Origin of the sequence: Sphingopyxis bauzanensis, from assembly GCF_002205675.1 — a bacterium.
Taxonomy (GTDB): domain Bacteria; phylum Pseudomonadota; class Alphaproteobacteria; order Sphingomonadales; family Sphingomonadaceae; genus Sphingopyxis; species Sphingopyxis bauzanensis.
Genome location: NZ_NISK01000001.1, coordinates 1004054 through 1060555 on the forward strand (window position 1 = coordinate 1004054; position 56502 = coordinate 1060555).

The following is a 56502-nucleotide window of genomic DNA, read 5'->3' on the forward strand; positions in this document are numbered from 1 at the left end:
TAGGTGTAGGCGCAGCGAAAGCGAGTCTGAATAGGGCGAATGAGTTTGTTGCATTAGACCCGAAACCCGGTGATCTAGGCATGACCAGGCTGAAGGTGCGGTAACACGCACTGGAGGGCCGAACCGTTCAATGTTGAAAAATTGTCGGATGAGTTGTGTTTAGGGGTGAAAGGCCAATCAAACCGGGAAATAGCTGGTTCTCCGCGAAATCTATTGAGGTAGAGCGTCAGACGAATACCTTGGGGGGTAGAGCACTGGATGGATGCGGGGGTCGCGAGATCTACCAATTCTAACCAAACTCCGAATACCCAAGAGTAATATCTGGCAGACAGACGGCGGGTGCTAAGGTCCGTCGTCAAAAGGGAAACAGCCCTGACCTACAGCTAAGGTCCCCAAGTCACGTCTAAGTGGTAAAGCATGTGGGAATCCCAAAACAACCAGGAGGTTGGCTTAGAAGCAGCCATCCTTTAAAGAAAGCGTAACAGCTCACTGGTCTAAATAAGGGTTCCTGCGGCGAAAATGTAACGGGGCTCAAGACGTGCACCGAAGCTTAGGGTGTGTAGTTTACTACACGCGGTAGCGGAGCGTTCCGTAGGCTGATGAAGCGATCTGGTAATGGGTCGTGGAGGTATCGGAAGTGCGAATGCTGACATGAGTAGCGATAAACAGGGTGAGATGCCCTGTCGCCGAAATTCCAAGGGTTCCTGCTTAAAGCTAATCTGAGCAGGGTAAGCCGGCCCCTAAGACGAGCCCGAAGGGGGTAGTCGATGGGAACCACGTTAATATTCGTGGGCCTGGAGGTGTGTGACGGATCTCGTAAATTGTCTGCTCTTATTGGATTGAGCAGGCTTTGAAGAGGTTCCAGGAAATAGCCCCTCCATTATAGACCGTACCCTAAACCGACACAGGTGGAATGGTAGAGTATACCAAGGCGCTTGAGAGAAGTCTCCTGAAGGAACTCGGCAAATTGCCTCCGTACCTTCGGAAGAAGGAGGCCCCACTTCTGGGCAACCAGTTGTGGGGGGCACAGGCCAGGGGGTAGCGACTGTTTAGCAAAAACACAGGGCTCTGCTAAGTCGGCTTCAAGACGACGTATAGGGCCTGACGCCTGCCCGGTGCCTGAAGGTTAAGTGGAGTGGTGCAAGCTGCGAAATGAAGCCCAGGTAAACGGCGGCCGTAACTATAACGGTCCTAAGGTAGCGAAATTCCTTGTCGGGTAAGTTCCGACCTGCACGAATGGCGTAACGACTTCCCCACTGTCTCCAGGAGATGCTCAGCGAAATTGAATTCTCCGTGAAGATGCGGAGTACCCGCGGTTAGACGGAAAGACCCCGTGCACCTTTACTGCAGCTTCAGAGTGGCATTAGGAAAGAACTGTGTAGCATAGGTGGGAGGCTTTGAAGCCAGGTCGCCAGATCTGGTGGAGCCATAGGTGAAATACCACCCTGTTGTTTTCTGATGTCTAACCTCGATCCATGAAACTGGATCAGGGACCCTCTGTGGCGGGTAGTTTGACTGGGGCGGTCGCCTCCTAAAGAGTAACGGAGGCGCGCGATGGTAGGCTCAGGACGGTTGGAAACCGTCTGCAAGAGTGCAATGGCATAAGCCTGCCTGACTGCGAGACTGACGAGTCGAGCAGAGACGAAAGTCGGTCATAGTGATCCGGTGGTCCCGAGTGGAAGGGCCATCGCTCAACGGATAAAAGGTACGCCGGGGATAACAGGCTGATGATTCCCAAGAGCTCATATCGACGGAATCGTTTGGCACCTCGATGTCGGCTCATCACATCCTGGGGCTGGAGCAGGTCCCAAGGGTTTGGCTGTTCGCCAATTAAAGTGGTACGTGAGCTGGGTTCAGAACGTCGTGAGACAGTTTGGTCCCTATCTGCCGTGGGCGTCGAAATTTGAGAGGAGTTGACCCTAGTACGAGAGGACCGGGTTGAACATACCTCTGGTGTACCTGTCGTCACGCCAGTGGCGCAGCAGGGTAGCTATGTATGGACGGGATAACCGCTGAAAGCATCTAAGCGGGAAGCCTCCCTCAAGATAAGATTTCATAGAGCCGTGGAAGACCACCACGTTGATAGATCGGATGTAGAAGCGCGGTAACGTGTGGAGCTAACCGATACTAATTGCTCTATTCGCACTTAAGAGTCCCACCATCAACGACAGTCCTGAAGGGCCAAAAGCCTCAGAATTGTCCGCGAAGTGGATGATTGTAACATAGTCCAAATTGCACGGGCATTCGATTGAAACCCAAATTCGACCCACGCCGGCTTCATTGCTTGGTGACCATGGCGTCAGTGACCCACCCGATCCCATCTCGAACTCGGCCGTGAAACCTGACAGCGCCGATGGTACTATGGCTCAAGCCCTGGAAGAGTAGGACGTCGCCAGGCATTGTAGCCGACGTGTGGACGAATATGGAAAAACCCATTCACAAAGTTAGAGGCCGGCAGAAATGTCGGCCTTTTGCTGTTTTCGCGGATCGCTTCGGCATCGCGACATTGGTGGCGCGGGATGGAGCAGCCCGGTAGCTCGTCAGGCTCATAACCTGAAGGTCGTAGGTTCAAATCCTACTCCCGCAACCAACAAAGGCCCGCCTTCCCTATGGGATGGCGGGCTTTTTGTTTGTTGCGGGCTTTGCGTGTTAGTCGATCGGCGGAATGTCCGTTGGCGTTCCGGATTAGGGGTCAATCAAAGGACGATCCAGCTGCGTTCAGCTGGCGAACAATTGTCCCATATCCACGAACGCCTTGAACTCGAGCGCATTGCCCGCGGGGTCGAGAAAGAACATCGTCGATTGTTCGCCCGGCTGCCCGGCAAAGCGCGTCTGCGGTTCGATCACGAACGCGACGCCGTGCGCCACCAGCCGGTCGGCGAGCGCCTGCCACTCGGCAGGGGGCAGGACAACGCCGAAATGCGGCACCGGCACCGCATGGCCATCGACCGGATTATGCCCCGCCACCGCCTCGCGCCGATCGACGCGGTGCGCGACGATCTGATGGCCATAGAGATTGAAATCGATCCACTCGGCATCGCTGCGCCCCTCGGGGCAGCCGAGTACGCTGCCATAGAAATGGCGCGCGGCGTCCAGGTCGTCGACGGGAAAGGCGAAGTGAAAAGGGGCAATATTGGTCATGACGCCTGTTTGCCGCAGGCGCGCACGGAATACCAGTCCGGGACTTGGGTTGTGCGCCGCAACATGCTAGGCGCGCGGCCATGCTGACGATCAACGGAATCACTGTACGCCTTGGCGGGCGCGCCATCCTCGAACGCGCCACCGCGAGCCTGCCGGCCAAAAGCCGTGTCGGGCTGATCGGGCGCAACGGCGCGGGCAAATCGACGCTGATGAAGGTGATGATCGGCCAGCTTGAGGCCGACGAAGGTAGCATCGACATGCCGCGCAAGACGCGCGTCGGTTATATCGCGCAGGAAGCGCCGAGCGGCACCGCGACGCCGTTCGACACTGTACTCGCCGCCGATACCGAGCGCGCCGAACTGCTCGCGGCGTCCGAAACCGAGCAGGATCCCGACAAGCTCGGCGACATCCACGAACGCTTGATCGCGATCGACGCCTACACCGCGCCCGCGCGCGCCGCGCGCATCCTGATCGGGCTGGGCTTTGACGAGGATATGCAGGCTCAGCCGCTCGACAGCTTCTCGGGCGGGTGGAAGATGCGCGTTGCGCTCGCGGCGCTTCTCTTTTCCGAGCCCGATCTACTGCTGCTCGACGAACCCTCAAACCACCTCGACCTCGAAGCGACGCTGTGGCTCGAAAATTTCCTCCGCGCCTATCCGGGGCAGCTGGTGGTGATCAGCCACGAGCGAGACCTGCTCAACAATGTGGTCGACAACATCCTCCACCTCGAGGGCGGCAAGGTGATGCTCTACGCGGGCGGCTATGACGCATTCGAGCGCCAGCGCGCCGAACGCGCGGCGCAGCTTGCGGCGGCCAAGGCGTCGCAGGACGCCCAGCGAGCCAAGCTCCAGGACTATGTTGCGCGCAACAGCGCGCGCGCCTCGACGGCGAAGCAGGCGCAATCGCGCGCCAAGATGCTTGCGCGGATGCAGCCGATCGCGGCGCTCGCCGAGGATCAGACGCTCGCGTTCGATTTCCCGAGCCCCGATGAGCTGAAACCACCGCTGATCACGCTCGATCTGGCGAGCGTTGGTTATGCCGACAAGCCGGTGCTCCAGCGGCTCAACCTGCGGATCGATCCCGACGACCGCATCGCGCTGCTCGGCCGCAACGGTAACGGCAAGACGACGCTTGCACGCCTGCTCGCCGCGCAGCTGAGCCCCATGGCCGGCGCGATGGCGGCATCGGGCAAGATGCGCGTCGGCTATTTTACCCAATATCAGGTCGAGGAACTCGACGGCAGCGACACCCCGCTCGCGCATATGACGCGGGTGATGGAGGGCAAGACGCAGGGCGCGGTCCGCGCCCAGCTTGGCCGCTTCGGCTTTTCGGGCAACAAGGCGATGACCGAGGTCGCGAAGCTGTCGGGCGGCGAAAAGGCGCGGCTGGCGCTCGCGCTGATCACCCGAGACGCGCCGCACCTCCTGATCCTCGACGAACCGACCAACCACCTCGACGTCGATGCGCGCGAGGCACTGGTGCAGGCGCTCAACGGGTTCGACGGCGCTGTGGTTCTGGTCAGCCACGACCGCCACATGCTCGAACTCACCGCCGACCGGCTGGTGCTCGTCGATGACGGTACCGCGCGCGAATATGATGGCAGCATGGACGATTATGTCGACATGATCCTGGGCAAAGGCCCACAAAAGGACCGGGTGTCGAAAGCCGACAAGAAAGAGGATCGCAAGGCCGCCGCGGCGGCGCGCGAGGCCGCGGCGAAGGTTCGCAAGGAGGTGTCCGACGCCGAGGCCGACCTCGCCAAATATCAGGTCATCCTGTCGGCGATTGATCGCGCGATGTTCGACCCGCAGGGCGCCGCGAATGAATATAAAGGCCTGACGATGAGCGAACTGTCGCAACGCCGCGGCAAGATCGTCGCCGCGCAGGAAGCCGCCGAAGCACGCTGGGTGGCGGCGGGCGAGGCGCTGGAGGCGTTCGAGGAGGCCGCGGCATAGCAGGGATCCGTGTACTAACATCGGCCGTCCCCGCGAAGGCGGGGGCCGCTAGAAGTTCACGCAGCAAAGCCAGAAAAGGTTGACGGGGGCCCCCGCCTTCGCGGCGGCGACGGGACTCCTGCATTGACTCTCCCACCTCAATCCATCATAATAGTTTCAATTGAAACTAGATGGGAATTGATCATGGCCGACCTGTTCGACAATCCGCTGGGCCTCGATGGTTTTGAATTCGTCGAATTCTCTGCACCCGAAAAGGGTATTCTCGAACCGGTTTTCCAGGCGATGGGCTTCACCCAGATCGCGCATCATCGCTCGAAAGACGTCCAGCTGTGGCGCCAGGGCGGGATCAACCTTATCGCCAACTACGAACCCAAATCGCCTGCCGCCTATTTCGCCGCCGAGCATGGCCCGTCGGCGTGCGGCATGGGCTGGCGCGTCCGCGACGCGGCAAAGGCTTATGCAGAGGCGATCGAACGCGGCGCCGAGCCGGTCGAGACGCCCCCCGGCCCGATGGAACTGCGCTTGCCTGCGATCCGCGGCATTGGCGGCTCAATCATTTATCTGATCGACCGTTATGGCGACGACCTGTCGATCTATGACATCGATTTCGTCTATGAAGATGGCGTCGATCGCCACCCGGTGGGTGCCGGGATGCAGCTGATCGATCACCTCACCCACAATGTCTATGGCGGCCGGATGGCGCATTGGGCGGCGTTTTATGAACGCATCGCTGGCTTCCGCGAGATCCGCTATTTCGACATCAAGGGCGAATATACCGGGCTGACGTCAAAAGCGATGACCGCGCCCGACGGCAAGATTCGCATTCCGCTCAACGAAGAGGGCGCCGGTGGTGGCGGCCAGATCGAGGAATATCTGCGCGCCTATAACGGCGAAGGCATCCAGCATATCGCGTTCAGCTGCGACGATCTTTACGCCGCGTGGGACAAGCTCAAAGCGCTCGGCAATTTCTTCGCCCCCGCGCCGCCCGCGACCTATTACGAGATGCTCGCCGATCGCCTGCCCGGCCATGGCGAACCGGTCGACGCGCTGCAATCGCGCGGCATCCTGCTCGACGGCTCGACCGAAGACGGCGACCCGCGCCTGCTGCTCCAGATTTTTGGCCAGACGGTCATCGGCCCGGTCTTCTTCGAATTCATCCAGCGCAAAAAGGATGAAGGGTTCGGCGAGGGCAATTTCACCGCGCTGTTCAAATCGATGGAGATGGACCAGATCCGCCGCGGCGCGCTCAATGTCACGGAACCCGCCGAATGACCAGCCCGATCAAGCTCGGCGGCGTCCATCATGCCGCGTATCGATGCAAGGACGCAAAGCAGACGGTCGACTGGTACGAGCGCATGCTCGGCATGACCTACACCACCGCCTTTGCCGAGGATCATGTGCCGTCGACCGGCGAGTACGACCCGTACATGCACGTCTTCCTCGACGCGGGGAACGGTAACATCCTGGCGTTCTTCGAGCTGCCGAACCAGCCCGTCATGGGACGCGACGAAAACACCCCGGCGTGGGTCCAGCATCTCGCGTTCAAGGTCGGCAGCACTGACGAGCTGGTCGCGGCAAAGGCACATCTGGAAAGCGAAGGCGTCGACGTGCTCGGCCCGACGCACCACGGCATCTTCAAATCGATCTATTTCTTCGACCCCAACGGCCACCGCGTCGAACTGGCGTGCGACATCGGCACCACTGAGCAATATGCCGAACTCAAGCGCGTCGCGCCGCTGATGCTCGAAGAATGGAGCCAGACCAAAAAGGCGCCACGACACGCCGATTGGCTACACACCGCCGCGAACGAATAAGCCGGGTCAGAACTTCCGCGAAAAGCTGACCAGATCGGCGTCGGGATCGCCGTCGCCGCAGATCAGTCCGCGCAGCATCTGCGCCGCCATCATCGAAAAGGTGATGCCGTTGCCGCCATAGCCCATCGCGGCATAGCAGTTGGGCATGCGCGGGATCCGCCCGATCGTCGGCGTACCCGTCCTGCTGTCGCCAAAGCTGCCCGCCCACGCATGCACAGGCGTCGCGTCGATCATCGGCAGCAGCGCGCCAAGCTTGCGCGAAAGAATCGCGGTCTTGGCGGCGATCTTGGCGTCGCGCTCGTCCGCATCGCTGATCTCCTCATCCTCGCCGCCGCAGATCACTTCGCCCGCCGGGGTGGTGCGGATGTACAGATAGGGATCGGCAGCCTCCCAGATCATCGCCGCGGTCGGCCAGATCGCGCGCGGCTGCGGCTTGGTCGCGATCGACCAGCTGGAGATGATCCTGTTCCCCTTGCGCGGCACCCCCTTCATCATCTCATAGCCCGTCGCGACGACCAGATACCGCGCCTTGATTTCGTGGCCGTCGACGCTCTGGAGCGTCACGCCGCTCGCGCCGGGCGCCACCTCGCAAATGTCGACCGGGCTATAGACCCGCGCCCCGCGCCCGATGGCGACGTTCAGATAGCCAGCGGTGAGCTGGCGCGGATCGGCCGAATAATTGCCGAATCCGATGATCGCGTGCCGCCCCTTGATACCATAGCGATCGAGCACCGCGGTGGATTTCAGCAGCTCGATCTCGAACCCTGCGCGTCGCCGTGCATCGGCCTCACGCGCCAGACCCTCGGCATCCAGCACATTGCCGTGGAGATAGATCGACCCGCGCGTCGCGGCGTCGACCTTCAGCCCCAGACGTTCGGTCCGCTCGCGCAGCGCGTCGACCGACTGGCGCGACCGGCGCCACAAGCGCTCGGCGCGGCCGCGGCCGATCTGCTCGGCCAGCAGCGAGAGGGGGGTGTCGATTTCATATTGCAGCATCGCGGTCGAGGCCGCGGTCGATCCGTCGAGCGGGCCGCGGCGATCGACGACGACGACCTGCAAGCCCGCCTCCGACAGCGTTTCGGCGATCAGCGCTCCTGAAATCCCGGCACCGATAATCACGACATCGCAGCTGATGTTGCGGGTCAGGGGCTGGGTTGGAACCGTCGGGCGCCGCCGGGCCGACCAAATCGACTGGCCACTGCGCAGATCGCGGTGGTGGGTGACCGACGCCTGGTTCGTGCGCGCGGGGGTCTTCGTCATGGGATGCTCCGTGCCGCAGTCGCCGCGACACGCTCCTAATTCCCGGCGCGCAATCGGGTTGCACGGCCCCCCTTTAGCGCCGCTGAATGCTCTCCATCGTCGCCCCGCTGCAAGCATCAGCGGTCTTTTCGCCGTCGCCGGACAACAGACCCAGAACCAGGAATCCGCCGATGACTAGCGCGACGAAGGCGGTCGTCACCATCCCGAGGTATTTCTCGATAAACGCCTTGATTGGCGCTCCGAACAGGCGGAACAGCACGCCGACCGCCATGAAGATCATCCCGCGGCCAACGATGCTCGCGCCGACGAAGGTCGCCAGATCCATGCCGGTAAAGCCGGCGGTCAGCGTCATCAGCTTGAAGGGGATCGGGGTCGCTCCGGCAATGATGATGGCCTCGGCGTCATATTGGTTGAGGTAACATACCGCGACCGGGAATTTCTCGACCAGTCCCAAGGCGCCGAGCAGCCACAGGCCGATGCTCTCGTACAGAAAATAACCGATCGCATAGCCGAACAGCCCGCCGAGCACCGACCCAAGGGTGCAAATGGCAGCAAAGCGCACCGCACGCTTTGGTTCGGCCAAGCACATCAACCCCAGCACCGGGTGCGGGGGAATCGGGAAAAAGCTCGATTCGACAAAGGCGATCGCAAAAAGCCACCACTGCGCATGGCGATGCGCCGCCTTGGCGATCGTCCAGTTATACAGGCGCGCGAGAAGGCTTTTTGCCGTCGGGCGCGCGGTCGGATCGATATGGATGGCCATATGTGCTGCCGATCAGTGACGGAAGTGGCGCATGCCGGTGAACACCATCGCCAGTCCCGCATCGTTCGCGGCCGCGATCACTTCATCGTCGCGGATCGATCCCCCCGGCTGGATGACGCACGTCGCGCCCGCCTCGACCGCGGCCAGCAGGCCGTCGGCGAAGGGGAAGAAGGCATCGCTCGCCACCGCGCTGCCGACAGTGCGCGGGGTCGCCCAGCCGTGGCCCTCTGCTGCTTCGCGCGCTTTCACGGCAGCGATGCGCGCGCTGTCGCGGCGGTTCATCTGCCCCGCGCCGATGCCCGCGGTGGAGCCGCCCTTGGCGTAAACGATCGCGTTCGATTTCACATGCTTGGCGATTGTCCACGCGAATAGCGCGTCAGCCAGCTCCTCTTCGGTCGGCGCGCGGTCGGTCACGACCTTCAGGTCGGCGCGCGTGATGCGGCCATTGTCGCGGCTCTGCGCGAGCCAGCCCCCGGCGATCGTCTTCATCATCAGCCCGCCGCGCGCCGGATCGGGCAGTTCGCCGGTCAGCAGCAGGCGCAAATTCTTCTTCTTCGCAAACACCGCGCGCGCATCGGCGTCGGCGTCGGGGGCGCAGACGACCTCGGTAAAGATGCCGCTGATCGCCTCGGCGGTGGCGCCATCGAGCGGCCGGTTGACCGCGATGATGCCGCCAAATGCCGAAACATCGTCGCACTTCAGCGCCGCATCATAGGCCTTGGCGATCGTCGCCGCGGTGGCGACGCCGCACGGATTGGCGTGCTTGACGATGACGCAGGTCGGATCGGCCTCGCGAAATTCGGCGACGAGTTCAAGCGCGGCGTCGGCGTCGTTGATATTGTTGTAGCTCAGTTCCTTGCCCTGCACCTGTTCGGCCTGCGCGATGCCGCGCGAGGACGGACCGGCGGGCAAGTAAAGTGCCGCCTGCTGGTGCGGATTCTCGCCATAGCGCAATTCGTTCGCCAGCTTTGCGGTCAGCGGCAACGTGTCGGGGAACAGCTTGCCTTGATCGGCAAAGGCGAACCAGCTCGCGATCATCCCGTCATAGGTCGCGGTGTGGGCAAAGGCCGTCGCGGCAAGGCGCTTGCGCAGCGTCAATGTCGTCGCGCCGTCGTTCGCGTCCATTTCGGCCATCACCGCCGCATAATCCTCGGGCTCGGTGACAATGTTCACAAAGGCATGGTTCTTCGCCGCCGAGCGCACCATCGCCGGGCCGCCGATGTCGATATTTTCGATGATCGTATCGCGATCGGCGCCCGACAGCATCGTCTGCAAAAATGGATAGAGGTTGACCACGACCAGGTCGATCTCCCCGATACCATGTTCGTCCATCGAAGCGACATGCGCCGTGTCGTCGCGCACTGCCAGGATGCCGCCATGGACGGTGGGGTGCAAAGTCTTGACGCGCCCGTCCATCATCTCGGGAAAGCCGGTCAAGTCGGCGACGTCGAGCACCGTGTGGCCCGCATCGCGCAGCGCCTTCGCGGTGCCGCCGGTCGATACGAGTTCGACGCCATGGCGGACAAGCGCGGCCGCCAGATCGGCGAGCCCCGCCTTGTCGCTGACGGACAAAAGTGCGCGGCGGACGGGGACAAGATTGGTCATGGGGAGGGCGGCCTTTGAAGACAGGAAAGACGCGGTCCCCCTAGGCGGGTAGGCCAGTTATCGCAAGCGTTGCGCCATAAAAATGCCGTGTCCCGCGAAGGAGCATCGGGTCGGATTGTCCCCCAGACAATCCTTGAACATGCGCGGCATGATCAACCCGATATCGATCTAACCACCGCCCGTTCGATACGGTGCCGACCTGAGACCGGCTCTCGCCGTCGCGGAGGCACACGGCTTTTTAAATCGCCCAAGACTACAGCCCCAGCGCCGCCGCGATCATATCCCAGCGCACCAGCTTGAAATTCTGCGCCTTGGGCGCGTTGTCGCCATCCTGCGCCAGGAAGATGCCGTCGGGATAGGCCGGTCCGAAATTGCCCGCGACGGCTTCGATCCCATCGGTTTCGCTCGTTGCGCCGAACGCGCCAGCGGTCACCGCAAAGCGTCCGACATATTCGACCGACGGCAACCGGAATACGGCGTAGGCATTGTCACCCTGGCTCGATGCGATCAGGTACCGTTGCCCCTTGTGATCGATCGTCGCCAGCCCTTCCAGGTCGGCGACGAGCCGCTGGTTGTCGATGGGCGCGACCAGCCGTGCTGCGGCGCCGCTGCCCTGCTGTTTCAGTTCCCACAATCCGCCGACCTCTTCGCCGACGTAGAGCGTATCGCCGTCGAATACGCAGCCTTCGGACTGGGTCGCGATCTTATGCTCCCATTCCACGGCAAAGGTCGGCGCGGTATCTCCCACCGTGAGCGTACCAACGCGCACCGTGCCGTCCTTGACGATCAGCGCGGCGGTGATCGGTTCGCCCGGCGCGGTCTTCTTGACGCACAGGCCATAGGCTTCGCCCGGCCCGGCCGGGGCGCGGCCGAGCGCGGTGATCGCCGGCTTCGTGCTGTCGAGGCGGAAGATCGCGAGATGCGCGTTCACGCCATCGTTGCGGTCGCTCGCCACGATGATGTCGCCCGCCATGTCGACATTGTTGACGAACCCGCCCTTGATGAAGGCACGGTCCTTGCCCGCAAGGTCATAGACGTGGAGGCCCGCCTTCTTGTCGGTCGCGACGATCAGCGCGCGCGCGGGGTTGGCGGGATCGACCCAGACGGCCGGATCGTCGGCGGCATCGGCGCGATTCGTACCTACGGGTTGCGTCTCGCCGCTCGCGGTCACCTGCACTGGCGGCAGGCCGGTGATCATCGGCTCGCTGGCCGCGCATCCGGCGAGCAACGATGCAAAAGCGAGCGAAGCCAGCAGCTTCGATGTGCGGACGGCGGTCATGACGATTCCCCTAATTCCATTGACGCCCAAGGCGATTGGCGCGCCCCGTCCCAGCAAAGCGCGCGCGCGTCAATCCACAATATTTCCGTCACTTAACTGTCACGAGAACGTCATGATGCTCGTCGCAAACTGTCACATGGCGGCCCTAGAGGCCCGGCAACCACAAAGGGGGTCTGACCAACATGATTCGTACTTTCAGCCTGCACTCCGCCGCCGCGCTCGCTCTTGCCGCAGCGCTCGTCGCTGCCCCTGCCGCCGCGCAGGACACGGCGCCGATTCAGCGCGAGGACGGCACCATCACGACTTCGCAGGATATCGTGGTCCTCGGCAGCGTCGGCTATCGCAACCGCAGCGACGAGGCCGAACCCGTCCTGTCGTATGACAGCGAATTCTTTCAGCGTTTCGAACCGCTCACCGCGGGCGACGCCTTGAAGCGCGTGCCGTCGGTGACCTTCCTTTCCGACGTCATTGAAAGCGACGGGGCGCGGTTGCGCGGCCTGCCGCCGGGCTATACCCAGATCCTGATCAACGGTGAGCGTGTTCCAGGCAATGCGTCTGACCGCAGCTTCTTCCTCGACCGCATCCCTGCCGAGCTGATCGATCGCGTCGAAATCGTCCGCTCATCCTCGGCCCGCCGCACCGGCGACGCGGTCGCGGGGACGATCAACATCGAATTGCGCGACGCCTTCGAACTTGACGGTGGTTATATCCGTGCGGGCGGCCTCTATTACGACGACAAGGAACTCGAACCGAGCCTCGGGCTGGTGTACGGCGGCGCGGTCGGTCCCGGTCGCCTGCTCGTCGGGTTGAACTTTCAGGGCCGTCACAACCCGAAAAAGAAATTCTCGCTGCGCTATGATGACTCGCCCGAGAACGACCCCGATTTCGCGACCAACGAATTCAACAATCGCGAAGACCAGGCCGACACGCGCGACGGCAAGGATTATTCGGCCAATGGCAGCTATGAAATCGACGGCGAGACCACCGATTTCCGGATCAGCGGCTTCTATGTTCGCACCGACCGTTTCGAAAGCGAGCGCAGTTTCGAATATAATGACCCAACTGCGATCAACGGCCCGCTGCCGACCGGCAATCTGATCAGCGACAATGCCAATGACAATGGCATCGACCAGCGCAACTACAGCCTGGATGCGAAACTGGCGCACCGCTGGTCGCTCGGCGAAACGTCGCTGCGCGTCGGCTTCGCGCGCTTCGACGACGAACAGACCGAATCCGAATATCAGATCGAGTTCAACGACGAGGGCGACGATCCCGAATTCGAACAGGAATTTTTCACCACTGACATCGCCGACAAGGAGTTTTCGGTAAAGCTCGACCATGAATTCGAGCTGGGCGGCGATACGCAACTGGTGATCGGCGGTATGTATCAGGACAAGGATCGCCGCACCGCGATCCTCGAAGCCGATGACGACGCCGCGTTTCCGGGGCTGGAGAACAGTTACGACCAGTTTGTCGACAATCCGGCCGACCTCGCGGTTCCGTTCGGCGACCTCGACCCTGCCGATGGCGGCGTGAACAGCATCGAAGAACGCCGCCTCGACGGGTTCGCCCTCGTGCAGGGAAAGACGGCGCGACTGACGTGGGAAGCGGGTATTCGTTATGAAACGACGAGGCTCGACATCACCGACTTCACCGGCGCGGCGGCGGTGCCGACGCAGGAAAATGACTATGAAAAGTGGCTGCCGTCGGCGTCGATCAAGTTCGAACTGACCCCGCGCGACCGCATCACCGCGTCGGTGGCGCGCACCAACCGCCGCCCCGACTTCAACTTCATCTCGCCAGCATTGCTCGAAGAGGAGCTGGCCGACAATGACTTGCAGGGCAACCCGCAACTCGGGCCGGAAACTGCGTGGGGCGTCGATGTCGGATATGAACGCCGCATCGGCGCGCGCGGTATCGTCGGGTTGAACGTCTTTTACCGAGATGTGAAGAATCTGATCGAGCTGACGAACACTGGCGAAGAAGGGTCGGAGGGGCCGGGTACCTTCGTGTTCACCCCGCAGAATGTCGGCGACGGCAAGGTCTATGGCGTCGAATTCGACCTGTCGACCGATCTTGGCTTCCTCGGCCTGCCCGACACCGGCATCTTCGGCAACGTCTCGTGGCTCGATAGCGAGATCACCGATTTTGCGGGCAAGCGCCGCTTCAACGGCCAGTCGGACTATGTTTATAACATCGGCTTCATTCAGGACATTCCGTCGGTTGGCGTCGCTTTCGGCGCCACCCACCGCAAGCAGGGCGCGGCCTATGACCGTGTGATCGGCGAGGAAGTCCGCACCACCTATGGCGCCGACCTCGAAATCTTTGTCGAAAAACGCTTCGGCAAGAATTTCACGATCCGCGCAGTGGGTTCGAACCTGCTCAATGGCGCCAAGAGCGAGACGTTCAACAAGTTCGACAATCTCGAAGATCAGGCGGCGCGCGATTTCGACGAATATGAACTCGAAAGCGAAAATGCCGGACCGGTGTTTCAGATCATGGCGCGCTACGCTTTCTGAACGTTCGGCGGTCGGTGCTCAGTCCCTGGGGCGCCGACTGCTGGTCAATCCTCCCTGTCGCGAAGCGATGGATGTGGCAGCGGCCTAGCCGCTGACGGAGGGACAATCGCGCTGCCTCCACCATCCTTTGGATGGTCCCCCTCCCCACGGATTCGCGGCAGAGAGGATATTGTATAAGCCCTCGGCCTCAGCCGATATGTTTAAATATCCATCCGATGCTCGCGCCGCCCGCGGGCGCGGTGCCGGTGACGACCAGCTGTTCGGTCGGGTGCGGGCGGCCTTCGCCGTCGACCCAAAGGCTTTGCTCGACATCGAGCGCACCTTCAGAGGTGCGGAATTGCCACAGCGGGCCGCCGTTGATGCGCAGCAGCGCGCCGAGTTTGTCGGCGGTCAGGCTGGCCGAGATATTGCGGCCGAGGTGAAAGCGTAGCGCGAACCCCTTGTCGCCCTTGCGCCGCGTCCGCGGCGCGGGGAGCAGCATGTCCTCGCCGCGCAGTTCGCGCCCGTTCGGCGACAAGATCAGCAGGCGGCGGTGGATCAGCCCGTGGCGCCGCGCATAACCGTCGTGGCTCATCTCGACGCGGCTGCCCTGCGGCGTCTCGCGTCGATCCAGTTCGACCTCGGTTACGCCTTTGCCCAGCGAGCCGTTCGCCAGAATCGCGGTCGAATTGGTGTCGGCGAGGATCAAAGTCGAATGCGCCGCAGTGGTGCGAAGGCCGCGCGCCAAGTCGGCGGGGATCGTCGCGCCGGTCAGCGCCGCGCCGCCGCAATTGACGACGATGCGCTCGTCGCCATCGCTCAGCTCGAACGCCAGCGTCGACGCGCAACCCGCCTCGGTCACCCGCGCGATCGGTGGCGGCGCCGCGTCGGCGAGCAGCACGACCTTGTTCGCGACCAACCGCTGATAGCCCCAGTCCCGCGCCTGTTTCAGCGGCCGGGTGCGTACTCCGCTCGCGCTGACGATTGCCTGGACATGCGCCGCCGATGTCGCGCCGCTGCCCTGCCAGCTGCCCATGCCACCATCGCTGTGCAGCAGCCCGAGCAGCGCCGGGACGGCGCGCGCCAGCACTTCCTGCACGAACGGCGGGACTTCCATGCGGCGCATTTCATAAACTTTGGCAAGCATCGACAACGCCATCACCGCGTCGAGCTGCGCCTGCGGCGAGCGCGAGATATTGCCGCCGTCGGCGTAAAAGCTGGTTTCGAGCACCTTGCGCAGACCCGCTTCGCCGAATATCTGCCGCGGCTCGCCGCCGGGCATCAGCAGCGACGCGGCGACGATGCCGACCCACGCGACCATCTGCCCCGTGCCCGGGCGCGTCTTGTCGGCAACGCGATCCAGATGCCGTGCCGCGCGCGCGAGGTGGTTGAGCACCGCCGAACGATAGACAAGGTCGCTCGAAGACAGGATCAGCGGCGCGTGGGCGGCCCAGAACAGGATGCGCCACGCGGTATTGTCGGCCTTCCACGCCGGTTCGCTCACCGTCTCGCCATGCGTGCCGAGCCAGTGGCGGACAACGGCTTCGGCGATCGGCGCGCCGTCGGCGCGGGTGCCCGTCGCAGCGAGATCGCGCAGCCAGGCAAAGCTGTGCAGATAATCGGCAAAGGTCGGCGCGACGGTCAGCGCGGCAAAATCGAGCTCGCCCAGCGGCAGCTTCAACCCGCGGTGCAGGAAATGGCCGGCGCGAATCGCGGTCCCGGCGCGCGTGTCGCCGGGTACCGGATCGGCCGGCACGCCAAGCAATTTGAGCGGAAAGCGCCCCTTCAGACGGAACGCGTGGAGCGGGGTGCGCCAGGTCAGCCGGGTGATCGCATTGGCAACGCGGTCGCCCAGCGACAGCCCCTTGTCGGCGGGCAGGCGGATCAGCCGCTTGCCGGGCTCGATCGAATCGTCGATCGGCGCGGCGTCGTCGGCCAGATCGAGCGGCGGGTCGGCAGGGGCCGAAGTCAACGGTCTCCCCTCCATCAGTCAGGCGCCCCGCAGCCGCCGGATATTGTCGGCATAAGCGTCCGGACCGCCCTTGAAGGTCGCGGTGCCCGCCACCAGCACATCGGCGCCCGCCGCTATCGCCAGCGGGGCGGTCCCGGCATCGATGCCGCCATCGACCTCCAACCGAATATCGCGGCCGCTCTTGTCGATCATCTTGCGCACCGCCTCGATCTTGCGCAGCTGGCTCGTGATGAAACTCTGTCCGCCGAAGCCGGGATTGACGCTCATGATCAGCACCAGGTCGATGTCGTCGATCAGATAGTCGAGCATCTTGGCCGGGGTCGCGGGATTGAGCGACACCCCCGCCTGCTTGCCCAGCGATTTGATGTGCTGGACGGTGCGGTGGATATGCGGCCCCGCCTCGGGATGCACCGTGATGATGTCGGCGCCTGCCGCGGCAAAGGCGTCGAGGAAATGATCGACTGGCGAAATCATCAGATGGACGTCGAAAGGCAGGGTCGAATGCGGGCGCAGCGCCTTCACCACTGCCGGTCCGATCGTCAGATTGGGGACAAAATGGCCATCCATCACGTCGATATGCACCCAGTCGGCGCCCGCCGCTTCGATCGCGCGCACTTCCTGGCCCAGCGCGGCAAAATCGGCGCTCAGGATCGACGGGGCGATGCGGATGGGGGCGGGGGTACTAGTCATGACCATTGGCCTTAACCATCAACCCCTTGGGGGGCAAGCAGAGTGGCGGCGCTAGCGGTGGAAAAGGTTAGCGAGCCTCCCTGTGGCGAAGCCATGGGGAGAGGGACCTTTCGCGCAGCGAATGGTGGAGGGCCCGCGACGGAGCCCCTCGGTCAGCCCGGGGGGCTGCCACCTTCCGATCGATGCGCGACAGGGAGGATTGCTCCATTCACCGCCAGCGCCAGCCGCCCTCGGTCTTGGCGCGGTAGATCGGCATCGGCGCCAGCCCCGCGACGATCACAGCGATCGTCATCGCCACCGGCCGACCCTGCAACGCCACCGCCACCCCCGTGATCAACGCGACGTGCAGCGCGAGCAACAGCCAGCCCTCCCAAACGATCGGCAGCCCGGTGCCAAACCCATGGCTCTTGGCGCGAAACCAAGGCCCTTTGCGCATGAACAGGTGCATCATGGCTTATTTTCCCCTTTTGGCGGCCGCCCGCGTCGTGCCGACGCGCCGGCCTTGGGCTTGACTCCGCGCCGCGCCAGCGCCTCGCGCAGCAGCACCTCGATCTCGGCATTGGCGCTGCGCAGTTCGTCCGCCGCCAATCGCTCGACCGCCGCATACAGCGCGGGGTCGAGGCGGAGGGCAAAGGCTTTCTTGGCGGACGTCGGCATAGGTAAAACCTCAATCCCCGTTCGCATCGAGCGACGTCGAGATGCCCGGAAGTCATGTGCCCACGGTGGGTGTCTCGACTTCGCTCGACGCGAGCGGGATGTTTACATCAGTAAAGCGACCCGGCGTTCACCACGGGCTGCGTATCGCGTTCGCCGCACAGCACGACCATCAGGTTCGATACCATCGCCGCCTTGCGCTCGTCGTCGAGTTCGACGACGCCCTTTTCGGCGAGCAAGTTGAGCGCCATTTCGACCATCGTCACCGCGCCCTCGACCAGTTTCTTGCGCGCCGAAATCACCGCCTCGGCCTGCTGGCGGCGCAGCATCGCGCCTGCGATTTCCTGCGCGTAAGCAAGGTGGGTCAGTCCGCATTCGTCGACGGTGATCCCGGCGACGCTAAGCCGCTCAATCAGCGCCTTGCGCAGCTCGACCCCGACCTCGTCATGGTTGCCGCGCAGCGTGATTTCCTGATGTTCGATGTCGTCATAGGGGTAGCGCGAGCCGATCGAGCGCACCGCAGCCTCGATCTGCGCCATCACGAATTCCTTGTAATCATCGACGTCGAACAGCGCCTGCGCGGTGTCGGTGACGCGCCACACGACTTGCGCCGCCATTTCGATCGGATTGCCGCGCAGATCGTTGACCTTGATCTTGTCCGAAATGACGTTGTTCGCGCGCACCGCGATCTTCTTGCGCGTCAGCCACGGCAGCACCCAGCGCAGCCCTTCCTCGCGGTCGGTGCCTTTATACGCCCCGAACAGCTGGATCGCCGCCGCTTCATTGGGATTGATCAGGTAGAAGCCGCACAGGATCAGGAAGCCGACCACCGCCGATACGGCTACGACCGCCCATTTCCACGCCACCTGAAATTCAGCGGTCGCATTGCTGATCCCCGCCCACAGTGCGACGCCCAGCAGTGCCACCCAGATCAGCAGCATCAGATAACCGCTCTGCGTCAGCGCTCGCGTCTCGCGACTGCGGTTCAGCGCCGGTGTCCCTCCATCAACCATATCACCCTCCGACTCAATATAAAGATGATATCATCATTATATCGTTTCAGCGGACGGTCAACGGGATTCGGACGGACGCGGAAATTTCCGATCTTGGACGGATGGATCGCTGAGACCGGGGTGTAAAGCGACGGGATGAGCGGCGCCATTGAGGTGATCAATGCCGGTCGGACATGTGTGCTATTGGTCTGAGCCTCTCACCCGGGCAAGCAAAGGGGGTCATCAAGACCCCCTTTACCTCCCCGGTTTCGTCCACTCTATTCGGTCGGAAAGCCGCGCTTTTTCAGCAATGCCGACACATCGGGATCGCGGCCGCGGAAGGCGCGATACGCGTCGGCGCGGTCGGTTTCGTTGCCGGTCATCAACAGCAACGTGCGGAACTTGTCGGCGACAGTCCGGTCCCACGGCCCGCCCGCTTCTTCGAAAGCCGCCCAGGTGTCGGCATCCATGGTTTCCGACCAGAGGTAGCTGTAATAGCCTGCCGAATAGGCGTCCGAACTGAACAGATGCGCGAACTGCGGCAGGCGGTGACGCATGACGATCTCGCGCGGCATGCCCATTTCGGCCAGCGTCTCGCGTTCGAACTTGTCGATGTCGGTCGGCGGCACCTTGCGGTCGTGCAGCTTCATGTCGACGATCGCGCTCGACAGATATTCGACCGTTTCGAAGCCCTGGTTGAACTTGCCCGACGCCTCGATCTTGTCCAGCAGCGCTTGCGGCATCGGTTCGCCCGTTTTGTAATGCGTCGCGAATTTCGACAGCACTTCGGGCGTCATCAGCCAATTCTCGTTCACCTGGCTCGGATATTCGACAAAGTCACGCGGCACCCCGGCGAGCGCCGGATAGTTGATGTCATAGAGCAGGAAATGAATGCCGTGGCCGAATTCGTGGAACAGCGTCGACGCATCGTCGAGGCTGATCAGCGTCGGCTCGCCCTTTGCCGCTTCGGTGAAATTATTATTGTTCGACGCCAGCACATTGCGCTCGCCGCCCAGCTTTTGCTGGCTGCGATAGGTCGTCATCCACGCGCCCGATCGTTTGCCGTCGCGCGCGAAATTATCGAGGTAAAAGACCCCGATATTCTCGTTGGTCTTGAGGTTATAGACCTCGAACGTCCGCACCTTGGGGTCGAACACCGGGATCATCCCAGTATTCTCGCGGAACCCCATGTCATAGAGTTGGCCCGCCGACCAGAACATGCCCTCGACCAGCTTGTCGAGCTGGAGGTACGGCTTCACCTCGCTTTCATCTAGGTCATATTTGTCCTTGCGGACCTTTTCCGAATAGAAGCGATAATCCCATGGTTCGATGGTGATTTTCGGTCCTTTGCCGGCCTTGGCATCGGCGTCGGCGATCGCTTGCATGTCGGCGACCTCCTCCTTCACCCGCGCGACCGCGGCGGGCCACACATTCATCATCAGCCCCATCGCATTGGCGGGGGTCTTCGCCATCGTGTCGGCCATGCGGTAATTGGCGTGGGTCGGAAAGCCGAGCAATTCGGCGCGCTGCTGGCGCAGCGCCAGAATTTCGGCGATCGTTGCATTGGTATCATTGGCATTGCCATTGTCGCCGCGGTTCACGAAAGCCTTATAGACCTTCTCGCGCAGCGCGCGGTTGCTGGCGTTCTGGAGCACCGGCTGCGCCGACGACCGCGTGTTCTTTATCGCCCACTGGCCGGGCTTGCCATTGGCTTCGGCGGCGGCGGCGAGCGAGGCGACAAAGCCGGCGTCGAGCCCGGCCAGCTCGGCCTTTTCGGTGACGAAGGTATAAAGCTTCTCGTCGCCGAGCAGCTTTGACGAAAAGGCTGAGAACAGGCTCTCGAGCTTCGAATTCATCGCGACCAGCTTGCTCTTGTCGGCGGGCGAAAGATTGGCGCCGTCGCGCACCATCTCGTCATAGCTGCGCTCGACGATCCGCATCTGCTGCGCATCGAGGCCGCTCGTCTGGCGGGCGTCGTACACCGCCTTGTAGCGCGCGAACAGCTTGGGATCGAGGAATAGCTCGGTGTAGAAGGTGGTAAGCTTGGGGCTCCATTCGGCGTCGATGTCCTCGACCCGCTCGTTCGACTTGTTCGATGTCTGCACGCCCCACAAAGCCGATACGCGCTCCATCGTGTCGCCCGCCAGCATCATCGGGACGTGGGTGTTCTCGAACGTCGGCGCCGCCGGATTGTCGATCACCGCCTGCACTTGCGCGCGCGTCTCCGCCATGCCCTTGGTAAAGGCGTCGGGAAACAGCTCGGGGTCCATCTTGTCCCACGGCGGCACCCCTGAATAGGGGCCGGTCCAGGTCGCGAGCATCGGGTTGGCGCCAGCCGGAACCGTGGAGGGCGAGGGGGACTCGGCGGCGGGCGGAGCGGCAGCGGTCATTGGTCTATCCATATTTGTGCAACCCGCGAGCAGCGCGGTGGATGCGAGCAGTATTGGCAAGCGGCGGCGAAAAGAAAGCGCGTTGCGCGGCATCAGTGATTCTCCCGGGGAAACGGTTTCGGTGGAAACCATGTTGGTCCGGGCTTTAGCCCTAGATCGCGGCGTGGCGCAAGTTTGGGGGGACGAACCGAGTGAGGCACTAAATCCTCCCTGTGGCGAAGCGATGGGGAGTCGCAGACGGCGCGTAGCGCCAGCGGGACCGCTTGCGAAGCAAGTGGTGGAGGGGCGGCGACGGTAGCGGCATGGCCCCTCCTCAGCGCTGCGCCTCCGGTGCAGTTTATCCCGAGCGCCTGCAAGGCAGTCGAAGGGCGCTGCCACCTCCCCATCGCTGCGCGACAGGGAGCATCATCCCGCAAACATCGGCTGCACCAATCCGGGTACCTCAACCCGAAACGCAAAAACCCCGCCCGCGTGCGGCTGCGCTTTGCGCTCGTCGTCGGTCAGGTTCTTGCCGGCACTGGTGACAAAAGCGGTCTGCAAATCCGCGCCGCCGAACGCGATCATCGTTGGTCGCTGCACCGGCAGCTCGATCGTTTGCAACAACTCGCCTGCGGGCGAGAGCCGGACGACGCGCCACCCGTCCCACAGCGCCGACCAGTAACAGCCCTCCGCATCGACCGCGGCGCCATCGGGGCGACCGGTGCCGAGCGGAAACTGGTGGAAGATCCGCCCTTCGCCGAGATTACCCGTCGCCGGATCGACGTCGAACGCACGGATCGCATGGGTCGGGGTGTCGGCATGGTAGAAAGTCCGCCCGTCGGGGCTGAATGCCGCGCCGTTGCTGGTGGTGAGGTCACCGAGAACTTCGGAGAGCGAACCGTCAGGATCGAGCCGATACAGTGTCGCCGTGGGATGCGCCTTGTCGCTCGTCAGGCTGCCAACCCACAGCCGACCGGCCCCGTCGACGCAGCCGTCGTTGAACCGCTGCTCGGGTTTGTCTGCGAGCACCGCCGGGCCAAAGCGTCGCGGTGCGGCGCCCCAGCTGTCGATCAGCGCGCAGCGGTCCTCCATCGCGACCACCAGCCCGCCACCCGCGCGCGGCGCCGCGCAGCCGACCTGCTGATCCAGCTGCATGACCTCGTCCGCACCGGTGGCCGGATCGGTGCGATGAATCGCCTGCCCCTCGATATCGACCCAGTACAGCCGCTGTTCCGATACGCTCCAGCGCGGCGATTCGCCGAGCAAGGCACGGGCGTCGAGAAGAAGTTGAACCATGGCGTGTGTCGTAGCGCGGCGCGGGGGTGCTGCCCAGCGGCTGCAATCCTATTCGTCGGTGAAACGTGAGCGAGAGGTAACGCCCACTTTCGTCACCCCGGACTGGATCCGGGGTTCACGCGGTCGCGCGCTGCCCGCCAGTCAACGCCGCATGGATCTCGGATCAAGTCCGGGATGACGGGGAAAGTCGGCCGCGCGAGCAAAGAGTTCATGCCGTAACGTCTTTCCACTTGACGTGCACGTAAACGTAAGGTCTCTTGGCGACTGAAAAGTTGCGGCCGACTCCCCGCCTGCGTTCGGCTGCCGCAAGGGAAAGGAAGACCATGTCGCTCGATAACCTGTCGCGCTCCGCCTACACCGACGATCATGAGGCCTTCCGCGCCACGGTGCGCCAGTTCCTCGAAAAAGAGATCGCCCCCAACGCCGCGCAATGGGCTGAGGACAAGATCGTCCCCAAGTCGATCTGGCCCAAGGCGGGCGAGCTGGGCATGCTGTGCCCGACGGTACCCGAGGAATATGGCGGGCTCGGCCTCGACTTCGGTTACAATGCGATCGTCGATGAAGAGAGCGCCTATTACGGCCGCGCCACCACCGGCTTCTCGCTCCAGTCGGACATCGTCACCAATTACATCGTCAAATATGGCAGCGAAGAGCAGAAGAAGCACTGGCTGCCAAAGATGGTTGCGGGCGAGGTGATCACCGCGATCGCGATGACCGAACCCGGTACCGGCAGCGATCTTCAGGGCATGCGCACGACCGCTAAAAAGGATGGCAATCATTATGTCATCAACGGGTCGAAAACCTATATCACCAACGGCCAGAACGCCGACCTGATCCTCGTCTGCGTCAAGACCGATACCGAAGTCCAGCCGGCGTGGAAGGGCGTGTCGATCGTCCTCGTCGAGGCCGACCGCGATGGTTATGAGCGCGGACGCAACCTCGACAAGATCGGGCAGGACGAGGCCGATACGTCGGAAATGTTCTTCAACGACGTCCGCGTGCCAATCACCAACTGCCTGGGCGAAGAGGGCAAGGGCTTCATCTATCTGATGAGCGAGCTGCCGCAGGAACGCCTCTCGATTGCGGTGTCCGCGCAGGCGTCGGCGCAGCGTGCCTTCGACGACACCGTCGAGTTTACCCGCGACCGCAAGGCGTTCGGCAAGCCAATCCTCGATTTCCAGAACACGCGCTTCGTGCTCGCCGACCTCAAAACCAAATTGCAGGTCGGCTGGGCGCATCTCGACTGGGCGCTCGCGCGGCATTTGAAAAAGGAACTGACCCCCGAAGAGGGCGCCGCGGCGAAGCTGTGGCACACCGAACTGCAGTGGGAAATCATGGACAAATGTCTCCAGCTTCACGGAGGGGCGGGGTATATGAACGAATATCCGATCGCCCGCGCCTGGCGCGCCGCGCGTGTGACGCGCATCTTTGGCGGCACGAACGAGATTATGAAGGAACTGATCGGGCGGAAGCTTTAAGCCCATTGCCCCCGCCAAGGCGGGGGCCGCTGGCGTTTACACTCGGCGTTGCCCGACGCCTCCAACGGCCCCCGCCTGCGCGGGAGCGACGACCACTCGGAAAGGACTATCCCCATGGCCCATGCTTATATCGTAGACGCCGTCCGCACCGCCGGCGGCAAGCGCGGCGGCAAGCTCGCCGGCATCCACCCCGTCGATCTTGGTGCTGCCGTGTTTGACGCAATCGCCGACCGCAATGATTTCGACACGTCAAAGATCGACGACGTCATCACCGGCTGCGTGTCGCAGGGCGGGCAGCAGACGATGGACCTTGGCCGTAACGCCGTGCTTGCCTCGAACCTCCCCGACTCGATTCCCGCGGTGACGATCGACCGCCAGTGCGGCTCGTCGCAGCAGGCGATGATGTTCGCGGCGCAGGCAGTGATGTCGGGAACGCAGGACATCGTCCTCGCCAGCGGCATCGAAAGCATGACGCGCGTGCCCATGGGCAGCGTCGCGACCCTGTTCATCAAGGAAGGGCTTGGCCACTACAAGTCCGAGCGGCTCGAGGAAAAATATCCCGGCATCATGTTCAGTCAGTTCATGGGCGCCGAAATGATCGTCAAGAAGCACGGCTTCAGCAAGGACGACCTCGACGCTTATGCCTTTGAAAGCCATCGCCGCGCCAAGGCGGCGACCGAAGCGGGCCATTTCCAGCGCGAAATCGTCGGGCTCGACATCGACACGCCTGAGGGCCGCCAGACCCACCTGGTTGACGAAGGCATCCGCTTCGATGCGACGCTCGAGGGCATAGCGGGCGTCAAATTGCTGCAGGAAGGCGGCACAATCACTGCCGCTTCGTCGAGCCAGATCTGCGACGGCGCCTCGGCGGCGCTGATCGTCTCCGAACAGGCGCTGAAAGACCATGGCCTGACCCCGCGCGCGCGCATCCATCATGTCTCGGTGACCGCGGGCGACCCGGTGATCATGCTTGAAGAACCGTTGTTCGCGACCGAAAAGGCGCTGAAGCGCGCCGGAATGCGGATCGAGGATATCGACGCTTACGAGGTCAACGAAGCCTTCGCCCCGGTGCCGCTCGCGTGGCTCAAATATCTTGGCGCCGATCACGCGCGTCTTAACCAGCATGGCGGCGCGATCGCGCTCGGCCACCCGCTCGGGGCCAGCGGCACCAAGCTGATGGCGACCCTGCTCGGCGTGCTCGACGCAACCGGCGGCAAATATGGCCTGCAAACGATGTGCGAAGGTGGCGGTCAGGCCAACGTCACGATCATCGAGCGGTTGTAAGAGATCTGGCGTCGCCCCCGCGGAGGCGGGGGCCGCTATCGGGGTAGCGCAAAGCTGCCAACGGCCCCCGTCTTCGCGGGGGCGACGATTTAAGGGAGAATGATATGAAACTCGATTCCACGGTATCCGCCGTCGTCACCGGCGGCGCCTCAGGCCTCGGTGCCGCCACTGCGCGCGCGCTCGCTGCGAAAGGCGTCAAGGTCGCGATCTTCGACCTGCAGGAAGAAAAGGGCACCGCGCTCGCCGCAGAGCTCGGCGGGGTGTTCTGCGAATGCAATGTCACCGACGATGCATCGGTCGATGCCGCTTTCGCCAAATCGCGCGAAGCGATCGGCCAGGAGCGTATCCTCGTAAATTGCGCCGGCACCGGCAACGCGATCAAGACTGCGAGCCGCAGCAAGGAAGACGGCAGCATCAAGCATTTCCCGCTCGATGCCTTCAACTGGATCATCCAGATCAACCTCGTCGGCACCTTCCGCTGCATCGCCAAGTCGGCGGCCGGCATGCTGACTCTCGACCCGATGGAAGACGGCGAGCGCGGCGCGATCGTCAACACCGCGTCGGTCGCGGCTGAGGACGGCCAGATCGGGCAGGCCGCTTACTCGGCGTCAAAGGGCGGCGTCGTCGGCATGACCCTGCCGATCGCACGTGACCTTGCGAGCGAGAATATCCGCGTCAACACGATCCTGCCAGGCATTTTCGACACCCCACTGCTCGCGGGTGCGCCGCAGAATGTCCGCGATGCGCTCGGCGCTTCGGTGCTCAATCCCAAGCGCCTCGGCAATCCGCCCGAATATGCCGCGCTGGCGCTGTGCATGATCGAGAATGGCTATTTCAACGGCGAAGACGTGCGCCTCGACGGCGGGATTCGCATGGGCCCGCGCTGATATGCCCAAACCGGAAAGCTGGCGGCTGAAGGCCGCCAGCTACCCCGTCTGCGCCGAATTTCAGACGCGGTTTCAGGACATGGATATCAACGGCCACCTCAACAATGTGGCCTTTGCCGCGTTGTTCGAAAGCGGCCGCGTGCTGCTCAACCGCCAGGTCCGCCCGCTCGGCGAGCGGCCCGGCAACGAACGCACCATGGTAGCCGCGGTCGAGATCAATTATCTCGCCGAGGGCAATTTCCCCGATCCGGTCGAGATCGCGACCGGCATCGGTCGCCTCGGCACCTCGAGCTGGACGATCGTCCAGGCGATGTTCCAGAATGGCCGCTGCATCGCGACCTGCGACACGGTGGTCGTGTGCCGCACCGACAATCAGGCAAAACCGCTGCGCGCCGAGATGGTCGCCGAACTGACCGCCAATCTGGTGACGCCGGTTTAGGTACTTCTCACTTGATGGGAGAAGGATACGCAGCCTTGCTGCGAAGCAGCTGGGCGGAATTGGATGAGGTTGACCGTGCATCGTCGTGCCGCTGTTTCAGGCCGGTGCCGCATCCCCACCGCTGCGACTTAGCCAGCAAGCTGGCAAGTCTCGCTGCCTCCCCCATCAAGGACCCATCAACGGGGAGCGCTATCAATCGTCGATCGTCGTATCGGTATCCGGCACCGACCGGATCAAATCGCGCGCGAAGCCGATCAACCCGATCTGCCGCCGCCGCTTCAGCCGCTCGGCGCGCAGGATCGCCATCACTGCGCCATAACATGCTTCGACGTCATCGTTGATCAGCACATAATCATAGCCATCCCAGTGACTGATCTCGTTCGCGGCGCGCGCCATCCGCGCTGCAATCACCTCGTCGCTGTCGGTGTTGCGCGCGCGCAGGCGGCGTTCCAGCTCTTCCATCGTCGGCGGCAGGACGAAGACGCGCACCACATCGGGACCGGCCTCCTGATACAGCTGCTGCGCGCCCTGCCAGTCGATGTCGAACAATACATCCTTGCCGGCGTCGAGCAATTCATCGACCCGCGCGCGCGGCGTCCCATAGCGGTGGCCAAAGACATGCGCCCATTCGAGGAACTCGCCGTCGGCGGCCATCTGCTTGAAGGTTTCGACATCTACGAAATGATAATCTTTGCCATCGACCTCGCCGCGGCGCGGCGGCCGGGTGGTGGCCGAGATCGACAATGCGATGTCGGGATCGACCCCCAGCATCTTTTTCGAAATGGTGGTCTTGCCCGCGCCCGACGGCGAGGAGAGGACGAACAACACGCCGCGGCGGTCGAGGTGGACGCTTTCAGCCATGGCCGCTATTCGCGAAAGGCGCGCCAGCGGTCAAGCGCGAAGGGGACACGGCATGGCAGGAATTTCGCGTAAAGGCTGGCTGGTCGCGGCGGCATTATTGGCAATATTCACCGCGATCCTGTTCGCAATGGGCCGCCCGCCGATCTGTCCGTGCGGGACGATCAGCCTGTGGCACGGCACCGTCCAGTCGGATCAGAACAGCCAGCAGATTTCGGACTGGTACAGTTTCAGCCACATCATCCACGGCTTCATCTTCTACGGCCTCGGCCGCTGGCTGATGCCGCGCCAGCCGCTCTGGGTTGCACTGGCGCTGGCGATCGGGATCGAGGCGGCGTGGGAAATCCTCGAAAATTCGCCGATCATCATCGACCGTTATCGCGAAGTAACGATGGCGTTTGGCTACAGCGGCGATTCGATCCTCAATTCGGTCAGCGACGCGCTGTTCATGATCGCGGGCTTCCTCGCTGCCAGCCGGATGCGCTGGTGGATGACGGTTTCTATCGCGATCGTCTTCGAACTGTTTACCCTGTGGACGATCCGCGACAATCTGACCCTCAACGTGCTGATGCTCGTGTCGCCGGTCGAGGCGATCAAGGAGTGGCAGGCGGGATCATAGGCTGCCCAGCGCCATACCTCCCCGTCCGTTATTGCCTATGTAAACCAGTGGGCGGCGGCGATGGCAAGGTACCGGTTCCTCATCAGTGGATGGCGCTCGGCCGCTGATCGTCGAGCGGGATGGCGGGGGGCAATGCGTCGCCCATCGTCTGCCCGTCGGGGCCATGGTCCGCGGTTCCGGCATAGCTGTCGACGACCCCGGCCTGCGCCAGTTGCGGGTCGATCGCATGCGCGGCTTCTGCGGCCTGACGCGCCTCGGCGCGCTCAGCCCATTTCTTGGTCAGATAGCCCGCGGCGGCCCAAGCCGCCATCGCGGCATAGCGCTGCGGAAACAACCGCCGCGCCGCAAACAGCGCGCCCGCGCCGATCACCGCGCCGGCAACCGGGTGATTGCCCTGTTTCCGTCCGATTGCGCTACCCAGCACGCCGCCAACGATCCTGCCAATCATGCCCAAATCTCCTTCTCCCCTATCAATTCGCCGAGGGGGCTTCGGGTTCCGGCCCAAGCATCATCCGCGGATCGACCAGCCGGTCGAAGGTCGCGGCATCGACATAGCCAAGACCCAGCGCCGCTTCCTTCAAGGTGGTGCCGCTTTCATGCGCGTGCTTGGCGATCTTCGCCGCCTTGTCATAACCGATTTCAGGGGCGAGCGCGGTGACAAGCATCAGCGAGCGGCTCATCAGTTCGTCGATGCGGGCGTGATTGGGTTCGAGTCCCGCCACGCAATGCTGGGTGAAACCCGCCATCCCGATCGCCATCAGATCGATCGAACGCAGCACATTGGCGCCGATCAGCGGCTTGAAGACATTGAGCTCCAGATGCCCCTGCATGCCGCCGACGGTCACCGCCTGATGATTGCCGATGACCTGGCCCGCGACCATCGTGAGCATCTCGCACTGCGTCGGATTGACCTTGCCGGGCATGATCGAGCTGCCCGGCTCGTTTGCGGGCAGGTCGAGCTCGCCCAGCCCCGCGCGCGGCCCCGATCCGAGCAGGCGGATGTCATTCGCGATCTTGGTCAGCGCCACGGCGAGCGTATTCAGCGCGCCGGAGAAAAACACGAGTCCGTCGTTCGACCCCAGTGCTTCAAACTTGTTGCGCGCCGGTTCGAACGCGATTCCGGTCGCGCGGCTCAGCTCCGCGGCGATTGCGACGTCGAAGCCCGCAGGCGCGTTGAGCCCGGTACCGACCGCGGTGCCGCCCTGTGCCAGCTTGTTGATATTATGCGCCAACGCCCCCTCGATCCGCGCCCGGCACGCGATCAGCTGCGCGACATAGCCCGAAAACTCCTGCCCCAGCGTCAGCGGCGTCGCGTCCTGCAAATGGGTGCGACCGATTTTGACGATGTCGCTCCATGCCGCCGCTTTCGCTGCCAGTGCATCGGTCAGCGCGATCAGCGCGGGCAGCAGCCGTGTCATGGTTTCGACCGCCACCGCGACATGGATTGCGGTCGGGAAACTGTCGTTTGACGACTGGCCCATGTTGACATGGTCGTTGGGATGGACCGGCGCCTTGCCGCCGCGTGTCCCCGCCAGCGCTTCGTTGGCGATCCCCGCGATCACCTCATTGGCGTTCATATTCGTCTGCGTGCCGCTCCCCGTCTGCCAGATGGCGAGCGGAAACTGGTCGTCATATCGTCCAGCCGCGACGGCTTCGGCGGCGGCGGCAATCGCGTCGGCCAGATTGCCATCGAGCCCATGCGCGCGGTTGATCCGCGCCGCTGCACCCTTGATACGCGCGAGCGCGTGGACGATCGGCAGCGGCATGCGCTCGTGCGCCGGAAAGGCGAAATTATGGCGGCTCCGTTCGGTCTGCGCGCCCCAATAGGCGTCGGCCGCAACTTCGATCGCCCCGATGCTGTCGGTCTCGGTCCGCGTTCCGCTCATCCCATCAAAGTCCGCGTCACGAGCACCGACCCGCCCCAGATCATCGTGACGAGGCCGAGCATCTTCCAATACCCCGTTTCACCAACGCGGCGACGCAGCCAGGCCGCGAGCAGCCAGACGAGGACCAGTGCAGGGGTCAATATCAACAGGCTGAAGCGCAGCAGGCCGTCGGCGATCTGACCGCGTGCGGCACCGTCCTCGAACAGCGTCAAGCCCTCGACGCTCCACCAAAAGGCGGCGGTCAGCACCAGCATCCCGGCGAGGGCCCAATATTGCCAGAACCGGCTGGGGGGCCATGGCGACGCCACGGCGTTATTTCCGCTTGCCGAAATCCACCGTCACGACGTTCGACCCGTCTTCGTTCGTCACGTCAGGGCGGTCGTTGTCGGCCTCGTCATGCGGTTCAGGTGCGGTCGCCTCGTCGTCGCTGACCTGGAATTGCAGACCGAAATCAACCGATGGATCGACGAAGGCAGTGATCGCCGCATAGGGAATCGTCAGGATCGACGGTGTCTGGTTGAACGACAGCCCGACACTGAAATGGTCGTCAGCGACTTTCAGATCCCAGAAACGGTTCTGCAGCACGATCGTCATTTCGTCGGGAAATTTGGCGATCAGATGCGCCGGAATGTTAACCCCCGCGGCCTGCGTCTTGAACGTGATATAGAAATGATGCTCGCCGGGCAGGCTGTCGTAGCCTTCGATCTGGCGCAGCACACGGCCGACCACGGCGCGCAGCGCGTCCTGCACGATTTCGTCATAGGGAATCAGGCTGTCGCGGACTTCGTCACTCATGGGGCAGGGGGATGAACGGAGCGGGCGGATGGGTCAAGGGGGGAGAGTCGCCTTGCATGGTGAAAAGTGGCTGCTATGGGGCAGTCCATGCGAACCGCAACCGTCCAGCGCACGACCAAGGAAACCGACATCGCAATTGCCGTCAACCTCGACGGCACCGGCGACTATGCGGTGTCCACCGGCATCGGTTTCCTCGACCATATGGTCGAACAATTGTCGCGTCACTCGCTGATCGACATTTCGATGCAGGTGAAGGGCGATCTGCATATCGACCAGCACCACACGGTCGAGGATTCGGCGCTCGCGCTCGGCGAAGCGATGGCGAAGGCGCTCGGCGACAAGCGCGGCATCGCCCGCTATGGCGAAGCGCATGCGCCGATGGACGAGACGCTGACGCGCTGCGTGCTCGACATTTCGGGGCGCCCGCACTGCGTTTACAAATCCAGCTTCTCGCAGCCGCGATTGGGTGAGATGGACACCGAGATGTTCCCGCACTGGTTCCACAGCTTTGCCCAGACCGCCGGGATCACGCTGCACATCGAGACGCTCTACGGCGAGAACAACCACCACATTGCCGAAAGCATGTACAAAGCACTCGCGCGCGCGCTGCGCCAGGCGGTCGAGATCGACCCGCGCAAGGGTGATGCGATCCCCAGCACGAAGGGTGTCCTCTAGGACTAGTCGATGACTGCCATTGCCCTGATCGACTATGGCGCGGGCAATCTTCGCTCGGTGCATAATGCGCTCGTCGCGGCAGGCGCTGCTGATGTGGCGGTCACTGCTGATCCCGATATTGTCGCCAAGGCCGATCGTATCGTGCTGCCCGGCGTCGGGGCGTTCGCTGCCTGTATGAACGGGCTAGTCGCAATCCCCGGCCTCGTCGAAGCGATGGAGCGCCGCGTTCGCGCCGACGGCGCGCCCTTCCTCGGTATTTGCGTCGGCATGCAATTGCTCGCCGATGCGGGCGAGGAGCATGGGCGCCACGCCGGGCTCGGCTGGATCGGCGGCACGGTCCGCGCCTTTGATCCCGCGCCTGCGCTGCGCATCCCGCACATGGGCTGGAACGACGTCGTCCCCAGCATCCCGCATCCGGTGATCGCGGCGGGTGAAGCCTATTTCCTGCACGGCTATCATTTCGCCGACACCGCCGACGTGCTCGCGACAAGCAGCCATGGCGGCGTCTTCAATGCCGCCGTCGGCCGCGACAATATGATCGGCGTCCAGTTCCACCCCGAAAAAAGCCAGGCTTACGGCCTCGCGACGCTCGAAAGGTTTTTGATGTGGCGGCCCTGACCATCTTCCCCGCGATCGACCTCAAGGGCGGGCAGGTGGTGCGCCTCGCCGAGGGCGATATGGATCGCGCGACCGTCTATGGTGACGATCCGGCGGCGCAGGCGCGGTTGTTCGCAAAGGCGGGCGCAACGCACCTCCATGTTGTCGACCTCGATGGCGCCTTTGCGGGAGCCAGCGTCAACGGCACCGCGGTGGAAAGCATCATCGCGGCTTTCCCGGGCAAGGTGCAGGTCGGCGGCGGCATCCGCGACCGCGCCGGGGTCGATCGCTGGCTCGCGCTTGGCGTCGACCGCGTGATCATCGGCACCGCAGCGCTCAAAGACCCCGAATTCGTCAAATCGGCCGCGCGCGACTTGCCTGGGCGGATCGTCGTCGGGGTAGATGCCCGCGACGGCATGGTTGCGACCGAGGGCTGGGCCGATGTGTCGGACGTTCGCGTCGAGGATCTGGCGCGGCGCTTTGAGGATGCCGGCGTTGCCGCGCTGCTGTTCACCGACGTCGGCCGCGATGGATTGCTCAAGGGCTGCAACGTCGAGGCGACGGTCGCCTTGGCGCGCGCAGTGGCCATTCCTGTGATTGCGTCGGGCGGGGTCGCCGACATCCATGACATCCACGCGCTGCGCCCGCATGTCGCCGACGGCATCGAAGGCGTTATCACCGGACGCGCGCTTTACGACGGGCGTCTCGATCTCGCCGAAGCGATTGCCGCGGGGCAGGGATGAGAGACAACCCCACTTCCGTTCGTATCGAGCGTAGTCGAGACACGTCATCGCTGGGCGCCCCTCTTCGCGGTGTCTCGATTCCGTTCGACACGAACGGGAACGAGAGGCCGTCTGAATGACCGTCCGCATCCGCGTCATCCCCTGTCTCGACGTTGCCGACGGCCGCGTCGTCAAGGGCGTCAATTTTGTCGACCTGCGCGACGCCGGCGACCCGGTCGAGGCGGCGCGGGCTTATGACGCTGCGGGCGCCGACGAGCTGTGCTTCCTTGATATTTCCGCCAGCCACCAGGGCCGCGGCACCCTGCTCGACATGGTCAGCCGCACCGCCGAAGTCTGCTTCATGCCGCTCACTGTCGGCGGCGGCGTGCGCAGCGCCGACGATGCGCGCGCGCTGCTGCTCGCGGGCGCCGACAAGGTTGCGGTGAACAGCGCGGCGGTCGCGCGCCCCGAACTCGTCGCCGACATCGCCGACCGCTTCGGCAGCCAGTGCGCGGTCGGCAGCATCGACGCGCGGCGCGTGGCCGATGGTCGCTGGGAAATCTTCACCCATGGCGGGCGGACACCGACGGGTATCGACGCGCTCGAACATGCCGTTCGGCTTGCCACGCTTGGCGCGGGCGAATTGCTTGTCACCAGCATGGACCGCGATGGCACCAAGGACGGCTATGACCTCGCGCTCACGCGCGCGATCGCCGACGCTGTCAGCGTGCCGGTGATCGCCAGCGGCGGGGTTGGCAACCTCGACCATCTGGTCGCGGGCGTGCTGGAAGGCGGCGCCAGCGCGGTCCTCGCCGCCAGCATCTTCCACTTCGGCGAAGCGACGATCGCCGAAGCCCATGCGCGGCTGGCCGCGGCCGGATTGCCCGTCCGCGCCCACTGACGGATCTCCTCGCATCGGGGCTGGTCAGGCGGAAGCGGGGCTGCAATAGCAGCCCGATGATCGCCCAACTCCGCCTGTCGCGCCGCGCCAACGAAATTTTCCCGATCCTCGGCTTCGTCGCCGCGCTCGCCAGTCTCGCGATGCCTCTCAATGCCTGGTTCGTCGCCGTCATCCTGATGGGCGCGGTCGTCGCAGCGGTCCACCATGCCGAAGTGATCGCACACCGCGTCGGCGAACCGTTTGGCACCCTGATCCTGGCGCTCGCGGTCACCGTGATCGAGGTCGGGCTGATCCTCACCTTGATGCAGGCCGAACCCGAAAAGGCGCAGACGCTGGCGCGCGATACGGTGTTCGCCGCGGTGATGGTCATCGTGAACCTGTTGCTGGGGCTTTGCCTGCTCAGCGGCGCGATCCGCCATCACGAACAGCGCTTCCAGCGCACCGGGATGGGCGCCGCGCTCGCGACATTGACGGTGCTCACCGTCGTCACGCTGGTGCTGCCCAATTTTACGTCGAGCGCCCCCGGTTCCTACTATACGCCCGTGCAGCTTGGCTTTGTCGCGGTCGTGTCGCTCATCCTCTACGCGACCTTCGCGCTGGTCCAGACGGTGCGTCACCGCGATTATTTCCTGCCTGAACCCGACGCCGATGCCGATGGCGACGGGGTCCCCGACGCCCATGCCGAACCGCCCACAATTCAGCGCACCGCCATTTCCGGCGCATTGTTGCTGGCCAGCCTTGTCGCGGTTGTTCTCCTCGCAAAAAATCTGTCGCCGGTGATGGGGGTGTTGCTCGCCGATTGGGGAGCGCCGCCCGCGGTGCTCGGCGTGTTGATCGCGGCGCTTATCCTCGCGCCGGAAGGGCTGGCGGCGGTGCGCGCGGCGAAGGCCGACCGGCTCCAGACCAGCCTCAACCTCGCACTGGGGTCAGCGCTCGCGACGATCGGTCTCACCATCCCCGCGGTCGCGGTGCTGTCGATCCTCACGGACATGCCGATCAGCCTTGGCCTCGATGCCAAATCGACCGTGCTATTGTTCCTGTCGCTGATCGTCGCGTCACAGACGCTGGCGAATGGGCGCACCACGGTATTGCAGGGCGTGATCCACCTGATGCTGTTCGCGATCTATCTGTTCACGACCTTCGTGCCCTGATGGCTGCCCCCGCGCAGCGGGGGCAGCTGGATGTCCAAGCTTTCATCGCTGGGTAAGGCCGACAACAGCCCCCGCCTGCGTGGCGGCGACGCTATGTCTTCCGCACGAACACTGTTCCCGCCGAATAGCCCGCCCCGAACGAACAGATCAGTCCGGTGTCGCCCGCGACCATATCCGCATGGTTCAGGTGAAAAGCGATGATCGACCCGGCGCTCGACGTGTTGCCATAGGTGTCGAGCACTGTCGGGCTTTCGTCGTCGCTCGCTTCATGCCCCAAAACCCTTTGGGCAATCAGGCGGTTCATGTTGGCGTTCGCCTGGTGCAGCCACAACCGCCGCATGTCGCTGCCCGTCAGCCCCAGCACCTGCATCTGCTCGACGATCATGTTCGCGACCATCGGCACGACTTCCTTGAACACCTTGCGGCCTTCCTGGACGAACAATTTATCGCTCTTCGGCCCACCCTGATCGATCCCGCCATGGGCGCGGTTGAGGAAGCCGAAATTGTTGCGGATATTGTTCGAAAAGACCGTCTTGAGCTTGGTGCCAAGGATGTTCCAATGTCCCGCAGGCGCGATCGCCTTGTCCTCGACCAGGATCGCGGTCGCGACGTCGCCAAAGATGAAATGGCTGTCGCGGTCGCGCCAGTTGAGGTGGCCTGAACAGATTTCTGGGTTCACCACCAGCACGCTCTTCGCATGTCCCGCGCGGATATAGTCGGCGGCAGTCTGGATGCCAAAGGTCGCCGACGAGCAGGCGACGTTCATGTCGAACCCGAACCCGTCGATGCCCAGCGCGTCCTGAATCTCGACCGCCATCGCCGGATAGGCGCGCTGCATGTTCGATGCCGCGCACAGCACTGCGTCGACGTCAGCCGCATCGCGCCCGGCCCGCGCCAGCGCATCCTTCGCCGCCGCAACGCCGATTTCGGCCAGGACCGACAACTCGTCATTGCTGCGTTCGGGCAGGCGCGGTGCCATATGCGTGGGATCAAGGATGCCCGCCTTGTCGACGACGAAGCGCGATCCGATCCCGCTCGCCTTTTCGATGAATTCGACACTGGACTCAGTCAGTTCGGCGATTTCGCCTGCCGCGATCGCGGCGGCATTTTCCCTATTGTGCAATGCAACATACGCGTTAAAACTCGCAACAAGTTCTTCGTTGGCGATGCGTTCGGCGGGGGTGAACAGGCCGGTCGCGGAAATGACTGGCTGCGGTGTGTGCGACATGATGGACCTGCATGTGTCTTATGGTTTCAAGGCCCGCTGATTAGGCCCGCTCGCGCCGCCGCGCAACGCCCTCGAATGGCTGAACGATTGCCGACGCCATGGTTAACCCGCCGCTAACCATTTTAGTGGCAGATTGCAGAGTTGCAGGCCTCCGGGGGGATGGCTCCCCGGGCGCCGTGCAGGAGCACGACCATGGCGACGCGTTCGGGACCGGCAGCCGGTGATCTGTCGATTGCGGAAATCAAGGAATTTGCGGCCTTTCCGGCGGCGACGCAGCGGTACATCCGCCGCTCGCTCGACATCGGGCTGGAACGCGACGATGCGATCGCCCGCTGGTCGCGCGACATGGTCGAGGAAACCGCGATCCGCGTCCAGGCCCGCGTCTATCAGCGGATAACCGACATCCGCGCGCATATTCCCGATGACAGCGGCCTCGATGCGCTCGAAGGCTTCATGGCGCCGCTCGTCGCGGTGTCGGCGTTCGATCTGGGGCAGGACCGCCTGCCGGGCTTCGCCTCTTACCGCTTCCTCTATGAACGCCTGCTCGGCGCGCATGCGCGGCCGTGGCTGCCTGGCGCCTTCTGCGCCGCGGCCTCGCTGCCGCATCTCCACCCCGACAAGCGGCGCTTGCTGCTCCAGTCGATCAGCGAAGCCGCCGCGACCGCTCCGGGCTGGTCAGCGCGCGAGCCGAGCTTCTACCCGGAGTGGGTCGAGAAGATCGACGAGACCAAGCCGGCGAATTGATTTGAGCCGTTATTGCGAGAAGCCGAGGGCGACGCGGCAATCCAGAGTGGCGTCAACCGCCCTGGATTGCTTCGCTGCGCTCGCAATGACGAAAAATATAGGCCCCAATCCTATACCCCAATCTATACCAACGCCCGATACAGCCCAAACGCACTCGTCGCGGTCAGCACCACCCCGACCATTACCAGCATGACCTTGGGCGAAAAGCGCTTGGCCATAAAGGCACCGAGCGGCGCCGCCGCGACGCCGCCGATGATCAGCCCCAGCGTTGGGCCGAGGATTTCTTCGAAGCCGAGATTGGCGATAAAAGCGATCGACACCGCAACCGCCAGGAAGAACTCGACGCTGTTGACGGTGCCGACGATCTTGCGCGGTTCGCCGCCCTGAACGAGCAGGTTCGAAGTCACAACCGGCCCCCAACCGCCGCCACCCGCGGCATCCAGGAAGCCGCCCACGACCGCCAATGGGGCGACGACTTTGGGTGTGGAGATCTTCGGTGGATAAAGGACCCCGCGCACCAGCAGCCAGATGCCGATCAGCACGAGGTAACCAAGCACGAACGGCTTTACGACATCGGCGTCGAGCGAGGTCAGCATATACGCGCCTAGCACCCCGCCGATCACTCCGGGGATCAGCAGGCGCCAGAACAGTGGCCAGTCGATATTGCCGTGAAACAAGTGGCTCAACCCCGATGCGCCGGTGGTGAAAATCTCGACGACATGAATGCGCGCCGATGCGGTCGCGGGCGGCACGCCCAGCACCGCGACGAGCAAGGTGTTACATATCACCCCAAACGCCATACCCAGCGCGCCATCGACCAGCTGCGCAGCAAAGCCAATCAGGATGAAGGGGAGCAAGGCGGTAAAGTCGATGGCCGCAAAATCGATCACAGGATCATCCCAACCTAATAAGTTGAGAACCTGCTGCCGGGATTCATCCCGCTAGGCGAGTCCAATTTTTCTGCTGCCGGTGGAGGGATTTGTTTGCGCGCCGAAATGAGGGCTGCGCTGCGGCGACTCAGATCAGATCGTCGGGCAGATATTCGCGCGCATAATCGATGAACGCACGTAGCTTGGGCATCACCTGCTTGCGGCTAGGGTAATAGAGGAACAGTCCGGCACTGCTCGGCGCAAAATCACCGAGCACCAGTTTCAGGTCGCCGCGTTCGATATGTTCATGGACCACGGGTTCGGCAACCATGCCCATTGCGATGCCGCTGCGCACCGCGACCATGATCCCGGCAAAATCGTTGACGATGACCGGGCCGGTCACCGGGACATCGAACTCGCGATTCCCGTCGACGAACGTCCATGGCAGCATCGCGCCGCTCGACAGCCGCATTCGTACACAGCGATGCGTGCGCAATTCTTCGGGGCGCTGCGGCATTCCATAGCGTTCGAGATAGGCAGGCGCTGCGACCGCGACGAAGCGGAACGCCCCCGACAGGCGCACCGCAACCATATCGGCCTCAAGCGATTCGCCCATCCGTACCCCGGCGTCGAATCCCCCGGCGTTCAGGTCCGACAGCGCGTCGTCGGCGTAAATCTCCAGCTCGATCTCGGGATAGGTATCGCAAAATCCAGCGATGATCGGTTCGAACAAAGGCTGGATCGCGCCGCGCATCAGGTTGATGCGTAGCCGTCCGGCGGGCCGGTTGCCCAGGTTGCGCGCTGCTTCATAGGCTTCGGCCAGTCCCGAATAGGCGGGGGCGGCGCGCTCGAAGAACATCTCGCCCGCTTGCGTCAGTCCGACGCTGCGTGTCGTGCGCATGAACAAAGGCGCGCCGACGCGTGCTTCCAGCCCCTTGATCGTCTGGCTGATCGCCGAGGGCGATACCCCCAGATCGGATGCGGCGGCGGAAAAACTCCGCCGTTCCGCGACGCGCAGGAAAGCTTCGATCCCGTCGAGCGCCCCATGGGGGATTGTTAAATCCTGCTTCAAAGCACTTGCAGATTATAGTGGATTATCTATCTGCGCAACCGCGCCTAAAAAGGTTGCACAACAAAACGAAAGGACTCTCTCCCATGGCCTATCAGATCTCCTCATTCCGCCGCTTTCCTGCCGCGTTCGCCATCGTAGCCGCGTCGGCGCTGGCCTTCACCGGCCTGATCGCTACGGCAAGCCCTGCTTACGCCCAGTCGGGCAGCGACTATCGCTGCGCCGGTCTCGCCGAACAGGCCCATGTCGCCGCTGGCGGCGTCGAAGGCGGCAAGCAGGCGAGCGCCAAGCGTTTCGTTTCGACCGGCAAGAAGCTGTGCGAAGCGGGCAACGAACGCGCCGCCGCCAAGCAGTTCCGCGCCGCGCTGAAGATCGCCGGCGTCGCCGAAGTCGAAACCGACAGCCAGATGGCGTCGCGCTAAGACGAACCGCTAAGCCAAACAAGACACCAATCTCCGGACCGTCCTCTCCCTCTCCCGACGGTTCCACTAAACTGGGGCGGCACTCACACAGAGGCCGCCCCATTTGTTTACGCGCCAGATATTCGGGGTCAGCGACGACGGTAGTGAAAATACCAGACCATAAGGACGAATTTCACATAAATAATTGGCTCCGAATAAGAAATTGGAACCACGCCACCGCCCGCATTCAGAAATGTAATCACCGGGTAATCACCGAACTTGGCGGAAAATCGCGATATTGCCTGCGGACAGGCAGGACCGTGAAATAGTGCAGAGGCAAGAAATGAGCCTGACAGAGCGGAATTCCGATTATTATGATACATATGTGCGGAATAACGCTTTATTCAGACGTCAGATTGGGGTAGCGTGATTCCGCACCAGTTCCCTCGTTAAAGCGAAATTCCGCATGGCATCTTCCATCTTTTCCAAAATCGGTGACCAACTGCGCGTGCTCCGCGCGGAAAGAGCCTGGTCGCAGCCGGTCCTGGCAGCGCGCCTCGGCCGCGACCGTGCACGGATATCGGAGTTGGAGCGCGACCTTGCCGGCAATCGGCTGGGCCGCGACCGCCTGACATTATTCGCCGAAATCTGCGATGCTTTCGATGTCGTGCCCGTATTGGTGCCCAGAGCGCGTGCCGCGGAAGTCCAGCGATCGGTCGAAAAGTCCACCATGAGCGAGGTGCATTCGGTGCCGGTCAGGTCCACCTTTGACGAACTCTTCGTCGACCTTGGCGACGAGGACGGGACCGCCTGATGGCTAAAGCTGCAGCAGTACTGGGCGTCCATCTGCTCGACACGGCGCGCGGCGCGGTCCGAGCCGGCAGTTTGACGCGCGATACCGATGGTGGCGTCGTATTTAACATAGCCGAAGAATATCTCCGCGATCCCGCCCGGCCGATCCTCAGCCTCAGTTGGCTGGATCCTGAGTCGGATGATCGAACGCGCGACCGCCTCGCATCGCGAGGCGACAAAATCGGGCTGCACGGCTCGGTGCCGCCCTGGTTCGCAGGTCTTCTTCCCGAAGGAGCGTTGCGCGATCTCGTCCTGACCGAGATGGGGCCCGGCGACCACGACCAGTTCGATGTGCTGACGCGGCTGGGCGCGGATCTGCCTGGTGCCGTCTTGATCACGCCCGAGACAGAGGCACCGCGATCGGCCGGACCGCTGCACCTGGGAAATGTGAAGGGCTTCCAGGCCGCTCGTCCTGAAGGCGTGGTCAAATTCTCACTCGCGGGCATCCAACTCAAGTTTACGGCCAACCCCGAGGGCGAACGTCTGACCGTACCCGGCAGCGATGACACCGGGCGCTGCATCATCAAGGTGGCGAGCGATCGCTATGCGGGGCTTCCCGAGGCGGAGCATGGCGCGATGACGCTTGCCCGGATGATCGGCATCGACGCGGCGCCCTGTCGGTTGGTGCCGCGCGGTACCGTCGCCGGCGTGCCGGAGGAATTCCTCGCGCACGGCGAAAATGTGCTGGTCGTCGATCGCTTCGACCGCGGCGCCGGAGACGAGCGGATCCATATCGAGGATGCCGGACAAGTCATCGGCGCGATCGGTGAGCGCAAATACACGATGGCAAACACCGAGACGGTGATCAACATGGTCAGCCGGTTCAGTACTGATCGGCGCGCCGATGTTCTCGAGGCGGTACGCCGGGTCGCCGCCGACATACTCCTTGGCAATGGCGACAATCACCTCAAGAACTGGTCGTTCCACTTTCCCGCGCCGGGCGAGGTGCGGCTCTCCCCGGCCTATGATATCGTGCCCACGGTGCTGTTCATCCCCCGCGACACGATGGCGCTGCGGTTCGTCCGCACCCATCAGTTCGAGACGGTCGACATGCACCGTTTCGAACGGGTCGCGAGCTTCCTGAAAGTCGATCCGAAGTGGATTACGCGCGAGATCAAGGCCATCATCGAACGCGCGCTCGACCTCTGGCCAAAGGCCGCGCCCGAATTGCTGGGCGAACGCTGGGCTAAGACCTTACTTGCGCGGCTCGATACCCTCCGTCTCGTGCAGGAGGAGCGCGGCTGATTCCCGCTTGCGCGTCGGCGTTTGCCGGTTCCCACCCAATGGACGATGCAGGTCTCGATTCGCCGCGGATCCGTCAGGCGTTCCAGAACCCGCTTTTCCGACCGTGCCGCGCCTTGAGGCCGGCGACAAAGCCATCATGGTCCAGATGCTCGCCGAAATCATCGATCCACTTGGCGAGATACTCGCAGGTCTGGAGATGCCGCGCAGCATGGCCGTAGCGCTTGTACTTGGCGCGATCGAGCGAAAAGTCGATCATGGATCGCAGCATCAGCGTCGCTGCCAGGGGCGAGCACTCCTCCAGCGTTTCCGCAGCAGGCGTCAGCAGCCAGTAATGGTCGCCATTGAGTTCAGCGTGGCGCGCCAGAACCAGCTCGGCTGCCAGACGATGCGCCGGCCAATCCAATAGGAAACCAAGTGCCTGGTGGAAATCGACATGCTGGCGGACATGGGTCAAGGCCCTCTCTTCCGCTTCGGCATCGTCGAAGTCCGGCAGCCGCTTCAGGTGCGCGCGCAGATAGTCGGCGTTCAGGCTGTTCTCGAAGATCGCCCAGCGCGCGGTCTGTGCCTGAGCCGACTGCCCAAGCGCCTCGAGCGTGTCGATGCGGACGCGCGACCAGTCTGGCCAATGGCGTCCGTTGCGGAAATTGCCCTCGGCTAGCTGGAGCGCCGCCATCGCATCCGCGGGACGGCCCGCGGCGAGCAGCCGTTCGGCGATATCCGCGGCGATGGACGGATTGGTACGCTCCTCCGCGGAAAAACGCGCAGCATAGCCGTCCACATCGCCCAGCGCATCGGCGATCTCGGTCAGCGCCGAGCGGATCCGGCCGGCGTGGTATCGTGCTTCGAAATCCTCCTGATAGATCGGCGACCGGGTACTGATGCCGATCACCTTGCGATCCCCGCCCCCAGGCGCAGGAGGGGGTGCCGCCGCCAGTTCCTCGATCCGGGTCTTCAACATCGCCAGCCCTTCCTGCCCGAGCGCTTCCGCCATCTGGCCGATAATGCCGTCAAACTGCGCATAGTCATTGGCCTGCACGGCGACGAAGACGCGATCCGCCAGCACCCGAGCGTCTGGCTCCGCCCGCGCGGCGATGGTGCCCAGATCCTCTCGCGCATTGGCAATGATGTCGCTGATCGTCCCATTGCTGTCGTCGCAGCGTTCGTACACCGATGGGGCGAGTTCCAGCAGCCGCCAGAGCAGGTCAAACGCCTCGGCCGGCTGGGTCGGTGCGACATGGTCGACGATGGCATTGCGCTGCATGTCGAGATCGGCGGCACGTGTTCGAACCTTGGTCCAGTCCACGAACGAACGCGATTTCGCGATTGTTGCCAAGCGCTTGCGAATCTCTGCTGCCACATCCTCGCCGCCGTTTAGGCTCGCCAGTTCCAGCCGAAGGCGGCGCTTTGCAGCAGTATCGCCCGATGTCAGCTCAAGCAGCAGTTGGGCAAGCCGGTTCGCGCCCAGCGCAGCCAGGCTTTTCGCGTTAAGCGTCTTTTCTGAAGCCACGTTGCTGCGAACTTTCGGGACGGATCGGTGGGAACTTCCTTCCTGCTATTATGCAGCCGGCGCTACCGCGTCCAGCATGGCGTAACACACCTGAGCTTGCAGCGCCGAAGGTTTTGCCAAAGAGGTGAATGCCATACCGGCGCGCTAATATTCGATGGTGCAGAAGCAAAAATCCTCATGACCCATCCGGAGAAAAGTAATCGCCGCGCCATCACGAACTGGAATTTCAAGATACTGATTACGTGAGATAAAGATCGCGAAGTTCGCGGAATTAGACTCTATCGACGGCGAAATTTCAAATACCAGACCTCGTGCCCCAGCCGACGCGCCTTGGCTTCGTAGCGCGTTTCGGGCCAGCCGCCGGGGCGAACCTGGAAATCCTGCGCGTCCATGACCAGCCATTCGAACTGGTGGCGGTGGCGGCGCATGACCATCAGCGCGTGTTGCAGATAGATCGGGTGATCGGTGCCAAAACGGAACTCACCGCCGGGTTTCAGCTTGGCCGCGATCAGGTCGAGCGGACCGTCATTCATCATCCGCCGTTTGGCATGGCGCGCCTTGGGCCACGGGTCGGGGTGAAGCAGGTAGGCAAAGCTTAGCGCGCCGTCGGGAATGCGCTGTAACACCTCCAGCGCGTCGCCATGATGGATGCGGACATTACCCAGCGGCAACTTTGCGCCGTGATCGCCGGCAACATGGACCAGCGCTTGTGCAACGCCGTTGATGAACGGTTCGGCCCCAATAAAGCCGTGGTCGGGCAGCATGTCGGCGCGCGCCGCCATATGCTCTCCGCCGCCAAAACCGATTTCAAAATGCAATGGCCTGTCATATCCGAAGAGCGCCTCGGCGGTAACGGCGCCGTCGGTTGGCACTCCAATCTGTGGCAATAACGTATCGACCAACTCCTGCTGCCCGGCGCGCAGGGGCTTACCCTTGGAGCGGCCATAGAGGCGGTTGATCGTCGTCGGATCGCCGGGTTTATGCGCAGTCATGCCGCGCGCGTTAGCGCCGCGACCCCGCGGCCGCAAGACAGGCCACGGTTAAAGCGCGTCGCTGGTGATGCTGATCGCCTTGTTCTTGCCCTAGGTCGGAACCGCCGTGACGCGGCGGTTGGCGGCGACAATCTCCATCACCCGTTGAGGAGACGCGCGGTCTCAGGCGGCCAGCGCAGATTTCAGCTGCTCCACCAGATCGGTGCGCTCCCAAGGGAAGGCATCCCCGTCGGCGGTGCGGCCGAAATGGCCGTATGCCGCGGTCTGCTTGTAGATTGGCTTGTTGAGACCGAGGTGGGTGCGGATGCCCTTGGGCGTCAGGCGCACGAGTTGGGGGATTGCCGCCTCGATGCGGCTTTCCTCGATCGTCCCGGTGCCGTGCAGATCGACGTAGATCGACAGCGGCTCGGCGACCCCGATCGCATAGCTGAGCTGGATCGTGCAGCGACGCGCGAGGCCTGCGGCGACGATATTCTTGGCCAGATAGCGCGTAATATAGGCCGCCGAGCGGTCGACCTTGGTCGGATCCTTGCCGCTGAACGCGCCGCCGCCGTGCGGTGCGGCGCCGCCATAGGTGTCGACGATGATCTTGCGCCCGGTCAGTCCGGCGTCGCCGTCGGGGCCGCCGATCTCGAAACAGCCGGTCGGGTTGATATGATAAACGGTGTTGGCGGTGAGCAGTTCGGCCGGCAGCACGTCGGCGATCACGCCGAGCACATATTTGCGCAGCTCGGTATATTTCGCCTCGTCGCCTTCACCATTATGGAAGAAATAGCCCGGCGCATGCTGGGTCGACACGACGATCGCGGTCGCTTCGACCGGGCGCTCGTTGGCGTAACGCAGCGTGACTTGGCTCTTGGCATCGGGCTCGAGGAAGGGCGCGGTCCCGGCCTTGCGGTCGATGGCCATCCGTTCAAGGATCTTGTGGCTGTAATCGAGCGTCGCGGGCATCAGGTCGGGGGTTTCGTCCGATGCGTAACCGAACATGATCCCTTGATCGCCCGCGCCCTCGTCCTTGTTCTCGCCAGCATCAACGCCCTGCGCGATATGCGCCGATTGCGGGTGCAGGTTGTTTTCAAAGCGGAAGGTCTGCCAGTGGAAACCCGACTGTTCATAGCCGATTTCACGGACCGTCGCGCGGACCGCCGCTTCGACTTCTTCGGGTACGCCCGGCGCCCAATTGCCGTCTTCGTCCATGATCCCATTGCCGCGGATCTCGCCCGCCAACACGACCAGCTGCGTTGTGGTCAGCGTTTCGCAGGCGACGCGCGCTTCCGGATCCTTCGACAGGAACAAGTCGACGATCGAATCGCTGATCTGGTCGGCAACCTTGTCGGGATGTCCTTCGGACACGCTTTCAGAGGTGAAGAGGAAGCTGTTGCGCATGGGAAGCCTTCTGTGGATCGGATATAAAGGAAGCTTTATGTGATGGCGCTGTTAGCGTCCGCGGCGGCGAAAGGCAATGGCCGCCGCGAGCAACAGCAACGCAAATCCGACCGGCAGGATATTGCCGAAACGCGCGAACAGCGTTGGCGCATGCGCTGACGGTACGATGGTATCGATCCGCCCCGCCGCCTGCATCGGTAGCGATTCACGGATGCGGCCATCGGCATCGATCACCGCGCTGATCCCGGTCGGCGTCGCGCGCACCACGGGCAGCCCTTCCTCGATCGCGCGCAGCCGCGCCTGCGCCAGATGCTGCGGCGGACCCCATGCGCCAAACCACGCGTCGTTCGACGGGTTGAAGATGAAATCGGGGCGGTGATCGCGATCGACGACCTGCCCCGAAAAGATGATCTCGTAACAGATTTGCAGCCCCGCGCGGCCGAAGTCGCCGAGGTCGAGGGTGCGCGGTCCCGGGCCGGGCCAAAAATCGATGTCGCCGGGGGCGAGCCGCGACAGGCCGATCGCTGACAGCACCGGACGCAGCGGCAGATATTCACCATAAGGCACCAGATGCGCCTTGTCGTAGCGCGGGCCGAGGGTGCCGTCGGCATGCACGGTCATCACCGCATTGCGCGCGCCGACAACATCGCCGCTGCGATCGAGTTCGAGCTTGAGCGCGCCGAGCAGCATCAGGTCGCCGGGGTTCATCAGCGCGGTCAACCGCGCACGTGCCGCGGCGGGCGAGCGGTCGTAATAGACCGCCGGATAACCCCATTCGAGATAATCTGGCACCGCCGCCTCGGGCCACAGGATCAGGCGCGGCGTCTCATCCTTCGGCGCGGTCAGCCGCGCGAGTTTCGCGAAATTGGCGTCAGCCTTGGCGCCGACCCATTTGTCGGCCTGGCCGACATTGGGCTGGACGACGGTGATGGGGATGCCGTCTGCTTGAACGAGATCATAACTTGCTTGGTCTATAGTCGTTGCCCACATGAAGAGGACAGGAAACCCGAAAAACATAATTGGGCCAAGCATTAGGGTCGAAAAGAATGTTCCATCGCTAAGACCTCGGCGGAACATGGCGGCCCACCGCGGCGCAAACCGTAGTCCCCATCCGATCCACAACAGGGCTATGGCAGAAAGTCCGTAGGTACCGATCATCGCCGCGGGACCAGCCAATTGTACGGGCACAAGAAACGCGCTCAACGGGTTCCAGGCAAATCCCGTAAACACCCAGCTGCGCAGCCATTCGGTGAGCGTCCACAGCGCGGCAAAGGCGAGGATGAAAGATAGCGTCGCCCCTGCGTAGGCGGGGGCCGGTGTCGGTGTTGGACCTTCGCTGCTGTGTAAGCCGCCAGCGGCCCCTGCCTTCGCAGGGGCGACGAATTTGGTCACCGCCCAGGCCCCCCACGCTGCCAATGCCGGATATACCGCCAGATACAGCGCCAGCAGCACGACCGCGATCCACCCCAGCCAGGCGGGCATCGCCGCCTGATAGGTGAACGCCGTCGCGATCCAGTTCAGCCCGACGACAAAATGTCCGACCCCGAACGCCCAGCCGATCCCGAACGTCCGCCAGCCCTTGGGACTGCGCGCCACGAGTGCCATCCAGCCCGCGAGCGCTAGCAGCGTCAACGGCCAGAAATTCAACGGCGCAAATCCCGTCGCCGAAACGGCGCCCAGCGTCAGGGCGATCAGCTTGGGCCAGCGGTCGGCGAAAGCGGCGATGCGGGGGGATAGCGCGGTCACGCGCGCTGCTTTAGCCGTCCGTCCGCGCCCTCACTAGAGCATATATTTCATCTTGATCGACTGGTGCGTGTCGCCGGTGACCGCAAAGCTTGCCGATTTGAACTTGGGCGCGCCCATCCCGATCGCGGGATTGCGTGAAAAGCCGAAGCCTTCCTTGGGCATGAACAGCGCCATATCCATCTTGTTGTTGCTGTTTTCGTCGTGGACGACGGCGATGGCATAGGTGCCATCGGCGGGGGCGGCGACCTTGAAATGACCCGAGGTTGCGGCTTTCACCGCCATGCGCACCGACGCCTTGTCCTTGCTGCAGTCGGGGAAGGCCTTGGGGTTGGCGGTCAGGCACACCAGCACCTGTCCCTTGGTGCTGCGCAACCCGGTAACGCTGACATCAACCATCGGCGGCGGCGCGCTCGCGGCGGCGGTGAGCAGCGGCAAAATCGCCAAGCCCAATATCGGTGCCGCAAATCTTGTCCCAGAAACGGAAATACAGGCCATAATTCCCCCGGTAAGCGGCATGATGCTGCTCGTGATGCGTTGCGGTTATCAGCCACCGCCCGACTGGTCCATGAACAAGCGCGCGCGGGAACATTTCCCATCCCATATGATTGCCGACCCCCATGACCGTCATGATCGTCAGCACCAGCCCCAGAACCGCGACATGGATCGGGATCAGAAACACCAGCACGGGGATGACGATCGCGCCAGTCAGCGCCTCGACCGGATGGAAACTCATCGCCGCCCAGGCCGTCGGCGGGCGGCTTGCGTGATGCACCGCATGCGCGATGCGGAACGGCCGCGGCCGGTGCATCCAGCGGTGCGTCCAGTAAAACCATGTGTCGTGGGCGAGCAGATAGGCAAGCAGGCTGACCGGCAGATACCAAAGCGGAAAGACATCGACGTCGGTATAGATGCGCGTCCAGCCATGCGCCTGCCAACCCCACGCGACCACCCCTGCGGGAATCCCGTAAATCGCGGCGCTGGCGAGGCTCCAGCCGATCTCGCGGCGCATCTGGGGTTCGAGTCCGCGATAAAGGCCGGGATGTTTGATCCGGGTCGCGAGGGCGAAGCCTCCGCTGCTGAGCAGATATCGGACCCCGACGATCAGCGTCATCGCCAGCGCAGAGAAAATGATCGCGGTCATCCGTCCGCCCTAGCCGCCTGCGCGCGCGGCGGCTAGGGCGGACGGATGACCGCGTCCGAACCCGATTATTGCGACATTGCCGTCGTCGGCGGCGGCCTGGCGGGCGGGCTCGCGGCGCTGGCGCTCGCGGCGAAGAGCCCCGCGCTCGATGTGCGGCTGATCGAACCCGATGCGATCGGCGGCAATCATATCTGGTCTTTCTTCGACAGCGACATTGCCAAGCGCGATCGCTGGCTCGTCGCGCCGCTCGTCCGCTACCATTGGGACCGCTATGATGTCGCCTTTCCGGCGCGCGAGCGCCGGGTGCGGATGGGGTATAAGAGCATCACTGGCGAAGCGCTCGCCGAGGCAGTTGCCGCGGCGCTTCCCGCGGGGCGGATCATTGCCGACAAGGCGAAGCATGTCGCGCCCGATCATGTGCTGCTGGCGCGCGGCGGGCGGCTGTCGGCAAAGCATGTCATCGACGCGCGCGGCACCGGCAAAACGTCGATGCTCGATTGCGGCTGGCAGAAATTCGTCGGGCAGGCGCTGACCGTCGAGGGTGGGCATGGCATCGAGCGTCCGCTCGTCATGGACGCGACGGTTGAGCAACTGGACGGCTATCGCTTCGTCTATCTGCTGCCCTTTGATGCCCGGACGGTCTTTGTCGAAGACACCTATTATAGCGACAGCGCAGACCTGGATGTCGACGCGGTACGCGACCGGATCGCGACCTATGCGGCGCGGCGGCAGTGGAATGTCAGCGCAGTCACGCGCGAGGAAACCGGTGTGCTGCCCGTCGTCGTTGCGGGCGATTTCGACCGGCTGTGGCCCGCGATCGACCGCACCGCGCGGATCGGGGCGCGCGCCGGGGTGTTCCACGCGATGACAGGCTATTCGCTGCCCGATGCCGTGCGCACCGCGGCGGCGCTGCCCGCGCTGATCGATCGCGGCGATCTAGGCGTGCGGCTGCGCGCGCGTGCCGCAGCATCATGGCGCCGCCAGCGTTTTTACCGGATGCTCGGTGCGATGCTGTTCCGGGCCGCCGATCCGGACGAGCGTTACCGAATCTTTCAGCGCTTTTACGGCCTCGCGCCCGGCCTGATCGCGCGCTTCTACGCGGGGCGGTCGAACACTGCCGACAAATTACGCATCCTGTCGGGCAAGCCGCCCGTATCTGTACGCCGCGCAATTGCGGCGCTTGCAAAACTGGACTGGAAATGACGCGTAGCGCTATTGTTATCGGCGCCGGTTTCGGCGGCCTCGCGCTCGCCATTCGGCTGCAATCATCGGGGGTCGCGACGACGATCGTCGAGGCGCGCGACAAGGCGGGCGGGCGCAGCTATCACTGGCAGCGGCAGGGGTTCACCTTCGACGCCGGGCCGACGGTGATCACCGACCCACCGTGCCTTCAGGAACTATGGACGCTCAGCGGGCAGGAAATGGCCGCCGATGTGACGCTCGACCCGGTGATGCCCTTTTACCGGCTCAACTGGCCTGACGGCACCAACTTCGATTATTCGAACGACGAAGCGGCACTGAATGCCGAAATCGCGAAGCTCAATCCCGCCGACGTTGCGGGGTATGAAAAATTTCTGACCTATTCAAAGGGGGTGTATGAGGAGGGCTATGTCAAGCTCGGCTCTGCGGCCTTCCTCGACTTCGCCTCGATGATCAAGGCGGCCCCGGCGCTGATGAAATATCAGGCCTGGCGCAGCGTCTATTCGATCGTGTCATCCTATGTGCAGGACGAACGATTGCGGCAGGCGCTGTCGTTCCACACCCTGCTCGTCGGCGGCAATCCGATGAACACCAGTTCGATCTACGCGCTGATTCACACCATCGAAAAAGAGGGCGGCGTGTGGTTCGCGCGCGGCGGCACCAACAAGCTGGTCGCGGGCATGGTTGCGCTGTTCGAGCGGCTGGGAGGAACGCTCCGCCTCGCCGACCCGGTGACCAAGATCGAAACGCAAGGCGACCGCGCGACCGCGGTGCAGACCGCGAGCGGCTGGCGCGCCGAAGCGGACATGATCGCCTCGAACGGCGACATGATGCACAATTATGCCGCGCTGCTGTCGGACCATCCGCGCGGCAAAAAAGCCGCGAAATCGCTGGCGCGCAAACGCTGGTCGCCATCGCTGTTCGTTGTCCATTTCGGGGTGAAGGGCGAGTATCCGGACATCGCGCACCACAGCATCCTGTTCGGTCCGCGCTACAAGGGGCTGCTCGACGACATTTACAAGAACGGCGTGGTGCCCGATGACTTCTCGCTCTACCTCCACCACCCGACCGCGACCGACAAGGCGATGGCGCCGGGCGGCTATTCGACCTTCTACGTCCTCGCCCCGGTCGCGCATCTGGGCAAGGCGAAGGTCGACTGGGACGGCGCATTCGGCCAGCAATTTGCCGATGCGATCCTCGACGAGGTCGAGGCGCGGGTGCTGCCGGGACTTAAGGCCAATCTGGCAACCAGCTTCCACTACACCCCTGCCGATTTCGGCCGCGATCTGTCAGCGCATCTCGGCAGTGCGTTCAGCCTCGAGCCGGTGCTGTGGCAAAGCGCGTGGTTCCGGGCGCATAATCGCGATGATGTGATTTCGAACCTGTATTTCGTCGGCGCGGGGACGCATCCGGGGGCGGGAATTCCAGGGGTGGTCGGGAGCGCCAAGGCGACCGCAAAGCTGATGCTGGAAGGCCCGGAATAACAAAAAACCGTTCGCATCGAGCGAAGTCGAGAAGCCCATCAGGCTGGAAATGACGCTGGGTGTCTCGACTTCGCTCGACACGAACGGGTAAGGGAAAGTTTATGAAACGTCTTGCCGTCTATTGCGGGTCCGCGACCCCTGCCGATCCAATCTATATCGAAACCGCGCGCCATGTTGGCCGCACGCTGGCCCAGCGCGGCATCGGCGTCGTCTATGGCGGCGGGCGGCTTGGGCTGATGGGCGCGGTCGCCGACAGCGCACTCGAAGCCGGCGGCGAGGTGATCGGGGTGATCCCCGACGCGCTGGTCGGTACCGAGGTGGCGCACCGGGGCTGCACCGAATTGCACGTCGTCAGCGGCATGCACGAACGCAAGAAGATGTTCACCGACCTATCCGACGGTTTCCTCACCATCCCTGGCGGCGTCGGCACGATGGACGAATTGTGGGAAGCGATCAGCTGGGCGCAGCTAGGTTATCACAGCAAGCCCGTCGGCCTGCTCAACGCGGCCGGCTTCTACAACGACCTGATCGCGTTCAACCAGAATATGATCGAGGTCGGTTTCATTCGCCCCGCGCACGCCGGGATCATGATCGTCGACGCCGGGCTCGACGATCTTCTGAGCAAGATGGCGACTTATGAACCCCATGCGCCGATCTTTGCGATGAAGGCCGACGATCTGTAATGGACGCGGCGGGGGTCTATGACGCGCACGCCCTCCACGGTTTCGCGCACGACAGCATCGCGCGTGGCTCGAAAAGCTTCGCGCTCGCCAGCCAGTTGTTCGATCGCGAAACCCGCGAACGCGTCTGGCTGCTCTATGCCTGGTGCCGCGCCGCCGACGATCTGACTGACGGTCAAGACCATGGCGGCGCGATGTCGCAGGACCATGATGCGCAGGCAGCGCTCGCGCGCATCCGCACCCTCACCGACGCCGCTTTTGCCGGGCAGCCGACGGGCGACCAGGCATTCGACGCGCTCGGCTATCTGCTTACCGAGGTGGCGATCCCGCGCGCCGTCATCGACGACATCATCGCGGGCTTTGCGCTGGATGCCGACGATTGGCGCCCGCGCAGCGAGGCCGACCTGCTGCGCTATTGCTATCATGTCGCGGGCGCGGTCGGGGTCGCGATGGCGTTGGTGATGGGAGTTGACCCTGCCGACGAGGCGACGCTCGACCGTGCCTCCGACCTCGGCATCGCCTTCCAGCTCGCCAACATCGCGCGCGACGTGGCCGAGGATGCCGCCGCCGACCGCTGTTACCTGCCGATCGAATGGATCGTCGAACTCGACATCCCGCCGGGCCAGCACATGCACCCCGCCTTTCGCGGCCGCCTGTCGGTGATGGCGAAATGGCTCGCCGAAATGGCCGCGGAATATGAAGCATCGGCGCGCTGGGGCGCACGCAAGCTGCCGCCGCGCAGCCGCTGGGCGGTTCTCGCGGCGGCGGGCATCTATGGCGACATTGCACGCGAAGTGCGCGCGCGCGGCGATCATGCGTGGGACCACCGCGCCAGCACGACGCGGCTCGCCAAACTCGGCTGGATCGCGCGCGCGGGCTGGTCGGTGCTGCGGCGCCCGCCGGGCCACCGGATCAGCCGCGACGGATTGTGGACGCGTCCACGGCTGGATGCGCCGACGTGACGCAGATCGAATGGCTGGCTGCGGCGTTGGTCCTGATCAACGTCGCGCTCGTCGCGCTGCGCAGCGTGTGGAATTATCCCTTCGCGCTCATCGCGGTCAGCCTTTACGCCGTCGTTTTCTATGACGCGCGGCTGTATAGCGACATGGTTTTGCAGGGCTTTTTCTTTGCGCTCAATCTTTACGGCTGGGCCAGCTGGCTGCGCGCCCGCAATGACAGCGGCGTCCCGGTCGGCTGGATGGACGGGGCGTCGCGTCAGGCTTGGGCCGCGGTGACGATCGTCGCATGGGTAGCGTGGAGCTTTGCGATGGATCGCTACACCGATGCGGTGGCGCCCTGGATCGATGGCGCAATCGCTATGCTCAGCATCACCGCGCAATGGCTGCTTGCGCGGCGGCGGATCGAAAGCTGGTATCTGTGGATCGTCGTCGACCTGATCGCGATCCCGCTCTTCGCATCGCGCGGACTGTATGCCACGAGCGCGGTCTATGTCGTGCTGCTCGGCCTGTCGATCGACGGGCTGATCCAGTGGCGCCGCGCCGCGGCAACGGGCAGCGTGGCAGTATGACGCACCATATTTGTTTCCATGGCGCCGAAAGCACGGGCAAATCGACGCTGGCACCGCGCCTCGCGCTGCGGCTCGGCGGGCTCGTCGTTCCCGAATATGGCCGCACCTATGCCGAGGCCAATGGGACCGACCTCGACGACATCGACCTCCTGGCGATTTTCGACGGCCATAACGCGGCCACCCGCGAAGCGCTGGCGCAAGACCCCGACTGGTTGATCTCCGATACCGATGCGTTGATGACGCAGGCTTGGGCGATCATGCTGCTCGGCCGCCGCTTGCCCGAAATCGACCAGTGGAATGAAACCGCCGACCTTTACCTCGTGCCGGCGATGGACCTGGAGTGGCAGGAGGACGGCACCCGCCTGTTCGGTAGCGACCTGGCACGGCGGCAGTTCATGGATGTCGCGATCGGCGAGCTCGAACGGCGCAAGCTCAAATGGGCTTGGGTCCGGGGCGGCGGCGACGCGCGTCTGCAAAGCGCGCTGGCAGCGATAAAGGCGGCGGGGGTGGGGTGATTTCTGCTCCCTGCGGCGAAGCCATGGGGAGGATCAGGCGGCGTGGGCGTCGCGCAATTCCCGCTTCAACACTTTGCCGATCGGGCTGCGCGGCAGTTCCTCCACGACGGTGATGCCGCTGATCCGCTGCGTCTTGCCCACCTTGGCGTTGCAGTCGGCGCGCACCGCCTCGGCGTCGGCGCCGTCCTTTAGCACCACGAACGCGACCGGGGTTTCGCCCCATTCCTCGCTCGGCAGCCCGACCACGGCGGCCTCGACGACGCGGTCGTCGGCGAGCAGGATTGCTTCCAGATCGCTCGGGAAGATGTTGAAGCCGCCCGAAATGATCATGTCCTTGGCGCGGTCCATCAGGGTCAGGAAGCCGTCCTCGTCGATCCGTCCGATGTCGCCGTGGCGATAGAAGAGATTGCCGTCGCTATCGTACCAGTGCATCGCCTTGGTCGCGTCGGGGCGGTTGTTGTAACCGGTCATCATCGCGGGCGAGCGGCCGACGACTTCGCCGACCGATCCTTGCGGTAGTTCGTTACCGTCCTCGTCGATCACTTTTGCGATATGCCCCGGCGCGGGCTTGCCGACGGTGTGGAGCTTGTCGGGGAATTGATGCGCCTCGAGGATGAACGCCGCGCCGCCTTCGGTCATCCCGTATATTTCGACCAGCCCGCCGGGCCAGCGCGCCAGTACATCGGCCTTGAGTGCCGCAGGGAAGGGCGCCGAGGTGCAATATTTGACGACGAAGCTGGAGAGGTCGAAGCTCTCGAAATCGTCGAGCGCCATGATGCGGCGATACTGCACCGGCACCAGCATCGTGTTCGTCGCGCGCTCGCGCGCCGCGAGTTCTAGGAATCCGCGGGCGTCGAATTTCTTCATCAAGACAGTCTGCCCGCCCGACCCGACGGTGGGCATGAAGCTCGCCATCGTCGTGTTCGAATAGAGCGGGGTCGACAGGATCGTCACGGCGTTGGGACCGTAAGCCGGGGCGCCGCGAATGATATGCTGCCAGCGCATCGCATGGCTGTGGACGATGCCCTTGGGCGTGCCGGTGGTGCCCGACGAATAGATAATGTTGAAGCCGTCTTCGGGCCGGATCACGACGGGCGTCGGCTGGGCATCGGCGAGCGCAAGCCAGACCTCGAGCGGCGTCCCCGCATCGCTGCCGTCCATCGCGATCAGGTCGCTCGCGGGGATGACCTGACCTTCCAGGCTCGTCTTCGCAGCATTGTCGAGGAGCAGGTGGCGTGCACCGGTATCGGCGATCATCGCCGCCATCTGCTCGCCGGTGGCGCTGTTCGTCACCAGTCCCGCGACGCCGCCTGCGCGCAGCGTGCCGATGATGACGGCCATTTGTTCGACGCTGTTCAGGCCGGCAATCGCGGTGCGGTCGCCTTTCGCAAACCCATCCTGCTGCAAGCGCGCCGCGATTCGGTCGGCCAATTGGTCCAGTTCGGACCAGCTCAGCCGCCGCGCCGGGTCGGCAGCCGCTACGGCATCGGGACGTTCCGCGGCATGGGCACGGACAAGGTCGGGCAGGGTGGCGAAGTCGCTCTCGAGCATCTGGGCTGCGGTCATGCTGCGGGGTTAGCACAGGCGCGGCATCGCGCAATGCCGGGTACTGGGCGTAGACCATCGAGGGGGGCGAGGGACGGGGCAGGTCTATGCTTTGCGGTCGCGGCCCGATCAAGGGGCGCGGGCGATAGAAGGCCCGCCTTTCCTTCCCCTCGCTTGACCAAAAGTTTCAGCTTGCTACTGATCTGAGACATAAGAAACCAACGATTCCCGGAGATGATGGCCCGATGCACCCTTCCGTTCATGCCCGCAGCAACCCCGACAAAGCCGCGATCATCGTCGCCGAAACGGGTGAAGCGATCAGTTATGGTGAGCTCGACGCGGCGTCGAACCGCGCCGCGCAACTGTTTCGCGCGCATGGGCTGGGGCATGAGGATGTCGTCGCCTTCATGCTCGAAAACACGCCGCATTATTATGGGCTGACGTGGGGCGCGCAGCGCTCGGGGCTGCGTTATGTCTGCATCTCGTCGCGGCTGACGCAGGACGAGACCGATTACATTCTCGAAAATTCGGGCGCAAAGATGCTCGTTGTTTCGGCCAGCCTGGGCGCCGCGGCGCAGCAGCTGAACACGACGATTACCCGCTTTGCGATGGGCGGCGACATCGACGGCTGGGCGCGGTGGGAAGATGCGGTCGCCGCGATGCCCGCGACCTCCGTCGCCGACGAGCGCGCCGGGGTCGACATGCTCTATTCGTCGGGGACGACCGGGCGGCCCAAGGGCGTGCGTGTGCCGCTGCCCGAGGAACGCGCGATCGACGCGACGAACAGCCTGGTCATGCTTGCCTCGGCGGTGTTCCAGATCAATTCGGACAGCATCTATCTGTCGCCTGCGCCGCTCTATCACGCCGCGCCGCTGCGCTGGTCGATGACGATCCACCGGCTGGGCGGGACCGTCGTCCTGATGAAGAAATTCGATCCCGAGGCGGCGCTGGCGCATATCGAAAAATATCGCGTCAATTCCAGCCAGTGGGTGCCGACGCATTTTGTCCGGATGCTCAAGCTGCCCGCAGAGGTCCGCACCCGTTACGACACCACCTCGTTGAAGGTTGCTATCCACGCCGCGGCGCCATGCCCGATTCCGGTCAAGCAGGCGATGATCGACTGGTGGGGGCCGGTGCTCTTCGAATATTATGCCGGGTCGGAAGGCAATGGCATGACCTTTGTCTCGAGCTCCGACTGGCTGACCCACAAGGGCACCGTCGGCCGCCCGATTCTCGGCGCGGTCCATATCATGGGTGAGGATAATGAGACCGAACTTGGTCCCAATGAAGAAGGAACGGTCTTCTTCGAAAGCGAAAACGTCTTCGAATATCATGGCGATAGCGAGAAAACGGCCTCGAGTCGCAACAGCAGGGGCTGGTCGACCCTCGGCGACGTCGGCAAGGTGGATGTCGAAGGCTTTCTTTACCTCACCGACCGTAAGAGCTTCATGATCATTACCGGCGGGGTGAACGTCTATCCGCAGGAGATCGAAAACCATCTCGTCACCCATCCCAAGGTCGCCGACGTTGCAGTTGTTGGCGGACCACACGACGAAATGGGCGAAGAAGTGATCGCGGTGATCCAGCCTGCCGATATGGCTGACGCGAACGACGAATTCCGGGGCGAACTGATCGCCTATGCCCGCGAGAAACTGTCGGGCGTGAAGATCCCGCGCCGCATCGACTTCATGGAGGCGCTGCCGCGGCACGACACGGGCAAGCTCTACAAACGGCTGCTGCGCGATCAATATTGGGACAAGGCGAAGGCGGAGGCCTGAGCATGACCGCGC

Annotated in this window: 53 protein-coding genes, 1 tRNA gene and 2 rRNA genes (2 of these 56 only partly in view); 29 read left to right on the forward strand and 27 right to left on the reverse strand. The window is 63.5% G+C overall.

The annotated features are described in order from the left end of the window. The 3 genes from CDQ92_RS04880 to CDQ92_RS04890 form a co-directional block, all read left to right on the forward strand. A 23S ribosomal RNA gene (locus tag CDQ92_RS04880) occupies positions 1 to 2150 on the forward strand (it extends 643 nt beyond the left edge of the window). 133 nt (positions 2151 to 2283) lie between these two features. After that, positions 2284 to 2398, forward strand: a 5S ribosomal RNA gene (rrf, locus tag CDQ92_RS04885). 115 nt (positions 2399 to 2513) lie between these two features. After that, positions 2514 to 2590: transfer RNA gene (locus CDQ92_RS04890), tRNA-Met, on the forward strand. A gap of 128 nt (positions 2591 to 2718) precedes the next feature. Here CDQ92_RS04890 and CDQ92_RS04895 read toward each other — a convergent pair. Next, on the reverse strand, positions 2719 to 3141 hold the full coding sequence (locus CDQ92_RS04895) for a VOC family protein (RefSeq protein WP_088440201.1): 423 nt from the start codon (positions 3139 to 3141) through the stop codon (positions 2719 to 2721). 80 nt (positions 3142 to 3221) lie between these two features. Here CDQ92_RS04895 and CDQ92_RS04900 point away from each other — a divergent pair, with 80 nt between their 5' ends. The 3 genes from CDQ92_RS04900 (at position 3222) to CDQ92_RS04910 (ending at position 6910) form a co-directional block, all read left to right on the forward strand. Continuing rightward, positions 3222 to 5096 carry an ABC-F family ATP-binding cassette domain-containing protein gene (locus CDQ92_RS04900; RefSeq protein ID WP_088440202.1) on the forward strand — a complete coding sequence of 625 codons (1875 nt, stop codon included), beginning with the start codon at positions 3222 to 3224 and terminating at the stop codon, positions 5094 to 5096. Between the two features lie 183 nt (positions 5097 to 5279). Beyond that, complete coding sequence (gene hppD, locus CDQ92_RS04905) at positions 5280 to 6368, forward strand: 4-hydroxyphenylpyruvate dioxygenase (protein WP_088440203.1); 1089 nt, start codon at positions 5280 to 5282, stop codon at positions 6366 to 6368. Next, on the forward strand, positions 6365 to 6910 hold the full coding sequence (locus CDQ92_RS04910; protein WP_088440204.1) for a VOC family protein: 546 nt from the start codon (positions 6365 to 6367) through the stop codon (positions 6908 to 6910). Before hppD ends, CDQ92_RS04910 begins: the two co-directional genes overlap by 4 nt. A 6-nt stretch (positions 6911 to 6916) precedes the next feature. On the opposite strand, the gene CDQ92_RS04915 is transcribed toward CDQ92_RS04910, so the two are convergent. The 4 genes from CDQ92_RS04915 to CDQ92_RS04930 form a co-directional block, all read right to left on the reverse strand. Then, a complete protein-coding gene (locus CDQ92_RS04915; RefSeq protein ID WP_088440205.1) occupies positions 6917 to 8170 on the reverse strand; it encodes an NAD(P)/FAD-dependent oxidoreductase in 1254 nt (417 codons plus the stop codon). A 73-nt stretch (positions 8171 to 8243) separates the two neighbouring features. After that, positions 8244 to 8933, reverse strand: a complete 690-nt coding sequence (locus tag CDQ92_RS04920; protein WP_088440206.1) for a YqaA family protein — start codon at positions 8931 to 8933, stop codon at positions 8244 to 8246. A gap of 12 nt (positions 8934 to 8945) precedes the next feature. Further along, entirely contained in the window at positions 8946 to 10538 is a 1593-nt protein-coding gene (purH, locus tag CDQ92_RS04925) for a bifunctional phosphoribosylaminoimidazolecarboxamide formyltransferase/IMP cyclohydrolase (protein WP_088440207.1), read from the reverse strand. A 253-nt stretch (positions 10539 to 10791) separates the two neighbouring features. Further along, complete coding sequence (locus tag CDQ92_RS04930; protein WP_088440208.1) at positions 10792 to 11817, reverse strand: phytase; 1026 nt, start codon at positions 11815 to 11817, stop codon at positions 10792 to 10794. A 182-nt stretch (positions 11818 to 11999) separates the two neighbouring features. On the opposite strand from CDQ92_RS04930, the gene CDQ92_RS04935 reads away from it, so the two are divergent. Next, the gene (locus tag CDQ92_RS04935; protein WP_088440209.1) at positions 12000 to 14336 is read left to right on the forward strand and encodes a TonB-dependent receptor plug domain-containing protein; all 2337 of its coding nucleotides are present in this window, start codon (positions 12000 to 12002) and stop codon (positions 14334 to 14336) included. A 187-nt stretch (positions 14337 to 14523) separates the two neighbouring features. Here CDQ92_RS04935 and CDQ92_RS04940 read toward each other — a convergent pair whose 3' ends face one another. From CDQ92_RS04940 to CDQ92_RS04970, 7 genes are all read right to left on the reverse strand, one after another. After that, positions 14524 to 16302, reverse strand: coding sequence for a heparinase II/III family protein (locus tag CDQ92_RS04940; RefSeq protein ID WP_088440210.1), 1779 nt, complete (start codon positions 16300 to 16302; stop codon positions 14524 to 14526). 3 nt (positions 16303 to 16305) lie between these two features. Then, the gene (gene rpe / locus CDQ92_RS04945) at positions 16306 to 16977 is read right to left on the reverse strand and encodes a ribulose-phosphate 3-epimerase (RefSeq protein ID WP_088440588.1); all 672 of its coding nucleotides are present in this window, start codon (positions 16975 to 16977) and stop codon (positions 16306 to 16308) included. A 208-nt stretch (positions 16978 to 17185) separates the two neighbouring features. Continuing rightward, positions 17186 to 17428 carry a hypothetical protein gene (locus CDQ92_RS04950; RefSeq protein ID WP_088440211.1) on the reverse strand — a complete coding sequence of 81 codons (243 nt, stop codon included), beginning with the start codon at positions 17426 to 17428 and terminating at the stop codon, positions 17186 to 17188. After that, positions 17425 to 17634 carry a type II toxin-antitoxin system antitoxin gene (locus CDQ92_RS04955; protein ID WP_088440212.1) on the reverse strand — a complete coding sequence of 70 codons (210 nt, stop codon included), beginning with the start codon at positions 17632 to 17634 and terminating at the stop codon, positions 17425 to 17427. Before CDQ92_RS04955 ends, CDQ92_RS04950 begins: the two co-directional genes overlap by 4 nt. Positions 17635 to 17741: 107 nt before the next feature. Next, positions 17742 to 18644 carry an SPFH domain-containing protein gene (locus CDQ92_RS04960; protein WP_088440213.1) on the reverse strand — a complete coding sequence of 301 codons (903 nt, stop codon included), beginning with the start codon at positions 18642 to 18644 and terminating at the stop codon, positions 17742 to 17744. Between the two features lie 257 nt (positions 18645 to 18901). After that, positions 18902 to 21013: a M3 family metallopeptidase gene (locus CDQ92_RS04965; protein ID WP_229667001.1), complete on the reverse strand. Its 2112-nt coding sequence runs from the start codon at positions 21011 to 21013 to the stop codon at positions 18902 to 18904. 405 nt (positions 21014 to 21418) lie between these two features. Next, positions 21419 to 22288 carry an SMP-30/gluconolactonase/LRE family protein gene (locus tag CDQ92_RS04970; protein WP_088440215.1) on the reverse strand — a complete coding sequence of 290 codons (870 nt, stop codon included), beginning with the start codon at positions 22286 to 22288 and terminating at the stop codon, positions 21419 to 21421. Between the two features lie 323 nt (positions 22289 to 22611). Here CDQ92_RS04970 and CDQ92_RS04975 point away from each other — a divergent pair, with 323 nt between their 5' ends. The 4 genes from CDQ92_RS04975 (at position 22612) to CDQ92_RS04990 (ending at position 26376) form a co-directional block, all read left to right on the forward strand. After that, complete coding sequence (locus CDQ92_RS04975) at positions 22612 to 23766, forward strand: acyl-CoA dehydrogenase family protein (RefSeq protein WP_088440216.1); 1155 nt, start codon at positions 22612 to 22614, stop codon at positions 23764 to 23766. Between the two features lie 114 nt (positions 23767 to 23880). Continuing rightward, a complete protein-coding gene (locus CDQ92_RS04980; protein ID WP_088440217.1) occupies positions 23881 to 25050 on the forward strand; it encodes an acetyl-CoA C-acetyltransferase in 1170 nt (389 codons plus the stop codon). A gap of 104 nt (positions 25051 to 25154) precedes the next feature. Further along, positions 25155 to 25937: an SDR family NAD(P)-dependent oxidoreductase gene (locus CDQ92_RS04985; protein WP_088440218.1), complete on the forward strand. Its 783-nt coding sequence runs from the start codon at positions 25155 to 25157 to the stop codon at positions 25935 to 25937. Position 25938: 1 nt separating this feature from the next. Next, complete coding sequence (locus tag CDQ92_RS04990; protein ID WP_088440219.1) at positions 25939 to 26376, forward strand: acyl-CoA thioesterase; 438 nt, start codon at positions 25939 to 25941, stop codon at positions 26374 to 26376. A 192-nt stretch (positions 26377 to 26568) separates the two neighbouring features. Here the strand turns inward: CDQ92_RS04990 and gmk are convergent, their stop codons facing one another. Then, a complete protein-coding gene (gene gmk, locus CDQ92_RS04995) occupies positions 26569 to 27237 on the reverse strand; it encodes a guanylate kinase (RefSeq protein ID WP_088440220.1) in 669 nt (222 codons plus the stop codon). A gap of 52 nt (positions 27238 to 27289) precedes the next feature. Here gmk and CDQ92_RS05000 point away from each other — a divergent pair, with 52 nt between their 5' ends. Continuing rightward, complete coding sequence (locus CDQ92_RS05000; protein WP_088440221.1) at positions 27290 to 27853, forward strand: DUF2585 domain-containing protein; 564 nt, start codon at positions 27290 to 27292, stop codon at positions 27851 to 27853. Between the two features lie 82 nt (positions 27854 to 27935). On the opposite strand, the gene CDQ92_RS05005 is transcribed toward CDQ92_RS05000, so the two are convergent. From CDQ92_RS05005 to CDQ92_RS05020, 4 genes are read right to left on the reverse strand one after another with little or no spacing between them, the layout of a single operon-like run. Next, positions 27936 to 28301, reverse strand: a complete 366-nt coding sequence (locus CDQ92_RS05005) for a hypothetical protein (RefSeq protein ID WP_088440222.1) — start codon at positions 28299 to 28301, stop codon at positions 27936 to 27938. Between the two features lie 22 nt (positions 28302 to 28323). Next, positions 28324 to 29739, reverse strand: a complete 1416-nt coding sequence (gene fumC / locus CDQ92_RS05010) for a class II fumarate hydratase (protein WP_088440223.1) — start codon at positions 29737 to 29739, stop codon at positions 28324 to 28326. Continuing rightward, complete coding sequence (locus CDQ92_RS05015) at positions 29736 to 30047, reverse strand: hypothetical protein (protein ID WP_088440224.1); 312 nt, start codon at positions 30045 to 30047, stop codon at positions 29736 to 29738. Before CDQ92_RS05015 ends, fumC begins: the two co-directional genes overlap by 4 nt. A 4-nt stretch (positions 30048 to 30051) precedes the next feature. Continuing rightward, positions 30052 to 30534, reverse strand: a complete 483-nt coding sequence (locus tag CDQ92_RS05020) for an SspB family protein (protein WP_088440225.1) — start codon at positions 30532 to 30534, stop codon at positions 30052 to 30054. Between the two features lie 87 nt (positions 30535 to 30621). Here CDQ92_RS05020 and hisB point away from each other — a divergent pair, with 87 nt between their 5' ends. From hisB to CDQ92_RS05045, 5 genes are all read left to right on the forward strand, one after another. Then, positions 30622 to 31209, forward strand: a complete 588-nt coding sequence (gene hisB / locus CDQ92_RS05025) for an imidazoleglycerol-phosphate dehydratase HisB (RefSeq protein WP_088440226.1) — start codon at positions 30622 to 30624, stop codon at positions 31207 to 31209. A 9-nt stretch (positions 31210 to 31218) separates the two neighbouring features. Beyond that, positions 31219 to 31827, forward strand: a complete 609-nt coding sequence (gene hisH / locus CDQ92_RS05030) for an imidazole glycerol phosphate synthase subunit HisH (protein WP_088440227.1) — start codon at positions 31219 to 31221, stop codon at positions 31825 to 31827. Beyond that, positions 31815 to 32549 (forward strand): 1-(5-phosphoribosyl)-5-[(5-phosphoribosylamino)methylideneamino]imidazole-4-carboxamide isomerase, encoded by a 735-nt coding sequence (gene hisA / locus CDQ92_RS05035; RefSeq protein ID WP_088440228.1) that lies wholly within the window; start codon positions 31815 to 31817, stop codon positions 32547 to 32549. Before hisH ends, hisA begins: the two co-directional genes overlap by 13 nt. A gap of 115 nt (positions 32550 to 32664) precedes the next feature. After that, positions 32665 to 33429: an imidazole glycerol phosphate synthase subunit HisF gene (gene hisF / locus CDQ92_RS05040; RefSeq protein ID WP_088440229.1), complete on the forward strand. Its 765-nt coding sequence runs from the start codon at positions 32665 to 32667 to the stop codon at positions 33427 to 33429. Between the two features lie 56 nt (positions 33430 to 33485). Beyond that, positions 33486 to 34580, forward strand: coding sequence for a calcium:cation antiporter (locus tag CDQ92_RS05045; protein ID WP_088440230.1), 1095 nt, complete (start codon positions 33486 to 33488; stop codon positions 34578 to 34580). Between the two features lie 91 nt (positions 34581 to 34671). On the opposite strand, the gene CDQ92_RS05050 is transcribed toward CDQ92_RS05045, so the two are convergent. After that, positions 34672 to 35808: a beta-ketoacyl-ACP synthase III gene (locus CDQ92_RS05050; RefSeq protein WP_088440231.1), complete on the reverse strand. Its 1137-nt coding sequence runs from the start codon at positions 35806 to 35808 to the stop codon at positions 34672 to 34674. A 192-nt stretch (positions 35809 to 36000) separates the two neighbouring features. Between CDQ92_RS05050 and CDQ92_RS05055 the strand changes: the two genes are divergently transcribed. Next, the gene (locus tag CDQ92_RS05055; RefSeq protein ID WP_088440232.1) at positions 36001 to 36552 is read left to right on the forward strand and encodes a hypothetical protein; all 552 of its coding nucleotides are present in this window, start codon (positions 36001 to 36003) and stop codon (positions 36550 to 36552) included. Positions 36553 to 36674: 122 nt separating this feature from the next. On the opposite strand, the gene CDQ92_RS05060 is transcribed toward CDQ92_RS05055, so the two are convergent. Both CDQ92_RS05060 and CDQ92_RS05065 read right to left on the reverse strand, forming a co-directional pair. Next, a complete protein-coding gene (locus tag CDQ92_RS05060) occupies positions 36675 to 37442 on the reverse strand; it encodes a sulfite exporter TauE/SafE family protein (RefSeq protein WP_088440233.1) in 768 nt (255 codons plus the stop codon). Between the two features lie 127 nt (positions 37443 to 37569). Next, positions 37570 to 38493 (reverse strand): LysR family transcriptional regulator, encoded by a 924-nt coding sequence (locus CDQ92_RS05065; RefSeq protein ID WP_088440234.1) that lies wholly within the window; start codon positions 38491 to 38493, stop codon positions 37570 to 37572. A gap of 83 nt (positions 38494 to 38576) precedes the next feature. On the opposite strand from CDQ92_RS05065, the gene CDQ92_RS05070 reads away from it, so the two are divergent. From CDQ92_RS05070 to CDQ92_RS05080, 3 genes are all read left to right on the forward strand, one after another. After that, positions 38577 to 38912 (forward strand): hypothetical protein, encoded by a 336-nt coding sequence (locus CDQ92_RS05070; protein WP_088440235.1) that lies wholly within the window; start codon positions 38577 to 38579, stop codon positions 38910 to 38912. Between the two features lie 445 nt (positions 38913 to 39357). Then, positions 39358 to 39705, forward strand: a complete 348-nt coding sequence (locus tag CDQ92_RS05075) for a helix-turn-helix transcriptional regulator (protein WP_088440236.1) — start codon at positions 39358 to 39360, stop codon at positions 39703 to 39705. Next, on the forward strand, positions 39705 to 40988 hold the full coding sequence (locus CDQ92_RS05080; RefSeq protein ID WP_088440237.1) for a type II toxin-antitoxin system HipA family toxin: 1284 nt from the start codon (positions 39705 to 39707) through the stop codon (positions 40986 to 40988). The genes CDQ92_RS05075 and CDQ92_RS05080 overlap by 1 nt, the downstream gene beginning before the upstream one ends. A 73-nt stretch (positions 40989 to 41061) precedes the next feature. On the opposite strand, the gene CDQ92_RS05085 is transcribed toward CDQ92_RS05080, so the two are convergent. From CDQ92_RS05085 to CDQ92_RS05110, 6 genes are all read right to left on the reverse strand, one after another. Next, a complete protein-coding gene (locus CDQ92_RS05085; RefSeq protein WP_088440238.1) occupies positions 41062 to 42495 on the reverse strand; it encodes a DUF6880 family protein in 1434 nt (477 codons plus the stop codon). Between the two features lie 278 nt (positions 42496 to 42773). After that, a complete protein-coding gene (gene trmB, locus CDQ92_RS05090; RefSeq protein WP_088440239.1) occupies positions 42774 to 43487 on the reverse strand; it encodes a tRNA (guanine(46)-N(7))-methyltransferase TrmB in 714 nt (237 codons plus the stop codon). A gap of 162 nt (positions 43488 to 43649) precedes the next feature. Next, positions 43650 to 44873 (reverse strand): methionine adenosyltransferase, encoded by a 1224-nt coding sequence (gene metK, locus CDQ92_RS05095; protein ID WP_088440240.1) that lies wholly within the window; start codon positions 44871 to 44873, stop codon positions 43650 to 43652. Between the two features lie 51 nt (positions 44874 to 44924). Next, positions 44925 to 46619, reverse strand: a complete 1695-nt coding sequence (gene lnt, locus CDQ92_RS05100) for an apolipoprotein N-acyltransferase (RefSeq protein WP_088440241.1) — start codon at positions 46617 to 46619, stop codon at positions 44925 to 44927. Between the two features lie 33 nt (positions 46620 to 46652). Further along, a complete protein-coding gene (locus CDQ92_RS05105) occupies positions 46653 to 47015 on the reverse strand; it encodes a DUF2141 domain-containing protein (protein ID WP_229667002.1) in 363 nt (120 codons plus the stop codon). Next, positions 47008 to 47760, reverse strand: coding sequence for a sterol desaturase family protein (locus tag CDQ92_RS05110; protein ID WP_088440243.1), 753 nt, complete (start codon positions 47758 to 47760; stop codon positions 47008 to 47010). Before CDQ92_RS05110 ends, CDQ92_RS05105 begins: the two co-directional genes overlap by 8 nt. Before the next feature lie 45 nt (positions 47761 to 47805). Between CDQ92_RS05110 and crtY the strand changes: the two genes are divergently transcribed. The 6 genes from crtY to CDQ92_RS05140 all read left to right on the forward strand — a co-directional run bounded on the left by crtY (position 47806) and on the right by CDQ92_RS05140 (position 53167). Beyond that, entirely contained in the window at positions 47806 to 48963 is a 1158-nt protein-coding gene (gene crtY / locus CDQ92_RS05115) for a lycopene beta-cyclase CrtY (protein WP_088440244.1), read from the forward strand. Continuing rightward, positions 48960 to 50444, forward strand: coding sequence for a phytoene desaturase (locus CDQ92_RS05120; RefSeq protein WP_088440245.1), 1485 nt, complete (start codon positions 48960 to 48962; stop codon positions 50442 to 50444). Before crtY ends, CDQ92_RS05120 begins: the two co-directional genes overlap by 4 nt. Before the next feature lie 101 nt (positions 50445 to 50545). Next, positions 50546 to 51127, forward strand: a complete 582-nt coding sequence (locus tag CDQ92_RS05125) for an LOG family protein (RefSeq protein ID WP_088440246.1) — start codon at positions 50546 to 50548, stop codon at positions 51125 to 51127. Further along, positions 51127 to 52086, forward strand: coding sequence for a phytoene/squalene synthase family protein (locus tag CDQ92_RS05130; RefSeq protein ID WP_088440247.1), 960 nt, complete (start codon positions 51127 to 51129; stop codon positions 52084 to 52086). The genes CDQ92_RS05125 and CDQ92_RS05130 overlap by 1 nt, the downstream gene beginning before the upstream one ends. Beyond that, on the forward strand, positions 52083 to 52652 hold the full coding sequence (gene pnuC / locus CDQ92_RS05135; protein WP_088440248.1) for a nicotinamide riboside transporter PnuC: 570 nt from the start codon (positions 52083 to 52085) through the stop codon (positions 52650 to 52652). The genes CDQ92_RS05130 and pnuC overlap by 4 nt, the downstream gene beginning before the upstream one ends. After that, positions 52649 to 53167, forward strand: coding sequence for an AAA family ATPase (locus tag CDQ92_RS05140; RefSeq protein ID WP_088440249.1), 519 nt, complete (start codon positions 52649 to 52651; stop codon positions 53165 to 53167). The genes pnuC and CDQ92_RS05140 overlap by 4 nt, the downstream gene beginning before the upstream one ends. Before the next feature lie 33 nt (positions 53168 to 53200). On the opposite strand, the gene CDQ92_RS05145 is transcribed toward CDQ92_RS05140, so the two are convergent. After that, the gene (locus CDQ92_RS05145; protein WP_088440250.1) at positions 53201 to 54733 is read right to left on the reverse strand and encodes a class I adenylate-forming enzyme family protein; all 1533 of its coding nucleotides are present in this window, start codon (positions 54731 to 54733) and stop codon (positions 53201 to 53203) included. Positions 54734 to 54957: 224 nt separating this feature from the next. On the opposite strand from CDQ92_RS05145, the gene CDQ92_RS05150 reads away from it, so the two are divergent. Together CDQ92_RS05150 and CDQ92_RS05155 are read left to right on the forward strand one after the other, a co-directional pair. Further along, on the forward strand, positions 54958 to 56490 hold the full coding sequence (locus CDQ92_RS05150) for an acyl-CoA synthetase (RefSeq protein ID WP_088440251.1): 1533 nt from the start codon (positions 54958 to 54960) through the stop codon (positions 56488 to 56490). Between the two features lie 2 nt (positions 56491 to 56492). Next, on the forward strand, positions 56493 to 56502 hold the start of the coding sequence (locus CDQ92_RS05155) for a 2-hydroxychromene-2-carboxylate isomerase (protein WP_088440252.1). It continues 599 nt past the right edge of the window; only the first 10 of its 609 coding nucleotides appear in the window; it begins with the start codon at positions 56493 to 56495; the stop codon falls past the right edge of the window.

Bases quoted from the DNA above. Each gene is read 5' to 3' on its own strand.
- CDQ92_RS04915 (WP_088440205.1), bottom strand. From the start codon at position 8,170: ATGACGAAGACCCCCGCGCGCACGAACCAGGCGTCGGTCACCCACCAC.
- CDQ92_RS05150 (WP_088440251.1), top strand. From the start codon at position 54,958: ATGCACCCTTCCGTTCATGCCCGCAGCAACCCCGACAAAGCCGCGATC.
- hppD (WP_088440203.1), top strand. From the start codon at position 5,280: ATGGCCGACCTGTTCGACAATCCGCTGGGCCTCGATGGTTTTGAATTC.
- fumC (WP_088440223.1), bottom strand. From the start codon at position 29,739: ATGAGCGGAACGCGGACCGAGACCGACAGCATCGGGGCGATCGAAGTT.
- CDQ92_RS05045 (WP_088440230.1), top strand. From the start codon at position 33,486: ATGATCGCCCAACTCCGCCTGTCGCGCCGCGCCAACGAAATTTTCCCG.
- CDQ92_RS05080 (WP_088440237.1), top strand. From the start codon at position 39,705: ATGGCTAAAGCTGCAGCAGTACTGGGCGTCCATCTGCTCGACACGGCG.
- CDQ92_RS04980 (WP_088440217.1), top strand. From the start codon at position 23,881: ATGGCCCATGCTTATATCGTAGACGCCGTCCGCACCGCCGGCGGCAAG.
- CDQ92_RS04935 (WP_088440209.1), top strand. From the start codon at position 12,000: ATGATTCGTACTTTCAGCCTGCACTCCGCCGCCGCGCTCGCTCTTGCC.
- trmB (WP_088440239.1), bottom strand. From the start codon at position 43,487: ATGACTGCGCATAAACCCGGCGATCCGACGACGATCAACCGCCTCTAT.
- metK (WP_088440240.1), bottom strand. From the start codon at position 44,873: ATGCGCAACAGCTTCCTCTTCACCTCTGAAAGCGTGTCCGAAGGACAT.
- CDQ92_RS05140 (WP_088440249.1), top strand. From the start codon at position 52,649: ATGACGCACCATATTTGTTTCCATGGCGCCGAAAGCACGGGCAAATCG.
- CDQ92_RS04990 (WP_088440219.1), top strand. From the start codon at position 25,939: ATGCCCAAACCGGAAAGCTGGCGGCTGAAGGCCGCCAGCTACCCCGTC.
- CDQ92_RS05130 (WP_088440247.1), top strand. From the start codon at position 51,127: ATGGACGCGGCGGGGGTCTATGACGCGCACGCCCTCCACGGTTTCGCG.
- CDQ92_RS05070 (WP_088440235.1), top strand. From the start codon at position 38,577: ATGGCCTATCAGATCTCCTCATTCCGCCGCTTTCCTGCCGCGTTCGCC.
- hisH (WP_088440227.1), top strand. From the start codon at position 31,219: ATGACTGCCATTGCCCTGATCGACTATGGCGCGGGCAATCTTCGCTCG.
- CDQ92_RS04950 (WP_088440211.1), bottom strand. From the start codon at position 17,428: ATGATGCACCTGTTCATGCGCAAAGGGCCTTGGTTTCGCGCCAAGAGC.
- CDQ92_RS04940 (WP_088440210.1), bottom strand. From the start codon at position 16,302: ATGGAGGGGAGACCGTTGACTTCGGCCCCTGCCGACCCGCCGCTCGAT.
- CDQ92_RS04985 (WP_088440218.1), top strand. From the start codon at position 25,155: ATGAAACTCGATTCCACGGTATCCGCCGTCGTCACCGGCGGCGCCTCA.
- CDQ92_RS05005 (WP_088440222.1), bottom strand. From the start codon at position 28,301: ATGATTGGCAGGATCGTTGGCGGCGTGCTGGGTAGCGCAATCGGACGG.
- CDQ92_RS05125 (WP_088440246.1), top strand. From the start codon at position 50,546: ATGAAACGTCTTGCCGTCTATTGCGGGTCCGCGACCCCTGCCGATCCA.
- CDQ92_RS04965 (WP_229667001.1), bottom strand. From the start codon at position 21,013: ATGACCGCTGCCGCTCCGCCCGCCGCCGAGTCCCCCTCGCCCTCCACG.
- CDQ92_RS04900 (WP_088440202.1), top strand. From the start codon at position 3,222: ATGCTGACGATCAACGGAATCACTGTACGCCTTGGCGGGCGCGCCATC.
- CDQ92_RS04960 (WP_088440213.1), bottom strand. From the start codon at position 18,644: ATGGTTGATGGAGGGACACCGGCGCTGAACCGCAGTCGCGAGACGCGA.
- CDQ92_RS05120 (WP_088440245.1), top strand. From the start codon at position 48,960: ATGACGCGTAGCGCTATTGTTATCGGCGCCGGTTTCGGCGGCCTCGCG.
- CDQ92_RS04920 (WP_088440206.1), bottom strand. From the start codon at position 8,933: ATGGCCATCCATATCGATCCGACCGCGCGCCCGACGGCAAAAAGCCTT.
- CDQ92_RS05000 (WP_088440221.1), top strand. From the start codon at position 27,290: ATGGCAGGAATTTCGCGTAAAGGCTGGCTGGTCGCGGCGGCATTATTG.
- CDQ92_RS04975 (WP_088440216.1), top strand. From the start codon at position 22,612: ATGTCGCTCGATAACCTGTCGCGCTCCGCCTACACCGACGATCATGAG.
- CDQ92_RS05055 (WP_088440232.1), top strand. From the start codon at position 36,001: ATGGCGACGCGTTCGGGACCGGCAGCCGGTGATCTGTCGATTGCGGAA.
- CDQ92_RS05050 (WP_088440231.1), bottom strand. From the start codon at position 35,808: ATGTCGCACACACCGCAGCCAGTCATTTCCGCGACCGGCCTGTTCACC.
- hisB (WP_088440226.1), top strand. From the start codon at position 30,622: ATGCGAACCGCAACCGTCCAGCGCACGACCAAGGAAACCGACATCGCA.
- CDQ92_RS04910 (WP_088440204.1), top strand. From the start codon at position 6,365: ATGACCAGCCCGATCAAGCTCGGCGGCGTCCATCATGCCGCGTATCGA.
- hisF (WP_088440229.1), top strand. From the start codon at position 32,665: ATGACCGTCCGCATCCGCGTCATCCCCTGTCTCGACGTTGCCGACGGC.
- CDQ92_RS05145 (WP_088440250.1), bottom strand. From the start codon at position 54,733: ATGACCGCAGCCCAGATGCTCGAGAGCGACTTCGCCACCCTGCCCGAC.
- purH (WP_088440207.1), bottom strand. From the start codon at position 10,538: ATGACCAATCTTGTCCCCGTCCGCCGCGCACTTTTGTCCGTCAGCGAC.
- CDQ92_RS05105 (WP_229667002.1), bottom strand. From the start codon at position 47,015: ATGGTTGATGTCAGCGTTACCGGGTTGCGCAGCACCAAGGGACAGGTG.
- CDQ92_RS04970 (WP_088440215.1), bottom strand. From the start codon at position 22,288: ATGGTTCAACTTCTTCTCGACGCCCGTGCCTTGCTCGGCGAATCGCCG.
- CDQ92_RS04955 (WP_088440212.1), bottom strand. From the start codon at position 17,634: ATGCCGACGTCCGCCAAGAAAGCCTTTGCCCTCCGCCTCGACCCCGCG.
- gmk (WP_088440220.1), bottom strand. From the start codon at position 27,237: ATGGCTGAAAGCGTCCACCTCGACCGCCGCGGCGTGTTGTTCGTCCTC.
- CDQ92_RS04930 (WP_088440208.1), bottom strand. From the start codon at position 11,817: ATGACCGCCGTCCGCACATCGAAGCTGCTGGCTTCGCTCGCTTTTGCA.
- CDQ92_RS05110 (WP_088440243.1), bottom strand. From the start codon at position 47,760: ATGACCGCGATCATTTTCTCTGCGCTGGCGATGACGCTGATCGTCGGG.
- rpe (WP_088440588.1), bottom strand. From the start codon at position 16,977: ATGACTAGTACCCCCGCCCCCATCCGCATCGCCCCGTCGATCCTGAGC.
- CDQ92_RS05075 (WP_088440236.1), top strand. From the start codon at position 39,358: ATGGCATCTTCCATCTTTTCCAAAATCGGTGACCAACTGCGCGTGCTC.
- CDQ92_RS05020 (WP_088440225.1), bottom strand. From the start codon at position 30,534: ATGAGTGACGAAGTCCGCGACAGCCTGATTCCCTATGACGAAATCGTG.
- crtY (WP_088440244.1), top strand. From the start codon at position 47,806: ATGACCGCGTCCGAACCCGATTATTGCGACATTGCCGTCGTCGGCGGC.
- CDQ92_RS04895 (WP_088440201.1), bottom strand. From the start codon at position 3,141: ATGACCAATATTGCCCCTTTTCACTTCGCCTTTCCCGTCGACGACCTG.